At 42.1% G+C, this 57,671-nt stretch carries 55 protein-coding genes (1 of these 55 only partly in view); 35 read left to right on the forward strand and 20 right to left on the reverse strand.

Annotated features, from left to right (window positions below; all coding sequences use genetic code 11):
• Positions 1-211: 211 nt before the first annotated feature.
• The 5 genes from HC175_RS06280 to HC175_RS06300 all read left to right on the forward strand — a co-directional run bounded on the left by HC175_RS06280 (position 212) and on the right by HC175_RS06300 (position 6,669).
• Complete coding sequence (locus tag HC175_RS06280; RefSeq protein WP_168137641.1) at positions 212-1,435, forward strand: exonuclease SbcCD subunit D C-terminal domain-containing protein; 1,224 nt, start codon at positions 212-214, stop codon at positions 1,433-1,435.
• Positions 1,432-4,452, forward strand: a complete 3,021-nt coding sequence (locus HC175_RS06285; RefSeq protein ID WP_168137642.1) for an SbcC/MukB-like Walker B domain-containing protein — start codon at positions 1,432-1,434, stop codon at positions 4,450-4,452. The genes HC175_RS06280 and HC175_RS06285 overlap by 4 nt, the downstream gene beginning before the upstream one ends.
• Before the next feature lie 14 nt (positions 4,453-4,466).
• Positions 4,467-5,114 carry a helix-turn-helix transcriptional regulator gene (locus HC175_RS06290; RefSeq protein ID WP_168137643.1) on the forward strand — a complete coding sequence of 216 codons (648 nt, stop codon included), beginning with the start codon at positions 4,467-4,469 and terminating at the stop codon, positions 5,112-5,114.
• Positions 5,115-5,213: 99 nt separating this feature from the next.
• Positions 5,214-5,882 (forward strand): response regulator transcription factor, encoded by a 669-nt coding sequence (locus HC175_RS24155; RefSeq protein WP_235942540.1) that lies wholly within the window; start codon positions 5,214-5,216, stop codon positions 5,880-5,882.
• Between the two features lie 214 nt (positions 5,883-6,096).
• On the forward strand, positions 6,097-6,669 hold the full coding sequence (locus tag HC175_RS06300; RefSeq protein ID WP_168137644.1) for a pseudouridine synthase: 573 nt from the start codon (positions 6,097-6,099) through the stop codon (positions 6,667-6,669).
• 43 nt (positions 6,670-6,712) lie between these two features.
• On the opposite strand, the gene ypfJ is transcribed toward HC175_RS06300, so the two are convergent.
• The 4 genes from ypfJ to HC175_RS06320 all read right to left on the reverse strand — a co-directional run bounded on the left by ypfJ (position 6,713) and on the right by HC175_RS06320 (position 9,649).
• Complete coding sequence (gene ypfJ / locus HC175_RS06305) at positions 6,713-7,555, reverse strand: KPN_02809 family neutral zinc metallopeptidase (RefSeq protein WP_168137645.1); 843 nt, start codon at positions 7,553-7,555, stop codon at positions 6,713-6,715.
• Between the two features lie 115 nt (positions 7,556-7,670).
• Positions 7,671-8,615 carry a 1-phosphofructokinase family hexose kinase gene (locus HC175_RS06310; protein WP_168137646.1) on the reverse strand — a complete coding sequence of 315 codons (945 nt, stop codon included), beginning with the start codon at positions 8,613-8,615 and terminating at the stop codon, positions 7,671-7,673.
• 110 nt (positions 8,616-8,725) lie between these two features.
• Positions 8,726-9,289, reverse strand: a complete 564-nt coding sequence (gene azu, locus HC175_RS06315; protein ID WP_168137647.1) for an azurin — start codon at positions 9,287-9,289, stop codon at positions 8,726-8,728.
• A 93-nt stretch (positions 9,290-9,382) separates the two neighbouring features.
• Positions 9,383-9,649 carry a zinc ribbon domain-containing protein gene (locus tag HC175_RS06320; RefSeq protein ID WP_168137648.1) on the reverse strand — a complete coding sequence of 89 codons (267 nt, stop codon included), beginning with the start codon at positions 9,647-9,649 and terminating at the stop codon, positions 9,383-9,385.
• Positions 9,650-9,868: 219 nt separating this feature from the next.
• Here HC175_RS06320 and HC175_RS06325 point away from each other — a divergent pair, with 219 nt between their 5' ends.
• The 3 genes from HC175_RS06325 to HC175_RS06335 all read left to right on the forward strand — a co-directional run bounded on the left by HC175_RS06325 (position 9,869) and on the right by HC175_RS06335 (position 12,733).
• Positions 9,869-10,912, forward strand: coding sequence for a response regulator (locus HC175_RS06325; RefSeq protein WP_168137649.1), 1,044 nt, complete (start codon positions 9,869-9,871; stop codon positions 10,910-10,912).
• 121 nt (positions 10,913-11,033) lie between these two features.
• Positions 11,034-11,879: a universal stress protein gene (locus tag HC175_RS06330; RefSeq protein WP_168137650.1), complete on the forward strand. Its 846-nt coding sequence runs from the start codon at positions 11,034-11,036 to the stop codon at positions 11,877-11,879.
• Between the two features lie 11 nt (positions 11,880-11,890).
• Complete coding sequence (locus HC175_RS06335; RefSeq protein ID WP_168137651.1) at positions 11,891-12,733, forward strand: universal stress protein; 843 nt, start codon at positions 11,891-11,893, stop codon at positions 12,731-12,733.
• A 117-nt stretch (positions 12,734-12,850) separates the two neighbouring features.
• Here the strand turns inward: HC175_RS06335 and HC175_RS06340 are convergent, their stop codons facing one another.
• Entirely contained in the window at positions 12,851-13,144 is a 294-nt protein-coding gene (locus tag HC175_RS06340; RefSeq protein ID WP_235942541.1) for a hypothetical protein, read from the reverse strand.
• Between the two features lie 143 nt (positions 13,145-13,287).
• On the opposite strand from HC175_RS06340, the gene HC175_RS06345 reads away from it, so the two are divergent.
• The 4 genes from HC175_RS06345 (at position 13,288) to HC175_RS06360 (ending at position 15,499) form a co-directional block, all read left to right on the forward strand.
• Positions 13,288-13,719, forward strand: a complete 432-nt coding sequence (locus HC175_RS06345) for a hypothetical protein (RefSeq protein ID WP_168137652.1) — start codon at positions 13,288-13,290, stop codon at positions 13,717-13,719.
• A gap of 12 nt (positions 13,720-13,731) precedes the next feature.
• Positions 13,732-14,181 carry a hypothetical protein gene (locus tag HC175_RS06350; protein WP_168137653.1) on the forward strand — a complete coding sequence of 150 codons (450 nt, stop codon included), beginning with the start codon at positions 13,732-13,734 and terminating at the stop codon, positions 14,179-14,181.
• A 162-nt stretch (positions 14,182-14,343) separates the two neighbouring features.
• A complete protein-coding gene (locus tag HC175_RS06355) occupies positions 14,344-15,138 on the forward strand; it encodes a HipA family kinase (RefSeq protein ID WP_209309938.1) in 795 nt (264 codons plus the stop codon).
• Positions 15,116-15,499, forward strand: a complete 384-nt coding sequence (locus tag HC175_RS06360) for a DUF3037 domain-containing protein (RefSeq protein ID WP_168137655.1) — start codon at positions 15,116-15,118, stop codon at positions 15,497-15,499. Before HC175_RS06355 ends, HC175_RS06360 begins: the two co-directional genes overlap by 23 nt.
• A gap of 48 nt (positions 15,500-15,547) precedes the next feature.
• Here the strand turns inward: HC175_RS06360 and HC175_RS06365 are convergent, their stop codons facing one another.
• The 6 genes from HC175_RS06365 to HC175_RS06390 all read right to left on the reverse strand — a co-directional run bounded on the left by HC175_RS06365 (position 15,548) and on the right by HC175_RS06390 (position 22,122).
• Positions 15,548-16,123, reverse strand: a complete 576-nt coding sequence (locus HC175_RS06365) for a YceI family protein (RefSeq protein ID WP_168137656.1) — start codon at positions 16,121-16,123, stop codon at positions 15,548-15,550.
• A 67-nt stretch (positions 16,124-16,190) separates the two neighbouring features.
• The gene (locus HC175_RS06370) at positions 16,191-16,631 is read right to left on the reverse strand and encodes a MarR family winged helix-turn-helix transcriptional regulator (protein WP_168137657.1); all 441 of its coding nucleotides are present in this window, start codon (positions 16,629-16,631) and stop codon (positions 16,191-16,193) included.
• Between the two features lie 74 nt (positions 16,632-16,705).
• Positions 16,706-17,314: a flavodoxin family protein gene (locus tag HC175_RS06375; protein WP_168137658.1), complete on the reverse strand. Its 609-nt coding sequence runs from the start codon at positions 17,312-17,314 to the stop codon at positions 16,706-16,708.
• Positions 17,315-17,478: 164 nt separating this feature from the next.
• The gene (gene capB, locus HC175_RS06380; RefSeq protein ID WP_168137659.1) at positions 17,479-18,738 is read right to left on the reverse strand and encodes a cysteate-C-fatty acyltransferase; all 1,260 of its coding nucleotides are present in this window, start codon (positions 18,736-18,738) and stop codon (positions 17,479-17,481) included.
• A gap of 190 nt (positions 18,739-18,928) precedes the next feature.
• Positions 18,929-19,969, reverse strand: a complete 1,041-nt coding sequence (capA, locus tag HC175_RS06385) for a cysteate synthase (protein ID WP_168137660.1) — start codon at positions 19,967-19,969, stop codon at positions 18,929-18,931.
• An 83-nt stretch (positions 19,970-20,052) separates the two neighbouring features.
• Complete coding sequence (locus HC175_RS06390; protein ID WP_168137661.1) at positions 20,053-22,122, reverse strand: S9 family peptidase; 2,070 nt, start codon at positions 22,120-22,122, stop codon at positions 20,053-20,055.
• Between the two features lie 126 nt (positions 22,123-22,248).
• Here HC175_RS06390 and HC175_RS06395 point away from each other — a divergent pair, with 126 nt between their 5' ends.
• Positions 22,249-22,578 (forward strand): YbaB/EbfC family nucleoid-associated protein, encoded by a 330-nt coding sequence (locus HC175_RS06395; RefSeq protein WP_168137662.1) that lies wholly within the window; start codon positions 22,249-22,251, stop codon positions 22,576-22,578.
• A 70-nt stretch (positions 22,579-22,648) separates the two neighbouring features.
• On the opposite strand, the gene HC175_RS06400 is transcribed toward HC175_RS06395, so the two are convergent.
• Both HC175_RS06400 and HC175_RS06405 read right to left on the reverse strand, forming a co-directional pair.
• Positions 22,649-23,677, reverse strand: coding sequence for a threonine aldolase family protein (locus HC175_RS06400; protein WP_168137663.1), 1,029 nt, complete (start codon positions 23,675-23,677; stop codon positions 22,649-22,651).
• 33 nt (positions 23,678-23,710) lie between these two features.
• Positions 23,711-26,110, reverse strand: a complete 2,400-nt coding sequence (locus HC175_RS06405) for a zinc-dependent metalloprotease (RefSeq protein WP_168137664.1) — start codon at positions 26,108-26,110, stop codon at positions 23,711-23,713.
• Between the two features lie 93 nt (positions 26,111-26,203).
• Between HC175_RS06405 and prfB the strand changes: the two genes are divergently transcribed.
• The 4 genes from prfB to HC175_RS06425 all read left to right on the forward strand — a co-directional run bounded on the left by prfB (position 26,204) and on the right by HC175_RS06425 (position 30,805).
• Positions 26,204-27,302, forward strand: a protein-coding gene (prfB, locus tag HC175_RS06410; RefSeq protein WP_168137665.1) for a peptide chain release factor 2 whose coding sequence is annotated in 2 segments (ribosomal slippage) — positions 26,204-26,266 and positions 26,268-27,302 — 1,098 coding nt in all. Because the reading frame shifts where the segments join, the coding sequence is not laid out codon by codon here.
• Positions 27,303-27,348: 46 nt separating this feature from the next.
• Positions 27,349-27,693 carry an arsenate reductase (glutaredoxin) gene (arsC, locus tag HC175_RS06415; RefSeq protein ID WP_168137666.1) on the forward strand — a complete coding sequence of 115 codons (345 nt, stop codon included), beginning with the start codon at positions 27,349-27,351 and terminating at the stop codon, positions 27,691-27,693.
• Between the two features lie 86 nt (positions 27,694-27,779).
• A complete protein-coding gene (locus HC175_RS06420; protein WP_168137667.1) occupies positions 27,780-28,181 on the forward strand; it encodes a hypothetical protein in 402 nt (133 codons plus the stop codon).
• Between the two features lie 86 nt (positions 28,182-28,267).
• Positions 28,268-30,805: a TonB-dependent receptor gene (locus HC175_RS06425; RefSeq protein ID WP_235942542.1), complete on the forward strand. Its 2,538-nt coding sequence runs from the start codon at positions 28,268-28,270 to the stop codon at positions 30,803-30,805.
• Positions 30,806-30,904: 99 nt separating this feature from the next.
• On the opposite strand, the gene HC175_RS06430 is transcribed toward HC175_RS06425, so the two are convergent.
• Positions 30,905-31,078: a hypothetical protein gene (locus HC175_RS06430; RefSeq protein WP_168137668.1), complete on the reverse strand. Its 174-nt coding sequence runs from the start codon at positions 31,076-31,078 to the stop codon at positions 30,905-30,907.
• Positions 31,079-31,271: 193 nt separating this feature from the next.
• On the opposite strand from HC175_RS06430, the gene fumC reads away from it, so the two are divergent.
• Together fumC and HC175_RS06440 are read left to right on the forward strand one after the other, a co-directional pair.
• Entirely contained in the window at positions 31,272-32,669 is a 1,398-nt protein-coding gene (gene fumC, locus HC175_RS06435; protein WP_168137669.1) for a class II fumarate hydratase, read from the forward strand.
• Between the two features lie 131 nt (positions 32,670-32,800).
• Positions 32,801-33,202: a hypothetical protein gene (locus HC175_RS06440; RefSeq protein WP_168137670.1), complete on the forward strand. Its 402-nt coding sequence runs from the start codon at positions 32,801-32,803 to the stop codon at positions 33,200-33,202.
• Here the strand turns inward: HC175_RS06440 and hutH are convergent.
• On the reverse strand, positions 33,172-34,677 hold the full coding sequence (hutH, locus tag HC175_RS06445) for a histidine ammonia-lyase (protein WP_168137671.1): 1,506 nt from the start codon (positions 34,675-34,677) through the stop codon (positions 33,172-33,174). The genes HC175_RS06440 and hutH overlap by 31 nt on opposite strands.
• On the reverse strand, positions 34,674-36,200 hold the full coding sequence (locus HC175_RS06450; protein WP_168137672.1) for an NAD(P)H-hydrate dehydratase: 1,527 nt from the start codon (positions 36,198-36,200) through the stop codon (positions 34,674-34,676). The genes hutH and HC175_RS06450 overlap by 4 nt, the downstream gene beginning before the upstream one ends.
• 133 nt (positions 36,201-36,333) lie before the next feature.
• On the opposite strand from HC175_RS06450, the gene gcvT reads away from it, so the two are divergent.
• The 7 genes from gcvT to HC175_RS06485 all read left to right on the forward strand — a co-directional run bounded on the left by gcvT (position 36,334) and on the right by HC175_RS06485 (position 42,069).
• A complete protein-coding gene (gcvT, locus tag HC175_RS06455) occupies positions 36,334-37,416 on the forward strand; it encodes a glycine cleavage system aminomethyltransferase GcvT (protein WP_168137673.1) in 1,083 nt (360 codons plus the stop codon).
• Between the two features lie 3 nt (positions 37,417-37,419).
• The gene (locus tag HC175_RS06460) at positions 37,420-38,238 is read left to right on the forward strand and encodes a sugar nucleotide-binding protein (RefSeq protein ID WP_168137674.1); all 819 of its coding nucleotides are present in this window, start codon (positions 37,420-37,422) and stop codon (positions 38,236-38,238) included.
• 69 nt (positions 38,239-38,307) lie between these two features.
• Positions 38,308-38,598 carry a 4a-hydroxytetrahydrobiopterin dehydratase gene (locus HC175_RS06465; RefSeq protein WP_168137675.1) on the forward strand — a complete coding sequence of 97 codons (291 nt, stop codon included), beginning with the start codon at positions 38,308-38,310 and terminating at the stop codon, positions 38,596-38,598.
• 65 nt (positions 38,599-38,663) lie between these two features.
• Positions 38,664-39,392 (forward strand): YebC/PmpR family DNA-binding transcriptional regulator, encoded by a 729-nt coding sequence (locus HC175_RS06470; RefSeq protein WP_168137676.1) that lies wholly within the window; start codon positions 38,664-38,666, stop codon positions 39,390-39,392.
• Positions 39,393-39,436: 44 nt separating this feature from the next.
• The gene (locus HC175_RS06475; RefSeq protein WP_168137677.1) at positions 39,437-40,324 is read left to right on the forward strand and encodes a cation diffusion facilitator family transporter; all 888 of its coding nucleotides are present in this window, start codon (positions 39,437-39,439) and stop codon (positions 40,322-40,324) included.
• A gap of 131 nt (positions 40,325-40,455) precedes the next feature.
• Positions 40,456-41,184, forward strand: a complete 729-nt coding sequence (locus tag HC175_RS06480; RefSeq protein ID WP_168137678.1) for an NYN domain-containing protein — start codon at positions 40,456-40,458, stop codon at positions 41,182-41,184.
• 42 nt (positions 41,185-41,226) lie between these two features.
• Positions 41,227-42,069, forward strand: a complete 843-nt coding sequence (locus HC175_RS06485; RefSeq protein WP_168137679.1) for a pirin family protein — start codon at positions 41,227-41,229, stop codon at positions 42,067-42,069.
• 98 nt (positions 42,070-42,167) lie between these two features.
• On the opposite strand, the gene HC175_RS06490 is transcribed toward HC175_RS06485, so the two are convergent.
• The gene (locus tag HC175_RS06490; protein WP_168137680.1) at positions 42,168-45,377 is read right to left on the reverse strand and encodes a cytochrome c biogenesis protein; all 3,210 of its coding nucleotides are present in this window, start codon (positions 45,375-45,377) and stop codon (positions 42,168-42,170) included.
• A gap of 128 nt (positions 45,378-45,505) precedes the next feature.
• Here HC175_RS06490 and HC175_RS06495 point away from each other — a divergent pair, with 128 nt between their 5' ends.
• The 9 genes from HC175_RS06495 (at position 45,506) to HC175_RS06535 (ending at position 54,553) form a co-directional block, all read left to right on the forward strand.
• Entirely contained in the window at positions 45,506-46,270 is a 765-nt protein-coding gene (locus tag HC175_RS06495; RefSeq protein ID WP_168137681.1) for a Rossmann-like and DUF2520 domain-containing protein, read from the forward strand.
• A complete protein-coding gene (locus HC175_RS06500; protein ID WP_168137682.1) occupies positions 46,254-46,766 on the forward strand; it encodes a KdsC family phosphatase in 513 nt (170 codons plus the stop codon). Before HC175_RS06495 ends, HC175_RS06500 begins: the two co-directional genes overlap by 17 nt.
• Positions 46,763-47,089 (forward strand): DMT family transporter, encoded by a 327-nt coding sequence (locus tag HC175_RS06505; protein WP_168137683.1) that lies wholly within the window; start codon positions 46,763-46,765, stop codon positions 47,087-47,089. Before HC175_RS06500 ends, HC175_RS06505 begins: the two co-directional genes overlap by 4 nt.
• 3 nt (positions 47,090-47,092) lie before the next feature.
• On the forward strand, positions 47,093-48,013 hold the full coding sequence (locus HC175_RS06510; protein WP_168137684.1) for a geranylgeranylglycerol-phosphate geranylgeranyltransferase: 921 nt from the start codon (positions 47,093-47,095) through the stop codon (positions 48,011-48,013).
• Positions 48,014-48,015: 2 nt separating this feature from the next.
• The gene (locus HC175_RS06515; RefSeq protein WP_168137685.1) at positions 48,016-48,603 is read left to right on the forward strand and encodes a Maf-like protein; all 588 of its coding nucleotides are present in this window, start codon (positions 48,016-48,018) and stop codon (positions 48,601-48,603) included.
• 52 nt (positions 48,604-48,655) lie between these two features.
• Positions 48,656-49,195: a mechanosensitive ion channel domain-containing protein gene (locus tag HC175_RS06520; RefSeq protein ID WP_168137686.1), complete on the forward strand. Its 540-nt coding sequence runs from the start codon at positions 48,656-48,658 to the stop codon at positions 49,193-49,195.
• A 53-nt stretch (positions 49,196-49,248) separates the two neighbouring features.
• Entirely contained in the window at positions 49,249-51,777 is a 2,529-nt protein-coding gene (locus HC175_RS06525; RefSeq protein WP_168137687.1) for a PIG-L family deacetylase, read from the forward strand.
• Positions 51,778-51,885: 108 nt separating this feature from the next.
• Positions 51,886-53,586: a sodium:solute symporter family protein gene (locus tag HC175_RS06530; protein WP_168137688.1), complete on the forward strand. Its 1,701-nt coding sequence runs from the start codon at positions 51,886-51,888 to the stop codon at positions 53,584-53,586.
• On the forward strand, positions 53,579-54,553 hold the full coding sequence (locus HC175_RS06535; RefSeq protein ID WP_168137689.1) for a Gfo/Idh/MocA family protein: 975 nt from the start codon (positions 53,579-53,581) through the stop codon (positions 54,551-54,553). Before HC175_RS06530 ends, HC175_RS06535 begins: the two co-directional genes overlap by 8 nt.
• 155 nt (positions 54,554-54,708) lie before the next feature.
• Here HC175_RS06535 and HC175_RS06540 read toward each other — a convergent pair whose 3' ends face one another.
• The 3 genes from HC175_RS06540 to HC175_RS06550 form a co-directional block, all read right to left on the reverse strand.
• A complete protein-coding gene (locus HC175_RS06540) occupies positions 54,709-55,554 on the reverse strand; it encodes a DUF2911 domain-containing protein (RefSeq protein WP_168137690.1) in 846 nt (281 codons plus the stop codon).
• Positions 55,555-55,795: 241 nt separating this feature from the next.
• Positions 55,796-56,518, reverse strand: a complete 723-nt coding sequence (kdsB, locus tag HC175_RS06545; protein ID WP_168137939.1) for a 3-deoxy-manno-octulosonate cytidylyltransferase — start codon at positions 56,516-56,518, stop codon at positions 55,796-55,798.
• 70 nt (positions 56,519-56,588) lie between these two features.
• On the reverse strand, positions 56,589-57,671 hold the 3' portion of the coding sequence (locus HC175_RS06550) for an ATP-dependent DNA helicase (RefSeq protein ID WP_438865919.1). 348 nt of this gene lie beyond the right edge of the window; the window shows 1,083 of its 1,431 coding nt (coding positions 349-1,431); the start codon falls outside the window, past its right edge; it ends in the stop codon at positions 56,589-56,591.

Raw genomic sequence — 57,671 nt, forward strand, 5'->3', positions numbered from 1 at the left:
GTATGTAAATCGTCTTCTTGGAATTATTTCAGGGCCCTGGTCAGGTGAAAATCACAATTCAATTTAAGCTGAAACATGTTCAGCCTGAAGAAAGAAGAAGTTTTTAGACAGACTCTTCTTTGTAGCGTCAACTAATGACGTCCTATCTTTTACCTTTGCACCAGAATTTTGTTTCCGTTACCTTCGGAAACTACTAAAAAAGATATTGCTCATGAAGATCCTGCATACTGCAGACTGGCATATTGGGAAAAAACTTCATAAAACAGAACTTTCAGCAGACTTTGACCTGTTTATTTCATGGCTGTGCAAAGTTCTGGAACAGGAAAGAGTGCAATTATTACTGGTGTCGGGAGATGTTTTCGATCTTGCAAATCCGTCTTCAGAAGCCCGGGCACAATATTATCGTGCTTTAATGAAGTTAAGGAAATATGACTGCAAGATCATTATTACCGGTGGCAATCACGACTCACCTGCAATGCTCAATGCGCCAAAGGAGGTCTTGCGCGAACTGGATATTCATATTCTGGGAGGGCTGCCCGAAAATCTTGAAGATGTTGTAATACCTGTAACAGGGAAACTTGGAGAAACAGCTCTCGCAGTTGCTGCAATCCCATTTTTACGGGACGCAGATCTGCGCAAGGAAGATGATGGAGAAACCTATGAGGACAGACTGGAAGTTCTAAAAAAGGGAATTCAAAATACCTTTTTTGACACCTCAGAGATCTGTGCCTCTAAATATCCAGGAGTTCCGGTTATTGCTATGGGGCATCTTTTTACCGCAGGCATAGAAACCTCTGAAAGCGAAAGAGAGATCCAGATTGGTAATCTCGCAGCTTTTGAAGCTTCCCGCTTTGGTTCTCACTATAATTATATCGCCTTAGGCCATATTCATAAACCCCAAAGAGTAACAGCGGCTGTTCCCACTTTTTACAGTGGGTCTCCCCTGCCCCTTTCATTCAGCGAACGGAAAGATGAAAAAAGGGTGCTCTTGATCGATACCGAAGTAGGCTGGGAACCTCGTAGTATTGCTGTTCCTGCTTTTCGGTCTCTGGTAAAAATAGCTGGAAGCCTTGAACAACTACAGGACAAACTGATAAACCTGGAAGACCAAAGAGAACTGGAAAGTCTTATTGAGGTAGAGCTGGTGGAAGAGCAGTATGATGCGCTTAAATTGTTCGCACTTGATGAACTGGTAAGTAATTTTCAAAGAGATGGTTACCGCATTGTAAAGCACAGGGCAACCTTCAGGAACAGGTTACAGGGAGCGGGGCAGGCTTTTAAACCAGATCAACAGCTTCAAGACCTGCAGCCAAAAGAGGTATTTCTAGAGCTTATAAAGAATCATGAGTATGATGCAGAGACCCGGCAGGAGATCGTCTCTGCTTTTGATGAACTGCTTGAAGAATTACAAGGAAAAGAAGATATCCTGAAATGAAGATCTTAAAAATAGAATTTGAAAACATAAATTCCTTAAAAGGAAAGCATGAGATCAACTTTGAGAAGGCGCCTTTTACTGGAAGCGCACTATTCGCGATCACGGGGCCGACTGGAAGCGGAAAAAGCAGCATTCTTGATGTAATCTCCCTGGCACTTTTTAATATGGTGCCCCGGTTGGGGAAAATAAGTAAGAATGACATCATTAGTAAAGGTGCCCTCTTAACGCGGAATCAAAAGGAAGCATTTGCAAAAGTAACCTATGCAGCTAAATCGGGCGTTTTTGCTTCAGAATGGAGAATAAGTACCAACAGGAATAACAATCTGCGCGATTATGAAATGTTCCTTTTTGATCTAACCACAAAAAAACCATTAGATTATAAAAAGTCTGATATTCCTTCCAAAAATGAGGAGTTAATAGGTCTTAACTACAACCAGTTCATAAAATCTGTACTGCTGGCCCAGGGCGATTTTGCCCAATTTTTAAAAGCTCGCAAGGACGAACGAGGAGAACTTCTTGAGAAAATTACAGGTACCGGTATTTACCGACAGGTGGGAATTAAGGCTTTTCAGAAATTCAAAGCAGTAAATGCTGAAATTGAAGATCAACAGAGAGAAATAAACCTGCTTCAAAAAGACCTTTTAGAGGAGGAAGCGCTGCGGGAATTGAATTCAGCCCTTGAAACGAAAACTGCCGCCTGCGGTCCCCTTGAAAAAGCCATTGAAGGCCTCGACCGACAGATCCTTCTAAAAAAGAACATTGAAGAACAAATCAACCAGGTCCAGGCACAGGAAAAATTAAAACAGGCAGCTCAAGAAAAACTGGAAGCCTTTGAAAAAGATTTTGGGGAAGACTTACAGAAACACGAGCAGGTCCAGTTTTTCGCTGAAGATCTAAGGGCATGGCAAATTCTGGATGAGGCCTGTAAAGGTTTGAATGAAGATCTTACAAGACAGGAAAATCACAAAAAAGAGAACCTGCAGGCAATGAACAGTTGCCTGGAAAAGATCTACCGCTTTTTAAAACAGGAACCCGGTACAGAATCTATTGAGGAAAGTTTGCAGGAATTTTCCAGAAAGGTTCGTAAACTTCAACAGCAAAGAGATGAAAAACTGAGTGCATACAGGCATCTTCAGGAGAAATTTCATTCGGAAGTCAGAGAACTTAGCTTTCGCCTCAACGGAAATCTGGAAAAGGATGAAGAAAAACTCAGGGAGCTGGCAGCCTCAGGAGAAGAAGCCCTCAAAGAGCTGGAAGGCAAATTAAAAGATATTGATCTTCACCAGCCTGAAGAGGAAAAAAACAGGCTTCGACAAGTGGTGCAGCTGGGAAGACGGGCACAACAGAAATGGCTGAGCATGGAGCAACTTGCTGCAGAATTGCCTAATTGCAAACAGGAAATTCAGGCGCTGCTTCCGGAAGTGGAAAAACTTCCGCAGAAAATCGAACTGGATTCATCCAGAGCGGCGGTGTTGAAGGAGCGTTTAAAAAATCTTCAGCTGCAGCGGGAACTGGAAGTTCTCAAAGCCAGTTTCGAAAAGCAAAGACATCAGCTCATCACCGGAGAGCCCTGTCCGCTTTGCGGAAGTAAAGAACATCCTTATGCTACAGATCTTCCACCCGTAAATAATGAGCTGCAGGTGGAGATCTTGTCTGTTCAGGAAGAGCTGCAGAGCCTGGAGAAGGAAATCACCAAGAAAAAAACCACACTTGCACATCACAATAGCAGGCTTACAGAACTTCAGAAGCAAGTGAAGGAAAAAGAGGATTCCCTGCGGCTTCAAAAAGGGCATTTTCAGAAGGAATTTTCCAACCTCAATCCTTCCGAAGAAAACTGGGAAAGCTTTTGTGAGTCCAGAGAGGAAAAAATGCAAGTCCTGGAGGCTTACGAAAAAGAGAAAAGGAAGCTCCACGCCATACATGCAGGCCTGCCTCTAATTAAGGAATTAAAAGAGGTTACGCTAAAGGGGCGGGAGATCAAGGAAGAGCTGGATGCACATTATTCGGGACAGGACATTGAGACCGACTGCCTGGAGCTGCAGAACTTATGGCGAGGGCTGGAACATAAGAAAATTACGCTTTTACAACAGACTGATGAACTACAAAAAAAGCTTGAGACAAGGTCAACAGATTTAAAGACTGCCGAAGCATCACTTGCACCAAAGATCGCTGCAGTTGACTGTAATGAAATCCACGAAGCACTGCAAAGGCTAATGCCGGAAAGAGTTTATTCTGAAAGACGTAAACAAAGGGAGGAATTTACTTCTCAAAAAGAGCAAATTGAGGCATCGATAAAAACTCTTAATGCACAACTGCAAGTACTCAAGGAGCGGGATGTTGATGAGAATATTGAGCAGCTCTCAACCCGGCTTAAGGAGAAACGGGATCAACTCAAACAGCGATTCGAGGAGTGTGAAGAGCTGAGGCGGAAGCAGAGAAATGACACCGAAAGGAGGTCCAGAATTGCTGCCATTGAGCGTGAACTGGAGGGAGCTAAAACAAAAATTAGACGCTGGGAGTTACTTAACCATCTCATAGGAGATGCTAAGGGAAAAAAATTCAACGATTTCGCACAGGACCTTAGTCTCTCACAACTACTTGTTTTGGCAAACCGAAGATTAAAGGACCTGAGCGACAGGTACAGGATCGATAAACCAGAGGAAGCAGAAGATGACAGCCTTGTAGCTATAGATGAACATATGGGTGGACAACGCCGATCTGTCAAAACCTTATCGGGGGGAGAAACCTTCCTTTTAAGCCTTTCAATGGCCTTAGCTTTGAGTGATCTCGCCTCCCGAAATGTAGAGATCAACAGCTTGTTCATCGATGAAGGTTTTGGAACTCTTGACCCTGAGACACTTGATCAAACTCTGGACACCCTGGAAAGGCTTCAGGCTGAATCATCAAAGACAATAGGCATAATTAGCCACGTGGATTCCCTTAAAGAACGGATTGCCACCCAGATCAAGCTCACCCGAAACGGACAGGGTTACAGTAGCCTGGAAATAACAGGCTGAAAATTATTTTGGAAATGAAACTTGAGGAAAAAATAAAAAATCTGACTCCAGATCTTGAACGAATGCCTGGCGTAGTGGTGATCCATGAAATTGAAGGTTTTAAACCTGTATATATGTCCAGAAATGGATTAGAGCTGCTGGAAATGGAGTTGGAAGCTCTTCTGGCAACAGGGGCCGATTATTCGAAGAAATTTTTGAGCAATGACTTTATGGAAAGTTATTTAGCCCAATTAAAGGAAATGCTCGAACGAGAAGGAAATGATGAAACCTTCACCTTTTTTCATGAAGTAAAAATAAAAGTGGATTTTCGCTGGTATGCAGGTTCCATGAAGATGTTCCATTCCAGGAGCGGAGTTCCAACACATACCATTACTTTCGCCGTGCCATTAGAGGAATATCAATGGACCATAAAAAGAGCTAAAGAGCTTTTAAAGGAAAAACATTTTGCCAGGAAAAATCTCGAAAAGTTCTCGAGCCTTAGTCGGCGTGAAAAAGAGGTACTTTCACTGTCGGCAACCGGGAATAAGGCTGCCCAAATCTCAGATGAATTAAAGGTATCCCAAGACACTGTAAACTCTCATCTTAAATCTCTCAAAAGTAAACTCAACACTTCATCTTCTTATGAAATGCTAAGGTTCGCAAAAGCTTATGATCTTATTTGATCATTTCGTCATTTAATTCCTGTTTTATATAGATTTTCTGCTCAGTATTTTCAGTAAAAGTTGAAGATTTTATAGCTTTAACTGAAAATAGAAGTTCTTTTGGAAAAATCTTTTGAAGAAAAACTAGCAGCATTTTCAATTTGTGCAGAGCTAATGCCGGGGGTGGTCGTGATTCATGAACTTAATCCCGATTCCTTTCAGACTGTATATATGTCTTCCCGGGGCCTTGAACAGTTAGGCGTTACTCTTGAGGCTCTTTCTGAAATGGGCCCGAAATATCACGAGAGATTCTTCAACAATGAAGATATGGAAGACTTTATGGTGAAGTTGAGAAAGTTACTTCAGAATCGGGATCCTTCAGAGACCTTTACATTTTTCCAACAGGTAAAGTTTAAGGACAGAGAAGACTGGGTGTGGCACATTGCCTCAATAAGGATCTTTCATCAAAATCCTGAAGGTGTGCCAACGCACGTAGTTACAGTAGCCTTTCCTGTAAACAGAATGAAGCACATACAGAATAAAGCAGAGCGACTCCTGGCCGAAAATAAATTCTTTAAAGAAAATCTAGGGAAATTCCTTAGCCTGGGAAACAGGGCGAAGGAAGTGTTACGGCTGGTGGCACTGGGAAAAAGCTCAGGAGAGATTGCCCATGAATTGAATATTTCGACCGATACAGTAAATACACATCGAAAGAACATTAAAAAGAAGCTGGGGATCTCCAGTACCTATGAATTTACCGAATACGCACATGCGTATGATCTCATATAGGCAAAAAAAAAATCGGGGCCCCTACACCCCCGATTTTTTACTCCGTTGAAAAAGCTCATTAAAAATGCGACTGTTCCAACTTCATGCTGTAAAAATAGAGGATGCTACTCCGTCAGGCAATACCCACTTTTGGTGATTTTTTAAGATTTCACTGCCTTTTCATGTTAAATTATCCGTTTAAAACCTCATTTTTGCCGCCCATAGGAAATTTTTAATGCACAGACACTTCAAAATTTACAAACCTTACGGTTATTTAAGTCAGTTTATCACCAATCAAAAAACCAGGCGAAATAAGAAGCTGCTTGGCGATCTGGGTGAGTTTCCGCCCGGCACAATGTCCGTAGGTCGACTAGATGAAGACTCAGAAGGACTTTTATTACTCACTACAGATGGAAAGGTAAGTTCAGAAATAACCGGAGGCCGGGTTGAAAAGGAATATTATGTGCAGGTAGATGGGATAATTGGAGAGAAGGAAATCCAGGTGATGCAAACTGGAGTGGAAATAGGCATCAACGGAAAAAAATATATCACCCAACCCTGTGAAGCCCATAAGCTCCATGTTCCGCCCATTTTTCCAGCCCGGTCCAAACCTATACGAGATGAGCGCCACGGCCCAACCAGCTGGATTTCCATCACCCTTACAGAAGGAAAGTTCAGGCAGGTAAAGAAAATGACTGCAGCCGTAGGTTATCCTACGCTTCGGCTTGTTAGGGTGCGTATTGGTAATGAAAAATTAGGCAGGATGACAGCAGGGGAGATCATTGAAACAGTGGGATTCAGCTACTGAAGATCAAGGAGATTCTGCTTTTTAGATCCATTGAATTTTGCCTTCAATTGGAAAGAGCCTGGAAAGTATCACCCAGTGAAAGATCGCCACTGCGATACCCTTTCATAAACCAATCCATTCGTTGTTCTGAGGTTCCATGAGTAAAAGCATCGGGAACCACCCTGCCAGAAGTGCGTTTTTGAATAGCATCGTCACCCACAGCACTTGCTGCGCTTAATGCCTCCTGAATATCCCCTTCTTCCAAATATTCACGATTATAATGCGCCCAGATCCCGGCATAGAAATCGGCTTGCAGTTCCAGGGCCACCGAAAGTTCATTTGATTCTCGTTCATTCAGGTTTTGCTGAAGTTGCCGCACCTTTCCCGAAGTTCCCAGCAGCGTTTGAATATGATGACCCACTTCATGTGCTATAACATAGGCAATAGCAAAATCTCCGCCCTGTGCGCCGAATCTTGTGCGTAGCTCTTCAAAGAAGCTTAGATCCATATATACCTTTTGATCTGCAGGACAGTAAAACGGTCCTGAAGCTGAAGAAGCACTGCCGCAGCCTGTATTTACAGCGTCAGAAAAAAGGACCATTCCGGGTTCCTGGTAATTTGCACCGCTTTGTTGGAAGAGCTGATTCCATATGTCTTCAGTATCGGCCAGTACGGTTGCTGCAAAATCACCTAACTCCTGCTCGGCTGCTGTTAGTTCCCGTTCTTCGGCTGGAGCCCCAACCTGATCCTGGAGCTGATTCAGAATTTCGCCGCTATCGCCACCTACAAAGAATTGCACTGCCAGGACAATAATAGCAATTATTCCTCCTCCGGCGACAAGTTTACCTTTTGAGCTGCCTCTGCGATCTTCAACATTTCCGCTTTTTCTTCTCCCTTTCCATTTCATTGCTTTAAGTTTTTGCTATAGATTAGATCATATTTATTTATTTATTCATTCCTTATTTTCGGAAATAACCCGGATTTATAGAATTACTCTCTTCTGTTGTCTTCTTCCAGTAGCTCTAAAGATCTTCTGCTTGCTTTAATTCATTTAACAGAAGCTCGTAAAGCGGTTGTACATCTTCTTTTTGCAGTAAATCTGTACCTGGAGATTTTATTGTAGCGCTCCCGCAAGCCAACCCGAGCAGGACTGCTTTTTCAATAGAATTGCCATTTGCCAAACTGTAAACCATACCTGCAACCATACTATCTCCTGCACCAATAGAGCTCACATGCTCTACTTTTGGAGCCTGGTAGTGTCTTACCTTTCCATGGCTGGCCACAATGGCACCTTCAGCGCCAAGGGATAGAACTATGATGTGGATGCTATACCTGTTAAGCAGTTCCAGGAGTTGAGCTTTCTGTTCCTCCCTGGTTTCTGCGACCTTACCCGTGAGGTCCTGTAACTCGTTTTTATTTGGTTTCAGTAAATAAACCCCTTCTTCCAGGACACCCCGATAAGATCTACCTGAGGTGTCGAGAATAAATTTAAGACCACATTTATTAGCCCTCGCTGCTGCTCTGGCATAAAAATCATTTGGTGCACCTGGCGGAAGACTTCCACTTGCAACCAAAAAAGAACCACTTTTACATTGATCCACCTTTTCAAGCAGCGCCTCGTATTCATCAGATTCCAGCTCGGCTCCAGGAAAACCAAAGCGATACAGCTCATTACTGGAAGTTTCGGTGATCGAAAAATTCTGTCTTAGATCGTTTTTTACTAGTACAGGATCTTCGTCTATCCCCTCTTTACTCAAAAGGTCTGAAAATAACTTACCTGTGTGGCCTCCTTTTGCGTAAACTGCGGTCGACTTCCCTCCTAACCTTTTTATGACCCGCGATACATTGATCCCTCCACCTCCAGGATTAAGAATTGGCAGCTGACACCTCAGCTTTTCATTAGGCACCAGTTTTGGTGTTGTTGAATAAATATCAAGCGCCGGATTGGCGGTTAAGGTTATGATCATAGCTTAGAGTTAAAATGGTGATCTGCTCCAGTTTCTTTTCGGAAGTCACAAAGTACACATATCAAAAAAGGCTTCCCGTACGGAAGCCTTAAATAGAAAAACATTTTTTTTTATTCGACAATGAATTTACCTCTCATTTGAATATAGTGGCCTGGGAAACTACATATAAAATCGTAGGAACCAGCTTCAGGAGCTGTGAATTCAATCGAGGTTTCCTCTCCTCCACCAATCATCTCTGTATGGACGATAACTTCCTCTGTTCCTTCGGGTATGTAATCTGATCCACTGGCAGTTGCTGCCTTTGTAGCAAAATCCACTACATCTGTTCCCTTCTGTAAAAGGACGAAATTATGACCCATTGCATTTTCAGGAAGTTCTCCAACATGGCGTAAAGTGAGTTTTACGGTTTCCCCCGCTTTTACCCTTATCTCATTCAGATTGAACTGCATCATATCGTTCCCGGTAAGAGTCACTTCAACTCTTCCATTGTTACGCTGAATGGCTTCGGAAGACTGGGCAGTATCCTTAGCAGATTCGTTATTGGAGCGGGTATCGACCCTTTCTAAGGTCCCTTCTTCTCCTATGGTTATTGTTTCCTTGTCTTTTTTGTCATCTCCGCAGCTTACAAGAATTATTGTAAGTAAAGCAGCAAGAACGATTTTTACATTTTTCATATTTATGGTTTTAACTTCCCGAAAGTTCCTAGGTTTTACAAATTGAAAAGAACCGGGAATTCATGAAGAGCTTTTACTATTTCAGAAAAACAACTACAGAATATGTGTCATTTTCCAACGTTTTAGGTTGGGCAAGGTACATATGATCTGCTGGGCTTCTTCAAAGGTAACTCCGTCATTGGTTCTCACCATATTTTGCAGTTTCTTCTCCATATCTACTACTGTGATATGGTGATTTGTGAATGATCCATTCCTATAGCAGTCATAGCAATAGTCGGAACTTAAACTTAGGTCACGGTTCGTACCTCTTATCTTCGAAGAAAAAGGCAGGCCGCAACACTGGCAAATAAGGATTCTCATACTTCATCATTTTTCACGGATCTTACGCGCATCAGTCTAAGCGCCATCCTGTTAGTTGCATTACTTTAAAGGTAAAGAACCGTATTTATAAAGTATATATTTTAGCTCTTAATAATTTCCCAAATTTAATTTTCTACCGTATCTTTAGAAGGCAAGAATTTATTTGATTCGCTAATTCAGCAAATAACTTCAGCGGTTTAACTCCTTTATAAATTTCACATGGAGAGCTCGGTGCTTCTCATTGAAGACGACGTGGTATTGGCAGAAAATACCAGGGAATTACTGGAACTTTCCGGATACAGAACCCTTACATCCCATGACGGCAAAAGCGGATTAAAGAAGGCTTTTCAGGAAAAACCAGACCTCATTATTTCAGATATTATGATGCCCGAACTGGATGGCTATGAAGTCTATAAAGCCCTTCAGCAAAGCCAGGTAACCTGCAATATTCCCTTCATATTTTTATCTGCCAAAGCCGATCCCGGTGATATAAGGAAAGGGATGAACTTAGGAGCAGATGATTATCTCACAAAACCCTTTAATGAAGAAGACCTCATTCTTGCTATTGAAAGACGCCTTGAAAAGAGGTGCCAGCTGCTTCAACAGGAAAGAAAAGAGGTTCAACCTGGAAAAAAAGGACAGGCCTTAGAGGAATTAAAAGAACATTTTAAAAGTTGCGGAGAACAATTAAATGCAGAGAAGCATGAAGATATTTACCTGGAAGGTCGCCTCGCCGGAAATATATTTCTCCTGGAATCTGGCCTGGTCAAGACGTCCCGACTTGATGAATTAGGGAAAGAATTGATCACAGGGATCTTACAAAAAGGCGAATTTTTTGGGTTTTATAGTTTTCAACCTCATTCCTGTTATCCAGAAACTGCCACAACTCTTGAGAAAAGTGTACTGTTTAGAGCTTCCCATGATGAATTTGTACAAATGCTGGAACAGAACCTGGAACTTACTTTGGAGTATGCCGAGCTGATTTCGCAACATCTTGATGTTTTAAAAACACATCTCCTGGAAATGGCCTATGGTTCTGTCCTGAAAAAAACTGCCAGTACCCTCCTGGAGTTTGCTAAAAAAACAGGCTTGGGAAATTCACAGCTCATAAAGGTCTCCAGGAGTGACATGGCAAGTGTGGCAGGAATATCAACCGAAAGTTTCATTAGAAGCCTTTCTTCCCTTAGGGCAGATGGCATAATAGATATTTTGGGAAGGGATATCAAGATCCTTGACCTTCAGAAGCTTCAGAATATTCACTGAAAGATCAACTGCTTAAGCACCAGAAAATGATTAAGGGATGAAAATAATTCCTGCTTTTGGAATGATAATAATCATTGTTTGCTGCCCAAAATTCGCCTAACTTTAGCGTAAAGCATTAAAAATGAGAAAAGTAATCATTCCTGTCGATTTTTCGGAAAACGCAATGAATGCAGTGACTTATGCCTGCGAATTGTTCAGGCATGAAACCTGTAAGCTTTTTATCCTTCACGCCTACGAAGAAGAAGTTTTCGCGGAAGAATCCATATTAAATAAAGAAACTTTAGAGGAAAGAAAAAAAGCTGTTAGGCAACATGCTGAACAAAAACTTCAAGATCTAAAAACGCAGCTCTTAAAGTCTTATGACACCACTAAGCACGAAATTGCTCTCGTTTCTGCCTTTGGTTTACTTATAGATGAAGTCAATGACCTGGCAGAACGAGAAGATGCAGATCTTATCATTACTTCCACCCGCGGAATTACCAACGACAGAAAATTAACTTTTGGCAGTAACACCCTGCAGATCATCAAATATGTGCAATGTCCGGTGTTGAGCATACCAGAACACTATAGATTTTCTACACCCAGACACATTCTTTTTCCATCAAATTTTCTCTTACCGTACCAACAAAGAGAACTGGACCTGATAGGAGGAATTGCAAGGTCTTTCTCATCTCATGTTCACTTACTCTACGCCTCCAGGTCGGCTGCGATGAGTCTTCGTCAAGAAGCTAACAAAAATGCCATTTTAGACCAGCTACAGGAGGTAAAGGTAAAGCTGCATCATGAGGAATTGGAAAAAACAGCGGCCATTGAAAAAATGGCTGAATCCTTAAAGGCAGATCTTTTAGTGCTTGTTAACTCCAGGCACAGTTATCTTGAAAACATCCTCTATACCTCCACCATAGATAAAATAGGACTGCATCCAAAAATGCCCTTTTTGGCACTTCAGAACTTTCATCGCTTCTAATTTTTCCAGGTATGAAAAAGATCCTCTTACCCACAGATTTTTCAGAAAACGCATACAATGCAATAAAATATGCGGTACAGCTTTTCGAAAAGGAGGAATGTTTGTTTTACCTCCTCAACACCTATACGCCTGTACTTTACGATAATGAATATCTTGTTTACAGTGCTTCTCAACCTACCCTGACAGAGATCTACAGTAAAAGGTCAAACGAAGGTCTGGAAAGGGTGTTGCGCAGAGTAAAGAGAAACTTCAGAAATGATAAGCACAGTTTTAAGAAGATCTCTTCCTTTAACCTGCTGGGTGATGAGATCAAGGACCTCGTTGTTGAGAAGGAAATAGATATGGTGATCATGGGCACAAAAGGCGCAACCGGAGCTGAAGAGATCCTTTTTGGTACTCATACTGTTCATGCAATCAAGAAAACGCGCTGCCCTCTTTTGGCAATCCCTTCTTTATACGAATACCGTCCACCTTCACAAATTCTGTTCCCCACCGACTACGAAGCCGATATCCCGGGGATCCTTCAAAGCCTGTTAGAACTTGCAGAGCTACATGCTTCGACAGTACATATACTGCACGTGTACTCTGGTCTTAATCTTTCGGAAGAACAAACCAGTAGAAAAAATGCATTAGGGAACGCCCTGAAAAACAATGGTCATCATTTCTATAGTATTACCGAGAAAAGCGTGGTCAGGGCTATTTATGATTTTCAGGAGGAGAATGAAGTACACCTGCTTGCAATGGTGAACAATAAAAGATCCTTTTTTGAAAACCTGTTATTCATGCCGTTAGTGAATGAAATTGGATTCAACGTAAAGATCCCTTTTCTTGTGATCCCATCTCCTAGGAGATAAGTAGTACAAAGGTTATTGCTGCAAAAAGATAGACACTATAGAAACAAAAAAATCCGTGACGGGGTCACGGATTCTTCATCGGGCATTCTAGAATGCCGGGTTTCTTAAGAACAAAAATTATTCTACAGAAGTAGTATCGGTAATGTCTTCTACTACGGTACCGCCGGTGCTTGTAGTATCAACAACTTCTTCAACCTCAACTTCCTCAACTTCTACTGGAGTCTCTGGAGTTTCGATAACTTCTACTGCACTTTCTTCAGTGGTTTCAGTAGTAGTTTCTTTACAAGAAGTAAAACTAAATACTAATGCGATAGCAGCAAAAGTCAAAAAGGATTTTTTCATTTTAAATGAATTATTAATTGTTTGAGGGGTCAAATGTATATCATTTTTTGATTCGTGAAACAGGTCCATGAAAATATTTTAGTTAATATTTCAAAGGCTCATAATTCTCTTAAATTTTTCCTCATTACGAAGAGAAAAAAATATTTATGATGACATTTGTCATGAGGAAAAAAGAATAATTCGTTATCTTAATAACTTAAAGACAGGAGATTATGAATCGAGATGTGACGAGAAATTTTTCAGCTAATGAAAAGGAGATAGAAAGACTGCTAAAGGAAAATAACGGCTGGAAAAATACCCTCTCCTATATTGCTGAAGAGCTGAATTTTCTAATTCTCTTTCTGAGTGCTGATGTTTTTAGAAGAAATGTCCTGAACATGTACGAACAACTTCAGGTGTACTACGACGAGCTTCAGGAATTTAGGAAAGAAAATCTAGAGCTTATTAGAGAAGTGCATAACCACAGGTATGATATTGAAGGAATATTGGAATGTGAGGATATAGGCTGTGAGGTTTTCTATCATAATGAACATGTGAAATTAGGGCAACGGATCCTGGAGTTTTCAGAAAAATTCAGAAAATTTAAATTAGATGTTTTTGCCTACACAGGAAAGAACCTGAAAAAAACAAGTAAGGAACATTAGATCTTTAAACCTATGGAACTTCCACTCCATCAATACAGGTACATAGATTGGAAAACGCCCGAGGAAATGCATTTCTCCTCCCTGGAATGGAAATCGGAAATAAATTTTGTCAAAGACGAACAAAAATTTCTGGAGCATCTCTTGCACACCTACTGCACAGGTAAGCTGCTGCCATTGATTAATCTACATTGCAGTGAAACAATCCATCAAATAAAGCTGTCACAAAAGGAGCTGAAAAAACTGGAGCTGAAAGTCAATGCTCATATGCAGGCACTGCGAACTTTCCTTGAGCAAGCCGAACGGATTCAGAGTGGCAGAAGTTACAGACAGGAGCACAAGGCAATCCTCAATGATTTTGCACTCTTCTCGAGCCAGTTTAAAAGACTCAAAAAAGGCATTTTTCACACCCTTACAACTTTCATAAAAAGTCAGAAGCAAAAAAACCTCACGGCAGGGACCTGAATTTTAAGCTAGTCTCTTATTTCTGCTGCTGGAGTTATTCCTGATTAACCTCCAGTCTCCTCATTTAAATACTCCCTTAAAGGAAGATATCTTCATTTTTATACATTTATCTTTTGAACTCCCTGAACAATAGTAAATTTGCAATGAACTTGTTGTATTACATTGTATGGGAAAATGGATTTAAGAACCGTAACTGTTTGCAGGTATATTGCCCCTTTAAGGGAAGGAGGTTCACTTCCAGCCCTTGCGGAAGCTGATGACGATTTCAAATATGTACTGAAATTTAGAGGTGCAGGTCACGGGGTCAAAGCTTTAATTGCTGAATTTTTAGGAGGGGAAATTGCCAGGGCATTAGGATTTAAAGTGCCCGAGCTGGTATTTGCTCACCTTGATGAAGCTTTTGGACGCACAGAAGGAGATGAAGAGATCCAGGATCTCTTACAGGGCAGCAAAGGCTTGAATCTTGCCCTACACTTCCTGTCGGGAGCTATTAACTTTGATCCGGGCGTAACCCAGGTAGATAGCAGGCTGGCTTCAGAGATCGTATGGCTGGATGCATTTATTACCAATGTAGATCGTACTTATCGCAATACAAACATGTTGATGTGGAACAGGGAACTCTGGTTGATTGACCATGGTGCGGCCTTTTACTTTCATCATTCCTGGACAAACCTGGAGAAACACGCGAAAAATCCGTTCCCTCTTATTAAAGATCACGTTCTTCTGCCACAGGCAAAAGACCTTTGGGAGACAGATCGAAAATTCAGATCTTTACTTACTACAGAAAAACTACAGGCAATAGTGTCTGCCTTACCAGGAGAATGGCTGGAATGGCAGGAAACTGAAGAAACACCAAAGCAGATCAAAGAGGCATACTTAAATTTTCTTCTGCAACGTCTGGAAAATTCGAATTTGTTTATAAAAGAGGCAGAAAATGCAAGACAAGCACTTATATGAATATGCCGTAATAAGGCTGGTTCCCAGAGTAGAACGAGAAGAATTTCTCAACGTGGGAGTAGTGTTATATTGCAAAAAAGAAAACTACCTACAGGTGCGTTTTCAACTAGACCTGGAAAAGCTGAGTATTCTTTCTCCCGACCTGGACATTGAACAACTGGAGGCTAATTTAATGTCTTTCGAAAAAATATGCATAGGAAGCAAGGAGGGCGGACCTATTGCGCAAATGGATATTCCTTCCCGTTTTAGATGGTTAACGGCAGTGCGAAGTTCGGTGATCCAGACTTCGAGGCCACATCCTGGGCTGTGCAAGGACCTTGAAAAGACACTCGACCGACTCTTCACAGAGTTAGTGTTATAAAAAAAAAGCTGCCCGTGGGCAGCTTTTTTTATCCAGATCCTATAAGATTTAGAACTTTAGATTGACATCAAGAGTAAAGTTGTTATTGATGGTATTATCTCCCAGGTTGCTAAAGAAGCTTCCTGAACCATATCTAATACCGTACTTGGTTCTGTCAATATTTATCTTGGCTGAAGCTGTATTTTCTTTTACAGTCATGTCAAAACTAACAGGTTCTGTTTTGCCTTTGATTGTGAGGTCGCCTGTCACAGTATAAACATCATCAGATTTTTGTTTTGCTTCAGTGATCACGAATTTAGAAGTGGCATAATTGTTTACTCCAAAAAAATCATCGTTATTAAGGTGGCCTTCAAGCTTTTCCTTGTACTCTCCGGTAAGATCTGTTACTTTAATAGTATTCATATCCATTACAAACTCACCGCCTATGAGGTTTCCATCTTCTGTAAGATTGAGATAACCATCTTTTAACTGAATAGTACCGTGGTGAGCACTGCCTGTGATCTTCTTCCCTGTCCATTCAATGGTACTGGCCTCAACATCAACATTCTTTTTGATCGTGTTAAAGGCTACTGTAGTAAATACAAGTACTGGAGCCGCTGCTGTGAAAAATGTTCTTTTCTTCATTTTAATTTAATTTAAGTATTTATTGTTATTACATATTTTGTACATACAAATGTTTAATGAAAATTTTTTACTTTTTGAGTTTTTGGAGCAGAGCGGTTAATGTAGTGAGTTCATTTTTGCTTAAACTCTCCATAGCCTGAGCCTCTGCCGTGTCAATAACTTTGTCCAATTGCTTTAAGAGATCGAGACCCTTTTCTGTTATGGTCAATTCTATCTTTCTCCTGTTTGCAGGACAAGTGATCCTTTCAACCAGCTCCTTTTCCATTAATTTGTCAATAAGCCTGGTAGTATTGCTCATTTTATGGATCATTTTTGCATTGACACAGGCAAGGGACGCCGGCTTTCCTTTCTGGCCCCGCAAGATTCGAAGAACGTTAAACTGAGCGATAGAAATATTGAATGGTTTCAAAGCATCGGCCAACCTTTCCTGTACCCAGTTCCCACTGACCACAAGTTCAATGACCGCTGCCCTGTTAAACAATTCAATATTTTTCTTTTCTTCGATCATATTTTCATTTACAACATTTGTATGTACAAATATACATTACTTTCTCGTATCTCCAAATAAAAATTCGGTTTTATCTAATTACTGCCATTTTTTATCCACTTGGCAAGTTGAAGGGTTCTCTTAACCTGATGCGCAACTGCCTTCTCGATCTTTTCATCCAGGTTAGTCTTTCCTGCTGTTACGCTCACTCCGTAAGGATTACCTCCAGCACTAAAAATGGCATCGTCTGTGTAACCCGGTGCAGCGACAATAGCTCCCCAGTGGAACATGGTTTTGTATAAGGAAAGCAAAGTTGTTTCCTGCCCCCCGTGTACATTACTAGCACTAGTCATTCCGCTTACCACTTTGTTCGCCAATTTTCCGCTAAACCATAATCCGCCAGTAGTATCAAGGAACTGGGTAAATTGAGAAGGAAGATTCCCATACCGGGTGGGTGCACTAAAGATATAAGCGTCTGCCCATTCAAGATCATCAAGGCTTACCTCCTTTACATCTTTTGTGTTTTCGAAATGCTCCTTCCAATCCTTATTGGCCTCAATTGCCGTCATGGGTGCTAATTCCTTTATCTTCCTTAATCGCACCTCAACTCCACGTTCTTTGGCTGCAGCTTCAGCCCATTGAGCTAATTGATAATTAGTACCTGTTGCACTGTAATAGATCACTGCTAATTTTATCTCCTTCATAACTTTACTCCTTTTTTTTAATTTTTTAATTATTAGAATATACCTATCCTTAAAATAAAGATTTGCAGCCTATTAATTATTAAACTAATTGTAAAGTTACCTTACAAAAAGGGCAAAAAAAATCCCCTTTTTAGAAGGGGATCATTTATTCTTTATTTAGAGGTTTACTTTTCCATCGCGGCAGCCACTCCAGCCGATAGTCGGCGGTAAGTACCGTTTTCAAGTCGTTCTCTAATTGCAGAAAATGCAGAAAGAGTTTCTTCAACATCCTCGAGCGTGTGAGTTGCTGTTGGGATCAATCTTAATAAGATCAAGCCTTTCGGAATTACCGGATAAACCACAATTGAACAGAAAATCCCATAATTTTCTCTCAGGTCATTCACTAAAGCCATAGCTTCAGGAATACTTCCCTGCAAATAAACTGGCGTTACACAGCTTTGTGTGGTTCCAATATCAAAACCTCTTTCCTTAAGCCCATTTTGAAGCGCATTAACATTATCCCAAAGCTTTTCTTTCAACTCGGGCATAGTTCTCAACATCTCGAGACGCTTCAAAGCACCTATGACAAGCTGCATCTGCAGAGATTTAGCAAACATTTGCGACCGCAAATTGTATTTTAGATAATCAATTATTTCCTTATCGGCAGCAATAAAAGCTCCTGTACTTGCAAGAGACTTGGCAAAAGTGGCAAAATATACATCTATTCCATCCTGTATCCCCTGCTCCTCTCCGGCTCCCGCTCCGGTCTTACCTAAGGTTCCAAAGCCATGAGCATCATCAACAAGAAATCTGAAATTGTATTTCTCTTTCAGATCAACGATCTCCTTTAATTTTCCCTGCTCTCCTCTCATTCCAAAAACTCCTTCTGAAATGACCAGGATTCCGCCTCCCGTCTGTTCGGCAATTTTTTCAGCACGCTGGATGTTCTTTTCCAGGCTTTCCATGTCATTGTGCTTATAGGTAAAGCGTTGACCAAGATGTAAGCGTACTCCATCAATGATACAGGCATGTGCATCTACATCATAAACTATAACATCTTTCTTTGATACTAAGGCATCAATAGTGGAAACCATACCCTGATATCCAAAATTGAGAAGATAAGCAGCTTCCTTAGAAACAAAAGACGCAAGTTCATCCTGCAATTTTTCATGCAGGTCTGTATGTCCACTCATCATTCTTGCACCCATCGGATAGGCAGAACCCCACTGGGCAGCAGCCTCGGCATCTACCTTTCTTACTTCGGGATGATTTGCAAGACCCAGGTAATCATTTATACTCCAGGTGATCACATCCTGACCTCGGAATTTCATTCGATTGGAAATAGGTCCTTCTAACTTCGGAAATACAAAATATCCCTCTGCCACTTCAGACCATTTCCCTAATGGTCCTTTATCCCTGTATATTTTATCAAATAAATCTGCCATTTTATATATTTTTTGACTTCCGCAAAAGTAGTAAATAAATAGTAACTCCTGTATTTCCTTTCAGCTAAGCCTACTGAAAAACATGAATTTCGCGTTTAATCCCGTACAGCAGGAGGCTTGCCGTAGGTTCGGGAATTAAGATATTCTTTGAAAGATTTTTTTTACTTCAGAAATGGAATTTTCTGAGCTCTTATTTTATGAACTCTATTTGATTCGGCGTCTTTTCGTTCTTGCTGTCAAAGAAGCCTTGCTCATTCATCCAATCGTCACTAAACACCTTGCTCATGTAACGTGAGCCATGATCTGGGAAAATGATCACTACTTTGCTGTCTTTATCAAATTCCCCTTCTTCAGCTAATTGCCGTACTCCCTGTAAGGCGGCTCCACTGGTATACCCTACGAAAAGACCTTCGGTTAGTGCCAGTTGTCGTGCAGCATGGGCGCTATCCTCATCACTTACCTTTACAAATTTATCGATGCTGTCAAAATCTGTGGCTGTGGGAATTAGATTTTTCCCAAGGCCTTCAATACGGTATGGATAAATCTCTGAACTGTCTAATTCCTTGGTTTCGTGATACTTCTTAAGAACCGAACCATAGGCGTCAATCCCTAAGATACGAATATTTGGGTTTTGTTCCTTCAGAAATCGGGAAGTACCAGAAATAGTTCCTCCGGTTCCGCTACAAGCAACGAGATGTGTGATCTTTCCCTCGGTCTGCTTCCATATTTCGGGCCCGGTTGAACGATAATGTGCTTCGATGTTGAGCTCATTAAAGTACTGATTGATATAAACAGATCCTTTGATCTCATCGTGCATCCTCTTAGCCACCTGGTAATACGATCTTGGATCATCTGCAGAAACATTTGCAGGGCACACATAAACCTTAGCCCCCATTGAGCGGAGCATGTCTATTTTATCTTTTGAAGATTTCGAAGAAACTGCTAAAATGCACTCGTACCCTTTAATTACGCTTACCATTGCAATACTGAATCCGGTGTTTCCAGAGGTAGTTTCGATAATGGTGTCGCCGGGCTTAAGAATACCTTTTCTCTCGGCTTCTTCTATTATATGTAATGCTATTCTGTCTTTAGTAGAATGTCCTGGGTTGAAGGCTTCAACCTTTGCAAAGAAGTCTCCTTCAAAATTTTGGGTAATGCGGTTTAGGTGTATTAGCGGAGTATTACCTATGAGTTGTAATACATTGTCGAAAACCTGTAAATCTTCTCTCATAAATTGAAGTTATTTACAATAACCGCATTTAAAAATAGGCTAAATACGATCACGAAACGAGCAAATTTAGTCAAATATTTTAATTATTCGGTGATTCCCTCCAAATCCAGCAGAAAGGCATACTCCTCGGCAACTTCCCTCAAGGCTTCGAAACGGCCAGATGCTCCTCCATGTCCTGCTTCCATATTCGTGTGAAAAAGAAGCTTATTTGAATTGGTCTTGAGCTCTCGTAGTTTGGCCACCCATTTTGCCGGTTCCCAGTACTGCACCTGTGAATCATGAAGCCCCGTAGTAACCAGCATATTAGGATAATTCTGAGCGCTTACATTATCATAAGGCGAATAGGATTTCATGTAGAAATAGAATTCCGGATCATTTGGGTTCCCCCACTCATCATATTCTCCTGTAGTAAGCGGAATGTTTTCATCCAGCATTGTTGTAACTACATCTACAAAAGGAACAGTAGCAATAATACCTTTGTACAGCTGCGGAGCCCAATTGGCTACCACGCCCATCAACAAGCCCCCTGCCGAACCCCCGCTGGCATACATATGCTCCGGCGAGGTGTAGTTTTCATTGATCAAATGAAGCGTGCAGTCAATAAAATCTGAAAAAGTATTTTTCTTTTTTAAAAGCTTTCCATCATCATACCACTGTCTACCAAGGTATTCCCCTCCTCTCACGTGGGCAATGGCAAAAATGAATCCGCGATCCAGCAAACTAAGCCTCACGTTAGAAAAGTAAGGATCTATTGTGGAACCATAAGAGCCATAGGCATATAGCAACACCGGATTAGAACCATCTTTTTCCAGGCCTTTTCTATGCACCAGAGTTATTGGCACCCGAGTACCATCCTGGGCGGTTGCCCAGATCCTGTCAGAAATATAATTCTCCTTCTGGAATTTACCTCCCAAAACTTCAAGCTCCTTTTTTATCTCTTTTTCCCTGGTTCGCATATTGAAATCCACTACCTGCGTGGGAGTGGTAAGGGAATTATACGTGTACCTCAAGATCTCTGTATCGAAATCTGGATTGGCGCCAGTAAATGCAGTATAAGTCTCATTATCAAAAGGCAGGAAATAAGAATCGGTGCCATCCCATCTGCGAATATGGATCTTGTTGAGTCCGTCACTTCTCTCGCTCACCACCAAATAATCTCTGAACAAGTCAATATCTTCCAACAAAACTTCCTTGCGGTGTGGGATCACTTCTTCCCAGTTTTCCATTCCTGGGGAATGAACCGGAGCCTTCATCAACTTAAAATTAGTTGCTCCATCCATATTGGTCATGATATAAAAACAATCCCTGTAATGGGCAATGCTATATTCCACGCCTCTAATTCTTGGCTGGACCAGGTGGATCTCTCCATCTGGATCATCTGCTGCAATGAATCTATATTCAGAAGTTAAAGTACTGTCCGACCCAATGATGATGTACCGTCGCGATTTGGATTTGTACACATAGGTATGGAAAGTATCATCGGTCTCGAAAAAAACAAGCTTATCGTCCTTAGATCTTGTGCCCAGTTTATGCTTATAGATCTTATCACTGCGAAGCGTTTCCTCATCCTTACGGGCATAGAAAAGCGTCTTATTATCGTTAGCCCAGGTGGCACCGCCAGTGGTATTTTTTATTTTTTCGGGATAGATCTCACCTGTCTCCAGGTTTTTGATGTAGATCGTATATTTTCTCCGGCTTACGGTGTCTACTGCATAAGACACAAGTTTATTATCTGGGCTTATGCTCAACCCACTCAACCTGTAATAGTCATGGCCTTTAGCCATCTCATTAACATCAAAAAGAATCTCTTCGGGAGCATCCAGGGATTCCTTTTTTCTGGAATAAATGGGATAATCCTTTCCTTTCTCAAACCTGGTAATATACCAGTAGCCGTTTAGTTTATAAGGAACCGAAGAATCATCTTCCTTGATCCGTGCTTTTACTTCCTGAAATAGATCTTCCTGCAGCTTTTTAGTATGGGCTGTCATTTGATCATTATACATATTCTCCTTGGTGAGGTAGTCCAGAACTTCAGGATTTTCACGCTCTCGCATCCAGAAGTAATTATCTGTACGCACGTCGCCATGCTTTTCTAAATGGACCGGGATCTTTTTGGCCTGAGGGGCAAATATTTCTGTAGCAGCAACTTTCATTTTCTCCTTATTATTTTACCGGCTGCAAAGTTACACTTTCTGATAAAGAAAACTTAAAACTGGAAACATAAGTTATATAATATGACCTTTTTAGGTAGTTTTGCCTTCAACTAAAAAACCGAAATTATGTTTGGAGATATGATGGGTATGATGAATAAGATCAAGGAAACCCAGAAAAAGGTTGAGGAAACCAAAGAAAGGCTCAAAACCGTACTTTTAGACGAGAAATCTGCCGATGATCTACTGAAGGTGACCATTACGGCCAGCAGGGAGATCAAAAATATAGAAATTGCCGATGAGCTACTTGAAGACAAAGAGCAGCTCGAAGATTACCTGGTGCTTACACTTAATAAGGCCATAGCCAGGGCTACTGAAGTAAATGAAGCCGAACTTGCCGCTGTTGCAAAAGAAGGAATGCCCGATATTCCAGGCATGAACGATATGCTCAATGGTTAATTAGAAAAAGAGTTTTCTAAAATAACAGATAATTACCCTCCAAAAAAGGCATTTTTGGAGGGTAATATTTTTAAAGCTTTATTTCTCTTAGCACATTAAGAAACCTGTGATGCATTTCTTCGGAATAATCTAAATGCGTAACAATTCTAAGCTTTCCCTGCCCCATATTGCTTATCCTGATGTTTTGCTTTTGCAATGCTTCCATAAAAGCAGGTTCATCTGTCATTCTTTTAAGGTAGAATATCACAATATTCGTTTCCACCGGCTCTACTTCAGACACATATTCTTGCTCCCCAAGAACATCACCTATTTCTGAAGCTCTTTTGTGATCTTCAGCAAGTCGCTCTACATGATTATCCAGGGCATAGACTCCGGCAGCTGCCATAAACCCTACCTGCCTCATTCCGCCGCCCAGTACTTTTCGCACCCGCATTGCATTTTTCATGACCTTCTTGTTGCCAATCAAAACTGTTCCCAGAGGAGTTCCAAGTCCTTTAGAGAGACAAACCGAAATCGTATCAAAGAGCTTCCCGTATTCTTTCGGATCTTCTTTCTTGGCTACCAGGGCATTAAAAAGCCTTGCTCCGTCGAGATGCAGCCCCAAATTATGTGCATCACATACCTGCCTTATCTTTTTTATTTCTTCAAAATCATAGCAGGCACCACCGCCTTTATTTGTGGTGTTCTCAAGACATACCAGCGTCGTTAGCGGACTGTGGTAAAAGTCGGGCGGATTAATATTTTCTTCTACCTGCGAAGCCGTAATCATTCCGCGGTGACCATCAACCAACTTACAGGACACGCCGCTGTTAAAAGAGGCGCCTCCACCTTCATAGTTATAGACATGAGCCCATTTGTCACATATTAATTGATCTGCCGGTTGTGTGTGCAATTTAATGGCGGCCTGGTTTGCCATACTGCCAGTTGGAAAAAAAAGAGCTTCATCCATGCCGAACATTTTGGCAAGCTTTTCCTCCAGCTCGTTGACTGTAGGGTCCTCTTTATAAACATCATCACCAACCTCGGCATTTACTATTGCATTCATCATGCCCTTGGTAGGCTTAGTAACCGTATCACTTCTTAGATCTATTTCTTTCATTTTTAAGTATATTTTTTTTCGTCACATTCGTTTTTAAAAACTTCCTATAGGTGAGCCATCAGGAATGTTAGGTGTACTATGCTCAAGTTTAAAATTGGAAGGTACTTTTTTAAAAGTCTGTATCTTCCTTAACAGATGAGCTCTTGCGCTATTCGTTCTATTACGTTTTTTCTGAAGCCAATCTTCAAGCGCCTCAAGCTCTGCAAAAGTCACAGCTTTTACCTGCGGAGTAGCTTTTTCATGCACTGCCAGATTCATGAGATGATCTAGAACATTGTAGTTGATCGCATTCTGAACTTCCTGCAGGAAACTGTCAGTTTTAGAAGATCTTATTGTTCTTTCCAAAAGCTCATGCAGAACTTCCTCAAGTCCTATCTGATTTTTATCCACAGCTTTTTGCTGAATTAGTCTTGCGGCCCTTTCAGGATGCAAAAGTAAGGAAAGTGTCAATTGACTGGCAGTGGCGGGTGCACCTAGCGCATCAAACGCTACCCCGGCATTGCTGGCAAAAGATTCCCTACTCCTGCCAAACCCGTATGCCCGGGGCGGAAAAAGATGGAGTTTATCTTCTGGTACAGCAAGGACTTTTGGTTCTAAGGTTTTCAAAACGGCGTGAAGTGCCTCTTCCTGTTGCTCCCGCTCCAGGGTTACCACTGTTTTCTGCCCTCCTCCTTTTACAGCATAATTATAATTTAAGCCCCCAATTGCCTTTACCGCAGCCTCAGTTTGATACCTGTGAAGGAAATACAATGGAACAAAGGCATCTTCGAGTACAGAGAAGGCTTCCCCCGATCGAATATTATCTTCAGAAAAATTTGCGATTCCCAGCTCGCGAATCTTAAGGATCTCCTCCAGTGCCTCTGCAGCGTTCTTCCCATTATCCCAGAGATGAGCATTGACATGAGCGCCACCCGGGGCACGAGCATCGGCATCAGAAATGAATTGCAGCTGCCTGTCATTTGCCTCCGCCAGGACCGAATTAAGAAATTTGTCTTCCGACTCAGCCTCAGGAATATGAGCATAACTGTATTTTACTGTGAACTTATCCCATTCCCCAATGCCTGTCTCATAGGCCTTACTAACTTCGATCTTACCATTTTCCAGCTCAAATTGTGGGTGCGGGTAATCCATAACCGAGGAATTCTCATCGCTACTCCCTGCAAAATTATGTGCAAACCCTAAGGTATGTCCTACTTCGTGAGCAGATAATTGCCTAATTCGGGCGAGGGCCATATCAAGCATTGGCCCGTGATTGAGATCATCTGTTGCGAAAGGTCTGTTCATGAGAGCCTGAGCGATTAGAAGGTCCTGCCTTATTCTTAGACTTCCAAGACTAACATGTCCCTTTATGATTTCCCCAGTTCTTGGATCAACAACACTCGCGCCATAACTCCAGCCCCGGGTGGACCTGTGCACCCATTGTATCACATTGTACCTAACATCAAGAGGATCTGCATCTTCAGGCAGCATTTTCACCTGGAAAGCATCCTTGTACCCTATGGCCTCAAAGGCTTGGTTCCACCATGCTGCACCTTCCAGCAGAGCCGATTTAACGGGTTCGGGAGTGCCTGGATCCAGATAATAAACTATTGGCGCAACAGCTTCGCTAAATGCAGCCTCCGAATCTTTTTTCTCCAGGCGATGCCTTACGACATACCTCTTGGTTATAGGTTCAAAAACAGGAGTGGAATAATCCATATAGGAAATGTAAATTGCTCCGCTTCTGGGGTCAAAATTTCGTTTTTGGTAGCCATCGTCGGGCAGTTTCACAAAAGAATGATGCTGGATGAGGCTAAGATTTGAAGCATTTGGCGCCACACTGCGAATATCTCTGCCTTTTGGCTCCCCTTCGAAAGTGAGCAGAGCTTCAAATTCCACATTTTCGGGGAAAGCTTTGGTCCTTTCCATAGAAAGGGCAGACTTCTCTTTAGCTATGCTGTAGGTTCCAAAATCCCCCTGTTTTAACCTGTGAGCAACACCATGTGCATCCTGCAATAAAAATGGTGTAAGATCTATGATATAACTTCCGTCCTGCTCCTCTTCTATCTTAAATCCATAAAGCACAGAGCGAACAAAGGCCTGTTCCACACTTTGACGTTCCAGTTGGTTTTGTGTTTCGGCTCTAAAATCCTGATTGGGCTGAATAAGAAGGAGCTTATTTCCCGCTTTTTCGAACCTTACTACAGCTGTGCCTCCAAGTTGTCCTCTGTCCAAACCTATATCATTCGAGCCAAGACCTGTAGTTAGGAAATGTACATATAGAAAATCTTCATTAAGTTGATCAACTTTCAGAAATATCCGGTCCTCTTCTTCTGAATAATAGAAATTAAAAAGCCCCTCATGCTTCACAAGGTTCTGTTTGTCTTTGAAAGCCTGCGCATGTATACTAACAATTGTACTGAGGCTAAGAATAATAGGGAGAATTGATTTCATTGACTATTGCATTAAGGGACCTAAAACTATAAAATAATCGTAAATAAGTTTTTGAGAACCTGCTTTAATTCTATTTTTGTTAAAAAAATAAGTATGCTGACAGTAGATACCATTAAGAACTTCAAAGATCGCCTGGTTGCGTTAAGGAGGTATCTTTGACGTTGATGCCAAAAAAATAGAAATATCCAATCTGCAGGAAAAAACTCTTGCACCCGAATTCTGGAATGATCCTAAGAAAGCCGAGCTTCTTCTAAAAGAACTCAATTCTGAAAAGAAATGGGTAGATGATTATGAGGAGGCCGTTAATCTCGTGGATGATCTCGAGGTTATCTTCGAATTCTACAAGGAAGGGGAAGCAACAGCCGAAGATGTTGAGGAACGTCATGTGCAGGCCAAGGCAATCATTGAAGACCTTGAATTCAAGAATATGTTATCTGAAGAAGGTGACAGTCTTAGTGCCGTTTTACAGGTAACAGCCGGTGCCGGTGGTACCGAAAGCTGTGACTGGGCAGAAATGTTAATGCGTATGTATCTGCGCTGGGCGGAAGATCGGAAATTTTCAGTTCGAGAATTAAATTATCAGGCCGGGGAAGTGGCAGGCGTAAAAACAGTTACTCTTGAAATCGAAGGAGATTTCGCCTTCGGATGGCTTAAAGGCGAAAATGGAGTGCACAGGCTAGTTAGAATTTCACCATTTGACAGTAATGCTAAAAGACATACCTCCTTTGCCAGCGTCTATGTTTATCCCCTGGCTGATGAGAGCATTCAGATTGAGATCAATCCTGCTGATATTTCCTGGGAAACCATGAGATCTTCAGGCGCAGGTGGCCAGAATGTAAATAAAGTTGAAACTGCAGTTCGATTGCGTCACGCGCCTTCAGGAATTGTTATAGAAAATTCTGAAACCCGCTCTCAGCTCGACAATAAGACTAAGGCCATGCAGCTGTTAAAAAGTCAGTTGTACGAAATTGAACTTCAGAAGCAACAGGCACAGCGCAGGGAGATCGAAGATTCCAAAATGAAGATCGAATGGGGGTCGCAAATAAGGAATTATGTCATGCACCCGTATAAGCTGGTCAAGGATGTGCGAACAGGGGAAGAAACAGGTAATGTTGATTCGGTAATGGATGGAGACATTGATCAATTTCTTAAGGCATATCTCATGATGATGGGACAAAAGGTCGAAGATTAGTTAAGCAGACAGAAACGATCATAATTCAAAAATTAAATTCAGAAGCATGATTACCATATACCATAATCCACGCTGCACCAAGTCAAGAGAAGGACTCAAGACCCTGGAAAATCTGGGTTGTAAATTTGAGGTAAGAGAGTATCTTAAACAGCCTTTAAGTGAAAAAGAACTAAAAAATCTGCTCGGGAAGCTGAATATGTCTCCTATGGAATTGGTAAGGACAGAGGAAAAGATCTGGAAAGAGAATTACCGCGAAAGGGATCTGACCGATGATGAGCTGATACGGGTAATGACAGAAAATCCGAAGTTGATCCAGCGACCCATTGTGGAAAAAGACGAAAAGGCTGTGGTGGGGAGACCGACCAAGAACATCGAAGATCTTCTGAATTAACAAGTTTTCACAGTGCTCCAGGAGGTTTTAACCCTCACTTAACCTCCTACCCGCCTGATCTTCAGTATTTTTATAAAAACTGAATTATGAAGACCAGAACCTTATTTACATTTATCACCTTTTTCAGCATTGTTTTACTTTTTTCAAGCCCAGCGGTATCCCAAACCATGATGCAGCCTGAACCTTCTCAGGAACTGGAAAAAGCCGCAAAAGAGACTACTCAAAAATGGGAAAATGAGCTCTCCCTTTCTGCCAAGCAAATGAGCCTAATGGAAAAGAAATTCGTAGAATTTGCCATTAAACGCAATAGGATCCTACAGTCTAAAATGAGAGAAGAGGTAAAAACTAAACACTTGTTAGAGCTGGAAGTGCTGGAGAACAGAGAAATGAGAGATATACTTACCAAGCCTCAGTACGACAGGTACATCATGCTTAAGAGGAATTGGGAAAAAGAAAGAAGCGCTCAGCAAAACAAACAGAAGCCGTAAAAAGCATTTGCTGTTATTTTCCATAAAATTCTCTCCAGGTTTTTAAACCTTTCCAAGCATTTGCCGTCCAAGTACAAAAACCAGGTATGATCACAAACATGAGCCGGCACTTAAGGAGCAGTGCCTTAATTTTTTATTTTCTTCTTTTCACCACATTTTCAGCTTTTGCACAAAATCAACATACCGTCACGGGTAAGGTAACCGATGAGCAGGGTACCGCTCTCGAGTATGCGACCATATCTTTTCAAAGTACTACAGATCCAGACAAAATCACAGGAGGTATCACCAATCCGCAGGGAACTTTTTCGATAGAGGTCCCAGCCGGAAATTATGACATCACAGTCGAATTCATCTCTTTTGAACCCAAGAAATTCACAGGTCGACAAATCAATGGAGATGTAAACATGGGAACCATTACACTTGGAATGGCTGCCGGGGAACTGGAAGAAGTAGTCGTAACTGCCGAAACTACACAGGTGGAAGTGCGACTCGATAAAAAGATCTACAACATTGGGAAGGACCTCACTACAGCAGGAGGAACAGTAGCCGATGCCTTAAATAACGTCCCCTCGGTCTCTGTAGATATTGAGGGAGGAATTAGCCTTAGAGGAAACGAGAACGTTCGTATCCTTATCAACGGAAAACCTTCTGCAATGGCTGGATTTGGGAATACAGACGTGTTATCTCAACTTCCTGCAGATGCCATTGAGAGAGTAGAAGTGATAACCTCCCCTTCGGCACGTTACGACGCAGAGGGCACAGCAGGTATTTTGAACATCATCTTAAGAAAGGAAAAGACTCTTGGTTTTAATGGCTCTGTTACTGCCCGCGCAGGACATCCCGACCAGGCAGGGCTTTCGGCTAATGTGAATTTAAGGACCGACAAATTCAACATTTTCAACACCACAGGATTCAGGTATTTTGATGCCCCAGGAAATTCTTATTCAGACACACGCTATTTCGAATATATAGACGAAGAAACAGGAGAACTCGTAGATCCATTAGATGACCGGATAATAGAAGATCGTGAAATTGAGAGGTTAAATCGTAATTTCAACACCAGCCTTGGGTTTGAATATTTCATCACAGACATGTCTTCAATAACGGCTACAGGATTCTACCGTTATGGGGAAGATGTAGATCTCACTTCCAACTTCAGCACTGTGTTCAGGGAAGGGTCTCGTGCTTTGGAAACTACAAGGAGAGAGCGACAAATGGAAGAGGACAACAGCTACCAGATCTCTCTTAATTACATCAATAAATTTGATGATAGCGGACATCAGTTAACAGCCGACCTGCAGTTCGAGAAAGATTCGGAAACTCAGAATGCCAATATTTTTGAGACTATTGATCTCAATCTCACCAACGATTTGCCATTTTACCCACGGGAGCAGACATTTACCGAAGAAAGTCAGAAGGAATACCTGGCCCAGATAGATTATGTACGCCCCATTGGAGAAGATGCTCAATTTGAAGCCGGCTACCGGGGAAATTTCGAGGAAGAAGTTACAGATTATGAACTCCTGCTTCAGAATCGAGATACGCAGCAAATGGATCGCTCTGCCTTGTCGAACGTTTTCACCTATAACGAGAATGTCAACTCCCTCTATTCTCAATATGGGAACCGCTTTGGAGACTTTTCGTTCCTTTTGGGATTGCGGCTTGAAAACACGCAATTAAAAGGTGATATCCAATCCAACCTTTCCGAAGAAGAACTGGAAGAAGAATTCGGCATCCCAATTGAAACCAATTTTGACAACAATTATCTCGGACTTTTCCCTACAGTGAACCTTATCTATGAAATAGGCGAAATGGAAAACATTACCCTGGGATATAACAGAAGAATTAACAGGCCCAGAGGCTGGTTCATCAACCCATTTCCATCACGGGCGAGCCGTACTAATATTTTCCAGGGAAATCCCAATCTTCAGCCTGCATTCTCTAATGCTTTTGACCTGGGATATTTAAAGCGCTGGAAGAAATTAACTTTCACCTCTTCGGTTTACTATCAACATGAGACAGATTCTTTTGAGCGTGTAGAGCAAGGATCAACCTCTCAAGATGGCACTCAGGTGATACGTACTATTCCAATTAACCTGGCAACCAATACCAGGATCGGTGCCGAGGCAGGTTTGCTTTATAATCCTGCACGCTGGCTGCGTCTTAACGGTAGCTTCAATTTCTTTCAGTTTGATACAGATGGAGATTATAACGGGATCGATTACAGCGCAAAAAATACCAGTTACTTCGGAAGGTTTAGCTCCAAGGTAACCTTGCCCTGGAAAATCGACTGGCAAACGAATGCTTTCTATAGAGGAGCTTCTGAAGGTGCCCAGACTGAAACCCAGGGTCTGCTATCTGTAGATATGGCAGTGAGCAAGGAACTATTCAATGAAAAAGCATCATTAACACTTAATGTTCAGGATCTTCTCAATTCCAGAAAAAGAGAATCCTTTACTACAACAGCCTTTTTTGAAAGGGAAAGTGAATTCCAGTGGAGACAAAGAAGTATTATCCTGTCTTTCACTTACAGATTCAATCAACAACGTCGCGAACAGGATAGACAAAGAAGAGGCAATGAAAATAATGACGAGGATATGAATGGCGAAGGAGGAGAATTCTAACAATTATTAGAGTTAGGCCAAAGAAAAAAGCTGTCAGTAGACAGCTTTTTTCATTTTCACCTCTAAAAAAAGGGCATAAAAAAAGGACTTTCAAAGTCCTTAAATTTTTTCTCTTTCCAGGCGTTTCTTTTCCTTCTTTTCCTCGAGCATTTCCTTGACAGCTCCACCAATCCAGTATGGAATGATCGCTGTAAGAAACAACATTACCCAAAAGCCTATAAGAAGTATAGTGATAAAAGCTATAAAGCCAAGATATTGATCAAATTCAAACATGGTTCCTTATTTATTGAATCTGTGCCAAAGATACTAACTCTCTTTTCTTATCGCAAAAGTTTTTATTTTATTTTTCCGCAGTAGCCGTGCAAGCTTTCACCATCAAAATTTATAATTTCCCTTAGAATTTTGTTTCATTTTAAGCTTTTAAAATTTCACGATAATGTAAATTTGTGGTAAATCAATTCCCGTTATGGACTATAGAATAGAAAAAGATACGATGGGGGAAGTAAAAGTCCCTTCAGATAAACTATGGGGTGCGCAGACAGAGCGTTCCAGAAATAACTTTAAGATTGGTGCTCCTGGCAGTATGCCTTTGGAGATCATTTATGGATTTGCTTATCTAAAAAAAGCTGCTGCTTTCACCAATTGCGAACTTGGTGTACTTTCTGTTGACAAGAGAGATTATATAGCCAGGGTTTGTGATGAGATCCTTCAGGGCAAGCATGACGACCAGTTTCCTTTGGTAATTTGGCAAACCGGAAGTGGAACACAAAGTAACATGAATGTCAATGAGGTAATCGCAAACCGTGCGCAACAGCTGGCAGGACGAACCATAGGAGAAGGAGAAAAAGTTCTTTCTCCAAATGATGATGTCAATAAATCCCAATCTTCAAATGATACTTTTCCTACTGGAATGCATATTGCCGTTTACGAGAAGATCGTAAAAGTGACGATTCCTGGGGTTAAACGATTAAGAAATACCCTCAAAAAGAAATCAGAAGAATTTAAGGATGTGGTAAAAATAGGTCGCACCCATTTCATGGATGCCACTCCTCTCACCCTGGGGCAGGAATTTAGCGGTTATGTTTCCCAGCTGGATCATGGATTAAATGCCCTTGAAAACACCTTGCCTCACCTTTCTGAACTTGCATTAGGAGGTACAGCTGTAGGAACCGGATTAAATACCCCTAAGGGTTATTCCAAAAGAGTGGCCGAATTCATTGCCAAATTTACCGAACTGCCTTTTATCTCAGCTCCAAATAAGTTTGAAGCCCTGGCGGCCCACGATGCTTTTGTTGAAACCAGCGGGGCCTTAAAAACCCTGGCTGTTTCTTTAAATAAAATTGCAAATGATGTAAGGATGCTGGCTTCGGGTCCCAGAAGTGGAATTGGAGAGATTCTTATTCCTGCCAATGAACCTGGATCTTCCATCATGCCAGGAAAAGTGAATCCTACCCAGGTAGAAGCCCTCACTATGGTATGCGCACAGGTAATTGGAAATGACGTTACCATTAACGTAGGTGGCATGCAGGGGCAGTTCGAATTGAATGTCTTCAAACCTGTAATGGCAGCTAATATTCTTCAGAGTGCACAGTTATTAGGTGACGCCTGTACTTCTTTTGATGAGCATTGTGCTGTAGGTATTGAACCAAATAAAGAAAGGATACAGGAGTTGCTCAACAACTCCCTCATGCTGGTAACTGCACTTAACACCAAAATTGGGTATTACAAAGCAGCCGAAATTGCGAATACAGCCCACAAAAATGGAACTACTCTTAAAGAAGAAGCAGTGAATCTAGGATATGTTACTGCTGAGGATTTTGATGAATGGGTACAGCCTAAAGATATGGTTGGCGGCTTAAAGTAATAGTCTCCCTTGCCAAAATAACGTCTCAAAAATGTCATTTTTGGGACGTTATTTTTTTATAACCCAGCAGCTCAAACTAATACAGAATTGAAAAAAATAGTCTAAATTCACCCCAATATTCCCTACAAATAATGAACAAGCAGGTTAAACTGGACTGCGGAGTGATCTGGGTACAGGACAAAATGTTGGTCAATGAGATGAACGAAGGTGCACTTCTCGACGTCGAAACCAATAGAATGATATTACAAATAGGAGTTGATCATTTCAAAAATGAACCCTTCGGATATATTTCCAACAGAGTAAATTCTTATGCCGTTAACCCAATGGTGTATCGGGAATCTGCAGAACATCCGCAGTTAAAAGCTATTGCAGTAGTTTCTGAAAATCCAATGGTTAGAGAAAGTGCAAGGCTTGAACAACAGTTTTACACTAATAGAAATTCTTTCCAGATCTTTAGTTCCCTGGAAGAAGCAAAGACCTGGATGAGAGAAGTTCTCAACTCCTATTCAAAAGAAAACTCTTTAAGCGAATAGCTTTCCAGAAAAGCTTTGGCTTTTTGAATGTATGGCGCCATTACGACATCTTCCTTTACCAGCGGTACCTCTTTTCTGAATTCTTCCACTAATTTCTGAAGAATTGGAGAAGTCTTGTGGTTTTTCTGGTAAGAAAGTGCTTGCGAGGCATTATATAATTCAATGGCCAGGATGGTGGAAACGTTCTCAACCACCTTTAAAGCTTTGGTTGCCGCATTCGCCCCCATACTAACATGATCTTCCTGCCCGTTTGAGGATACGATGGAATCCACACTTGCCGGGGTACATAGTTGCTTATTCTGGCTTACGATACTTGCTGCCGTATACTGCGGAATCATAAAGCCGCTGTTGAGGCCGGGAGCATCCACTAAGAACGCGGGCCCCCTTAATCCTGACACCAGCTGATAGATCCTTCTTTCGGAGATATTACCCAGCTCAGCCATTGCAATTGCCAGATAGTCGAGGGCAAGAGCCAGGGATTGCCCGTGAAAATTCCCTCCCGAAATGATCTTATCGGCGTCGACGAAGATGTTCGGGTTATCGGTTACCGAATTGATCTCGGTCTTAAAACATTTGTACACAAAATCCAGTGTGTCTTTGCTTGCGCCATGAACCTGCGGTATGCAACGAAATGAATATGGATCCTGTACGTTCTGCTTGTCTTGCTTTGCGATCTCACTTCCGGCAAGGATCTTTCTAATTCTTTCGGCAGTTTTAACCTGGCCTCTGTGAGGCCTTACCAGGTGTACCAGTTCATCAAATGGAGAAATATTACAATCATAGGCGTCAACAGATAACGCTCCAATAACATCTGCCCACATAGATAGTCGCAAAGATCTCAAAGTAGCTTCTACAGCATGAGCGCTCATGAACTGGGTACCATTCAGCAATGCAAGACCTTCTTTCGATTGTAAGGTAATGGGTTTCCAATCAAATTTCTTCAGCATTTCTTCCGAAGAGATTATTTCGCCTTCTAAAATGACTTCTCCTTTCCCGATTAAAGGCAGGGACAAATGTGCGAGCGGTGCCAAATCTCCCGACGCGCCCAAAGATCCCTGGGAATATACCACCGGAAGAATGTCATTATTATAAAAGTCAATAAGTCGTCTCACAGTATCAAGAGATACGCCAGAGTGCCCATAGCTCAATGACTGTATCTTGAGCAGCAACATTAGCCTCACTACCGACTCTGATACTTTTTCTCCGGTCCCACAGGCGTGTGACATCACCAGGTTTTCCTGTAGCCGTGTAAGATTGTCTGAAGAGATCTTCACATTGCATAAAGAGCCAAAACCTGTATTGATCCCGTAGATAGGAGTTTTGTTCTCCTTCATTTTATTGTCCAGATATTTTCGGGCTTTCTCAATGTTGTAAATTGCCTCTTCGCTCAGGTCCAGGCTCTTCTTATGAACAATGATCTCCCTTACTTCTTCAAGGTCAAGTACAGAAGAACTTATATAGTGACAGTCTCTCATGATGGTTTTTGTTGGGTTTCAAAAAGGTCAAAAATGGCGGCTCCTGTATGACGGGCAATATCGCCGGCTACCACACCTTCGTAACTAAATTTCTCGGCGCACAGATCTCCCGCCTTGCCATGCAGGTATACGCCCAGCACAGCCGCCCGCAGGGGTTCATACCCCTGGCCAATCAATGCTGTAATGACACCGGTGAGGACATCGCCACTACCGGCCGTCGCCATACCGGGATTCCCTGTTGTATTTATATAAAGATCATTTGGAGTTACAATAAAAGTGTAAGTCCCTTTGATAAGGATTATGAGTTTGTACTTTTTACTAAGATCCCGCACCTTTTCCAGCTTCTCGAAATCATTTTCCCAGGGGCCAATAAGACGTTCCAGTTCCTTTGGATGTGGGGTGAGTATAGTTCCTTCTGGTAAAAGCTCAAAGAAATCCTCATTTTTGGAAAGTATGTTGATACCATCGGCATCAATGACCATAGGCTTCTTGGTTTTTTGGAGCAGGTGACGCATAGCCTCTGTTGTTCCCTCTTTCGTACCTACACCTACGCCAAATCCAATGACATCGGGTTCTATATCGAAGTCTATCTGAGTGAGTATTTCCTTATGAGGATCTGTAATGACCATAGCTTCGGGAAGTGAAGTTTGCAGGATCTCGTAACCGCACTTAGGTGCGAAAATGGTGACGAGACCGGCACCGGCCCGTAAAGCGGCAGTTGCCGTAAGACAAACGCTTCCAATCTTACCATAACTACCTCCTATGATGAGGGCATGGCCATAGGTGCCTTTATGTGTAAATCGTTGTCGCGGCCTATAAAGAGCTTTTGCTTCTGGCCTGGAGATCAAATTTGCAACTGCTTTGGCCTCCTTCAGATATCCTGTATCTAAAGCAATATCAATTATTTGCAGGTCGCCCACAAATACGGCAGTCTGGGGCATGTAAAATGCCATTTTAGCCGATTGAAAGGTAATGGTATAACTGGCGCGGATAATACTTTCCCTGTCTGCTACTGGTGCATCGGCCATTAAGCCCGAAGGCATATCAACGGCAAGAATGAAAGCACCTGCAGCATTGATGTGCTGTACCAGTTTGGCCACCCAGGCTACCATGGGCCGATTAAGACCTACTCCAAAAATAGCATCTACAACAAAGTCGCCATAATTGATCTCAGGAAAATCTTCTTCAGATTTTAGAAGCACAGGCCATTTCCTGGTGCGATTCTTTATCCTTTCATAATTGATAAGAAAATCCTGTGATCGCTGGTCGCTGTAATTCACTATAAAAACAGTAACAGCGTATCCCGCTTCTATTAATTTACGTCCAATGACGAGTCCGTCTCCACCATTATTACCTATTCCGCAGAAAATTTTAACGGGGATTGGCGCGCCTTCAAGACGTTTATGGATTTCCTCAAATACCAGCGAAGCAGCTCTTTCCATGAGCTCTGTGGAAGATATTCCCTGCTTTTCAAGCGTAATCTTATCAGCCTCCTTAAGTTGTTTGGCACTAAGGATCTTCATAGGTTGGTGGTTTGGTACAAATATAGAATTTCCTGCCGGCCCATTCTTCAGCAGACTTATTTCTGTTTAAAATTATCATATAAAACCCTCAATCCTTTCTGAAATTAATAAATTTGCCCAAATTTTATTTTACATGAAAAATACAGCCCTTTCCTCTACTCATATAGACCTTGGAGCCAAAATGGTTCCTTTTGCAGGATACAACATGCCTGTTTCCTATGAAGGTGTAAACGCAGAACACGAAACTGTACGAAAAGCAGTAGGCGTTTTTGATGTTTCACACATGGGTGAATTCCTTATCACAGGTGAAAATGCACTGGAGTTAATTCAGAAGATAAGCTCCAACGACGCATCAAAACTAACAGACGGTAAGGCGCAGTACAGCTGTATGCCTAACAATACAGATGGTATAGTTGACGATTTAATCATTTATCGCTTTAATGCAGAGAAGTACCTGCTGGTGGTCAACGCTTCAAATATTGAAAAGGACTGGAACTGGATCTCCCAGCACAATACTATGGATGCTACCATGAGAGATCTTTCAGATGAATATTCCCTTCTGGCCATTCAGGGTCCAAAGGCAGCGGAAGCAATGCAATCTCTAACCGATGTAAATCTTTCAGAAATAAAATTCTACACCTTTGAGGTAGCTCCTTTTGCAGGTGTGGAAAATGTGATCATTTCGGCTACAGGCTATACGGGTAGTGGCGGATTTGAGATCTACTGCAAGAACGATGATGTAAAGCGCATTTGGGACAGAGTTTTTGAAGCCGGTGCGGAGTTTGGTATCAAACCAATTGGATTGGCAGCACGAGATACTTTAAGGCTCGAGATGGGCTTCTGTCTCTACGGAAATGACATCGACGACACCACTTCGCCTATAGAAGCCGGCCTTGGCTGGATCACCAAGTTTACAAAGGATTTCATCAACTCTGAAGCCCTGAAAGAACAAAAGGAACAAGGACCAAAGCGCAGGCTTGTTGGGTTCGAACTCAATGAACGCGGAATTCCCCGCCAGGGTTATGAGATCGTAGATGACAATGGCAAGGTTATTGGCAATGTAACTTCGGGCACCATGTCTCCTTCTCTTGAAAAAGGAATTGGAATGGGATATGTAGCTACAGCCTATGCTACTCCAGGAAGTAAAATAAATATTCAGATAAGAAAAAAAGCACTTCCTGCTACAGTGGTAAAAATGCCATTTTATAAAGGATAGTTTTTGAAAAGAATTTTGATCTTAGGGGGAAGCGGCTTTATCGGGAATGCCCTGTATAAAGAGCTTTGCCCCTATTTTGACACGCATGCCACTTACCTCTCAGAAGATGATTTCTTTGCAAAAAATAAGAAGTTCCACCAATTTGACGTAGAGCGGGAAACCATTAGTATCCTTCTTGAAAATCTTCGACCTAATGTAATCATCTCAGCCCTTCGCGGCAACTTTGACGCGCAGGTGCACGCGCATTTTGAGATCATAGAGTACCTGAAAAAAAATAAGAATACCAGGCTTATTTTTCTTTCATCGGCTAATGTCTTTGATGCTTTTACAAATTACCCATCATACGAATACGACAAAACGCTCTCGCAAAGCATTTACGGAAGATTTAAGATCAAGATCGAAAACGCACTGCTTCGCCTGCCAAACAACAAATATGTGATTGCAAGGCTTCCTATGGTTTACGGCGCAAATTCTCCAAGAGTCCTGGAAATGAAACGACAACTTCGGGAAAAAGAAGCTATTGAAGTCTTTGCCAACGTGGTTGTCAATGCCACTTCTGAAGCCAAACTTACCCAGCAATTGCATTATATCATCAACAGGAACCGACAGGGAGTGTTTCACCTTGGAAGCAATGATCTAATTCATCACAATGATCTAATTTCCGAAATCTGCGAAGCTTTAGGGGAAAAAGATCCTTTGCTGAAGAACGTCTATGATTCAAATTTTGACCGTTTTCTGGCTGTGGTACCAAAAGACAATCTCCTTCCCAAAAATCTGCAGATCTCTATCCAGGAGGTGGTGAACAGCAGCCTGGTATCCTGATTGTTAATCTTCTACTAATTAGATTCTCCTCCTTTAATAGGATGTGTAACTTTAAGAAAACTTAAGGCCATGGAAATATTGGATGATTACGAGATCAACAGGAGACTGGAAGATCTTGAAGGTTGGGAACATAAAGGTGATGCGCTTCACACCTCTTTCCAGTTCGAAAATTTCAAGGAAGCTTTTTCGGTGATGACAAGGATCGCTTTTGAAGCAGAAGCCCAGCAGCATCACCCAGAGTGGACAAATGTTTACAATGAACTTATGATCTCACTTTCCACACATGATGCAGGAGGGGTTACAGAAAAAGATTTTAAACTTGCCCGAAGCATTGAGAATATTATAGATTCCGCCGAATAATCTTTTTTAGGAGCTTGATGATTTTTCCTATTTTTACGCCTCTATTAAAATACCACACTTAGTAAATGGGAAGAGCATTTGAATTCAGGAAAGCGCGTAAAATGAAGCGATGGTCTGCTATGGCCAAAGCCTTTACCCGCATTGGGAAAGATATTGTAATGGCTGTGAAGGAAGGCGGGCCAGATCCCGATACCAATTCCAGGCTACGGGCAGTGATCCAGAATGCCAAGAGTGTAAATATGCCCAAAGACAATATCGAGCGCGCTATAAAAAGAGCGTCCGATAAGAGTCAGGGAGATTACAAGATCGTGCTTTTTGAAGGCTATGCGCCACATGGCATTGCAGTTCTTGTTGAGACCGCTACAGATAATAATAACCGTACTGTTGCCAATGTACGCTCCTACTTTAACAAATGTGACGGCAACCTGGGCACTTCGGGCTCGGTAGAATTCATGTTCGACCATACCTGCAATTTCAGAATAGCAAAAGAAGGCCTGGATGCAGAAGAGCTGGAACTTGAATTAATAGATTTCGGGGCCGAAGAAGTATTCGAAGATGAGGATGGAATAATTATCTATGCGCCATTTGAAGCTTTTGGAGCCTTACAAAAGGAATTGGAGAGCCGTGATATTGAGATCATTTCATCTGGCTTTGAATACATTCCGCAGGTGACAAAGAAACTTACTCCTGAGGAAGCTGCCGATGTTGAAAAACTTCTGGAAAAGCTGGAGGAAGATGATGATGTACAGCATGTATATCACACCATGGAAGAATCACAAGAAGAGGAAGAATAAAACAAGGGCCGGTAAAAAACCGGCCTTTTAACTTCTTAACCCCAATGATACAGGAGTCACATCAAAAGGCTGTAAAAGCAGCATATCTCAGCATTTTTGGAAATGCAGCCCTGGCTGTTATTAAAGGTGTGACCGGGATCTTTGGGAATTCCTACGCCCTCATTGCAGATGCTATAGAATCTACTACAGATGTTTTTGCCAGCCTGCTCGTTCTCTTCGGACTCAAATATTCGGCAAGACCGGCAGATGAGAACCATCCCTACGGCCACGGCCGTGTAGAACCACTTATAACTTTTGCCGTAGTAGGTTTTCTGGTAGTTTCGGCCACTGTCATAGTTTTGGAAAGTATCGAAAACATCCAAACGCCCCATAAAGTTCCTAAATCGTATACGCTTCTCGTACTTGCTGCGATCATTATTACTAAAGAGATCTTTTACAGGTTCATCAACAAAAAAAGTGATGAGACCAATTCCAGTTCCCTCAAAGCAGATGCCTGGCACCATCGCAGTGATGCTATTACTTCCCTAATGGCTTTTATAGGGATATCAATTGCCATTTTTATGGGCAAAGGCTATGAAACTGCCGATGACTGGGCTGCACTCTTTGCTTCCGGATTTATACTTTATAACGCATATCTCATCTTACGTCCGGCTTTAGGAGAGATCATGGATGAGCATCTTTACGATGACATGGTGGAAGACATTAGATCGATTTCTCAAAAGGAAAAAGGTGTGATCGAGACCGAGAAGTGTTACATCCGCAAGACAGGAATGACCTATCACGTAGACCTTCATGTGATAGTGAATGGAGAACTTTCTGTAAATGAAGGCCATCTCATCTCCCATAATCTAAAAGACAGGCTACTTAGGGAAATGCCCGAAATTGCAGATATCCTTATTCACATTGAGCCAGATAATATAGAGCATTCCTAAAATGCCCTTTTTGGCACCTCTTGTCGGGATAAGAATTCCGGTAATCCTAAAAAAATACTAATCCGCATCGCTCACCTGCAGGGTCGCGGCCAATTAACTATCTTTATAGACTAATTAAGAAAATTAAATTAATGGATGTAAGACTAGCGGTATTGATAGACGGCGACAATATTCCCTCTGCCTACGTAAAGGAAATGATGGAAGAGATCGCAAAATACGGCAACCCAACTATAAAAAGAATTTACGGGGACTGGACCAAACCCCACCTCGCGAAATGGAAGGCAGTGCTGCTTGAGAATGCAGTAACTCCAATTCAGCAATACGGATATACCCAGGGAAAAAATGCTACCGACTCGGCCATGATCATTGATGCCATGGATATTCTTTATTCAGAAAAAGTAGACGGTTTTTGTCTGGTTTCCAGTGACAGTGATTTCACCAGGCTTGCAACCCGCCTTCGGGAAGCGGGAATGAATGTGATTGGAATTGGAGAAAAGAAAACGCCCGACCCATTTATTGTTGCCTGCGACCGCTTTATTTACATCGAGATCCTTAAAAATCAAAGCAAGGAATCTGACAAGGAAAAGGAAACCAAAAAGAGCGACTATGACAAGATCACCAATAGGGTGATCAAGTTGATCGCCTCAACAATTTCAGATGTTGCCGACGATGACGGCTGGGCGTTTCTTGGTGATGTGGGCAGCCTGTTACAGAAAAAACAACCTAATTTCGATTCCCGTAATTATGGATTTCAGAAGCTAACGCCAATGATCAATTCCATAGATAAGTTTGAAATTGAATCCAGAGAAAATCAGGGAAGAGGAAAATACAAGCTCATTTACGTAAGGAATAAGGATTAGCGCATTTTTCAATTCTGAACTTTAATTTTGAATTCCAATAGCATGAGAACTGTAAAGCGAACCTACAAAGCAGAGTATCGACCCATCGCCGATCTCATTACTTATTCTCCCATGCCAACCCGGGAGCTAAGGATGATCGATCCATTTTTGTTCCTCAACCATCACGGACCTCAGAATTACCAGCCTGGAAATAATGGATTACCCTTTGGGCCTCACCCTCATCGCGGAATGGAAACTGTAACCTTCATCCTCGAGGGAGATATTGCGCACAAAGATTCCGGAGGAAACAATAGCGTGATTGAAAGTGGTGGAGTGCAATGGATGACTGCAGGCCGCGGACTTACTCATGCTGAAGTCTCTTCAGAAAAATTCAAAAAGGAAGGAGGGCCACTTGAAATCCTTCAGCTGTGGGTCAACTTACCGGCTCGTCTCAAAATGACCTCTCCTAATTACAAAGGGCTTCAAAAAGGAGATATTCCCGTGACATTTTTTGAGGATCGAAAAGTGAAAGCCCAGGTCATTTCGGGAACCTTGAATGATACCAGCGGAGCTTTCGAAACCCTCACAGATATCCACCTTAGCACGCTTTTTTTCGAACCAGAGGGAGTGTTTTCAATAAAGGTGCCTCAAAGCCATAACATCCTATGCTATGTGATTAAAGGGGAAATTAAGATAAATGGTGAGATCATCCAGTCGCTGCACCTGGTGGAATTTAATAACGACAGCGAAGATCTGCGAATAGAAGCCCTGACAGAAAGTACGGTCTTATTTGGGCATGCCAAACCATTTAAAGAACCTGTTGTCGCGCAGGGACCTTTTGTGATGAATACCATAGAAGAGATCGACCAGGCTTATGAAGACTATCAGCAGGGAAAATTTAAATAATTCGGGAGGTTAAGGAATTATCTTCATCATTCCAGTGAAAACATTGATTTCCCCTGCACTTTCTATTTAGCTTCGCAACCCGCTTATATCCACAGCTCTTATTCCCTCTTCCTATCCTTTTTCTTCTTGAGATATTCCGCAGTCAACCTGGAGCGATTTCCTTTTTTATAGTATTTCTTGAAGCGCCAGTATGAAACTGCACCCAAAAGGCCAACTACTGCAACAGAATAATAAACGAAAGTAGGTGTGATCACCTTATCTCCGCTTGCATAGGAATGCAATCCTGAAAGATAGAAATTCACCCCAAAGTAGGTCATCATGATGCTGGCAAATGCTACTATAGCCATAAAGTTAAAAAGCCATCGGCTTCTCATTCCCGGCACCAGTCGCATGTGGATCACAAAAGCATATACCATGATGCTCACCAGCGCCCAGGTCTCTTTAGGATCCCAGCCCCAGTAACGGCCCCAGCTTTCATTTGCCCATTGCCCTCCAAGGAAATTTCCGATAGTTAGCATTACAAGACCAATGGTAAGGGCCATTTCGGTTATAATGGTGATCTCCTTGATAGTGAGATCCATTTTCTTCTTATTCTTCCGGGTAGTAAAGATCATTAGGATAAGTGCCACAGCGCCCAGGATCATTCCCAGCGTAAAAGGTCCATAGCTACCCACAATGACCGAAACGTGGATCATCAACCAATAGGAATCCAGTACCGGTTGCAAATTCGCAATTGAAGGATCCATCCAGTTCCAGTGAGCGATCATAAGGATCATAGCGGTGACAAAAGCAGTAGAAGCTATGGTAAGATCACTTTTTCTCCCAAACAGTAGACCGAAGAGCATAGTAGCCCAGGCCACGTAGATCATAGATTCATAAGCGTCACTCCACGGTGCATGCCCGGAGATGTACCAGCGCGCAATAAGACCCGCGGTATGCAAGGTGAAGAAAATAATGATAGTTACTTTACTCACAGTGATCAATCCTCGAATGGCCCTGCTGTCTTTAAAGATCTGGAAAATGACAAAAAACAACATGAGCACCCCTGCAAGCATATACATCCAGAAGAGATTTCTGAAGATATCATACTTGTTGTACAGGATCTCTGTCTCTATCTTCTTTTCTGAAGGAATAACTTCTTCCCCAAATTTCTTCTGAAATCCCTGAATGCTATTCAGCAGCTCATTCGCCTGACTGTAATCTCCTGTTTCTTTTGCTGTGCGAAGAGCAGAAAAATACATAGGTAGGATCTGCCTGGTGTATACCGAGTCCATACCTTTAAAACCAGCTTCGGCTGCTTCAGGAAAGGACACCCATTTATTGTTCTCATGCCCCGGAATTGGGAAGATCCTAAGGATCTTTCCCTGTAAAGCATTATAAAGTAAACTCACTCGCCTGTCTGTCTCTATGAAATCTTTTTCAAATTGGTTTGGAACAGAAGACATGTAAGCTCTTTCCAGGTAAGGCCCCAGTTTATAGTTTCCTTCCCTGTCAAAAAAGCTGGTAAGCGCCAAATATTTCTGATCTTCGGCTACGCCAACTATATGTCGAATGCTGTCGTTATCCTTTTTTACATTGATCACGGGAACATTATACCAGATCGTCGGATTTTCAGTCATGGAGATAAGTACCTGGTCTGAAGTCAGGCCTTCGTAATCATCACTTTTACTCAACTTCCGAAGCAATTCGGAAGAATAGGTGTTGACCGGCTTCATTCTCCCGCCGGCATCCTGCACAACGAGTCGGCCGAACTGGGCTGCATGCTCTTCAGAAACAACGTTGGCCATGATAATAGAATCAATTCTGGCTTTTGGAATTGCCAGTGGATTCTCATGCTGGTGCCCGTCCTCTTGCGCAAAACCAATTCCTGTAGAAAATAAGACCAGGAAGACGGTCATATATTTTGCCTTTTTCTTTTTCACTTTTTCCAACATCAGTTTTAGTTCCCCAAATCTAGAACCTCTGGCGAAAAGGATCCACATAAGGCCAATGTATAAAAGTGTATAGCCGATATAAGTGATCCAGGTGCCCCAAAAATCATGATTTACAGAAAGTACGGTTCCCTTTTCATCGGGATCAAAGGATGCCTGGAAGAACCTGTAGCCTTTATGGTCGAGCACATGATTCATAAATATTTCATAATCAAAGCTTTCTTCGTCTACTACGGTAACCTTACTCTTAAAAGAAGAATAACTTTTCTCTGTGCCGGGATATTTCTGAGCAATAAAATCATTTAGCTTAATGGAAAATGGTAGTTCGTATTCTTTCGATCCATACTGCACATAAAATTCAAGTCCACCTATATTCAATTTTTTAGGATCATTGATCATTCCTTTTCCACCAAGTAAACTTACAGTCTGGGATTCACCGCCCGTGCTAATTCTCACCACTGCAGCATCCTGTTGCCCTTCGGCCTTTTCTTTTGTGGGGATGATATCATATTTTCCTCTTATAGCAGGATCTGGTAATACGAACTGCATTCCTGCCATATTGTAAAGAGATCTCAGCATTAGAGTTTGTACAGAATCTGCCGCTACCTTCCCTTGTTGCTGGTCGGCCATTCTCATGTAAGAACCTTCAAAGGGAGAAGAGATGGTATATTCTTCTCCTTCCAAACCAATATTGATAGCACCATCTGTAGGTTTATTGAATGCAAAAAGAACATTATGAATACTGGAGACTTCACCTTCCTTAATAAAATGATCATGACGATCACCACCTCCTGCTTCAACGATCTTCAGGTAATTTTCTCCTTCAGGATCTTCAACAAGTCCTTCTTCGGCGCCGTGAATAAAATCTATAATTTCCAGTTTTACTGGCTGGCCGTTATAATCGGTATTGAAAGTAAATTCATTTGAAGCACCTGGCGCAAGCAGCACTTCTTCCTCTACAACCCGGCGTAAGGCTTCACCTTCTATTTCGCCGTCAATAAAGGTGGTCAAAAATGTCTTTTCTGATAGGAATGTATTTTCCGTAGCCCCTTCTCTAATTGGCATCATTCCTTCATAACTAATATAGCGAGTTACAAACGCACCAACCAAAATAAGAATGAATGACAGGTGAAGTAACAGCGATGACCATTTTTCCTTTTTGTGTAAGCCGTACCGGAAGATATTTCCTACGAAGTTAATCACAAAGAAGGCCATGATCACTTCAAACCACAATGCATTATAGATCCAGACTTTCGCAGTTTCTGTGCTGTACCAGTTTTCGATAAAAGTTCCCAACCCAAGAGCTATGGCAAAAACTATAAAGAGAAAGGCCATTAATCGGGTGGAAAATATAATAGAAGCTATTTTTTTCTGCATGAGGAATTTGCTTTATTAAACGCTGCAAAAGTATGGATTTTTGGAGGAATTAAGATTTAATTAACTGTACATTTTCAGGAGAAAAGCCAGGACTAAAGCAGTGAAGAAAATTTTGGTAATTTAGCCGCATGATCGAGATCATAGTCTTAGGTTCAGGGAATGTGGCGACGCACCTTTTCAAAGCTTTTTCGGCTGCGGAAGGAGTCAATGTAAAGCAGGTATACAATCATGCTGAAGCAAGCCTCGATTTCTTTAAAGGCGAGACGAAAACTACTTCAAAAATTTCTGAACTTGCAGAAGCAGATATTTTTCTCCTCGCCCTGAAAGATGATGTGATCCCCCAGATTGCAGAAAAGCTGAGCCAGAAAAACGGCTTGATAGTTCACACTTCAGGCTCTGTGCCTCTTGATGCGCTCTCTACTTGCACCCGAAGAGGTGTTTTTTATCCTCTCCAGACCTTTTCCAAAGAGAAAACGGTAGATTATTCTCAAATTCCGTTTTGCCTGGAAACAAATCGGGTTGAAGATCTTCAACTGCTCAAGGACCTGGCCGGCAAAATTTCGGGAAAGGCCTATGAGATCTCATCACAGCAACGAAAGCAAATACATTTGTCTGCTGTTTTTGTGTGCAATTTTGTAAATCATCTTTATGCTGTTGGAGAACAGCTCTGTCAAAAAGGGGAAATTCCGTTCGAAATTTTGAAACCCTTGATCAGTGAAACAGCAAAAAAGATCGAGCAGGCTTCACCGGCTGCAGTGCAAACGGGTCCTGCAATGAGAAACGATGTTTCAACAATAAATACTCACCTGGAACTCCTGGGATCTTCAGAAAACAGGAAGATCTACGAATTATTAACTTCAGCAATTCAAAGTTTTCATGGAAAAAAGTTATAAAGAATTTTTAGCCCAGATCACCACCTTTATTTTTGATGTAGATGGCGTGCTCACCGATGGTTCCATCCAAATTAGCACCAATGGCGAGCTTTTACGCACCATGAACATTAAGGATGGTTATGCGATGAAATATGCCCGGGAAAAAGGCTATACCATTTGTGTGATCTCTGGTGGGAAGAATGAAGGTGTTCGGCACAGGCTACGCGGCCTTGGAATAACCGACATTTATCTAGGCTGTCCCGATAAAGTGGAGCAGATGGAGGAATTCTTTGACATCTACAATATCAAACATAATGAGGTGCTGTACATGGGTGATGACCTGCCCGACCTTTACCCTATGAAAAAGGTGGGACTTCCCTGTTGCCCACAAGATGCTGTTGCCGAGATCAAGGAAGTTTCCAGATACGTTTCGCATAAGAAAGGTGGAAAAGGTTGTGTGCGTGATGTAATTGAGCAAGTTTTGAAAGTCCAGGGAAAATGGAGTGACCACAAATGAACTGGCTCCTCCTTATTATTGCCGGGCTCTTTGAAGTAGGTTTTGCAACCTGCCTTGGTAAGGCAAAAGAAACATCGGGCAGTACTGCTATGTGGTGGATGGCGGGCTTCTTTATTTGCCTAACCCTGAGTATGACCTTGCTCTACAAAGCAACACAGACCTTGCCTATAGGTACAGCCTATGCAGTATGGACTGGAATTGGAGCATTTGGCACTGTACTTATCGGGATCTTTGTATTTAAAGAACCCGTACATTTTTGGCGGTTATTCTTCCTCTTCACCCTCATCACTTCTATTATAGGACTCAAATTTGTCTCTGCCTAAGCTATGCCTGTGATCCCATTTTTGAAACTTATAAGATTACCAAATCTTTTGATGATCCTGCTTACACAGGTCCTGGTTAAGTATTTCCTATTTAAACCTTTTGGAATAGCCACAACATTAGGGCATTTGGATTTTGCACTGTTAGTGGTCTCTATGATCGCACTTGCTGCAGCAGGAAATATCATCAATGACATTCATGACACAGTATCTGACGGGATCAACAAACCTCAGAAAATGGTCATAGGCAAATTCCTTTCAGAAAAGGCGGCATGGAACTGGTTCATCGCTCTAAACCTGGTTGGTGTGGGAATAGGTTTCTACCTGAGCAACCTGGTTGGAAAATCCTCCTTTGTAGCTTTATTCATTCTCCCATCTGCTTTCCTTTATTTTTATGCCACCCAGATAAAAGGAACCATTTTGGTAGGGAACCTGGTGGTGAGTGTAATGGTGGGCATGATCATTTTAATGGTGGGGATCTTTGACTTGGTTCCGGCCATAAATCCTCAAAATCTCGCTACTCAAAAAGTGATGTTTTCGATCCTTATTGATTATGGTATTTTTGCATTTCTCGTCAATTTCTTAAGAGAAATGGTAAAGGACCAGGAAGATATACAGGGAGATTATAAAGCAAAATACAATACTCTACCTGTTCTGCTGGGTAGAAGACGAACCAATTTTATCATTTTTGGAATCGCTGTACTTCCGCTTTCAGGGGTGCTGTATTACATATATAATTATCTTTACGTGAGTAAAGCAGCCATGCTTTACGCTTTATTTCTGGTGGCCGGGCCCCTGCTCTACAGCATGGTAAAGCTTGCTGCTGCCAACTCAAAAAAAGATTATCACCATTTAAGCCTGGTGCTCAAATTTGTTCTTGCAACAGGAATTCTCTCCATTGGGCTTTTTAAATTTGTACTGATATAATTATGCTACAGGAAAAACTAAAGGACTATCATATTATTTTGGCTTCGGCATCGCCACGCAGGCAACAATTCTTTCGGGAGATGGGACTGGATTTCGAGATAAGGCTGAAACCAGTAGAGGAAGTTTATTCCAAAGATCTAAAGGGCGTGGAGATCACGAATTACCTGGCCCAATTAAAGGCTGAGGCCTTCAAGGAAGAACTCAGGACCAATGATATTCTTGTTACCAGCGATACAATAGTTTGGCAGGCAGGAGCAGCTCTCGAAAAACCTGTAGATCCTGCCCAGGCACTGCAAATGCTCAGGGAGCTCTCAGGGAAAACCCATGAGGTGATCACCTCGGTATGTTTTACAACAGCCGAAAAGCAGAAAACTGTTCATGCGGTTACCCGGGTGACCTTCAGCAAGCTGGAAGAAGACGAGATGCAGTTTTACATAGATAATTTTCGTCCTTTTGATAAAGCCGGAGGATATGGAATTCAGGAGTGGATTGGGCTTATTGGCGTTGAACATCTGGAGGGCAGTTACTTTAATGTGGTGGGACTTCCAACGCATCTCGTCTATCAAAGCTTAAAAGAAATGGCAGAATAGAAATCTGCAGCAGGACACCACAGACACTAAAATATTTTATAACCTTTGCAGAATGTCAGATCTCTTTCTTCTTAACCAAAACGAAATTGTCACCACCGCCGCTATTATCCTGGTGTTGTGGATCTTTCAGTTCATTTTAAAGAAAGCAGCCAACCGGGTGGGGCATCGCAGTGGAATTCACGTTACCCGTACGAGGCTCATGTTCAAGTATATCAATGTACTTGTCACCATTCTGGCAATTTTTTTACTCTCTCTTACCTGGGGATACGATGCACAGGAACTTGCGCTCATTTTTTCTTCTTTATTCGCAATAATTGGTGTGGCCATGTTTGCCATCTGGTCCATTCTCAGCAATATTACGGCAGGAATTATTCTATTCTTTTCTTTTCCGTATAAGATTGGAAGTCGCATCAAGATCCACGATAAAGAAATGCCCGTCGAAGCTGTAATTGAGGATATACGTGCCTTTCACCTTCACCTGCGCACTTTAGAAGGGGAATTGATCACCTATCCTAATAACCTTATTCTTCAAAAAGCCGTATCCCTAATCGAAAAAGAATACCATGCAGATGAAGGGAAAGATGCCTTGTGATATGGTCACATAAGGAATCTTACTATATTTGAAAAGTCTCAAAAATGAAATCCATGCGGAAGGTTCTTTTTCTTGCTTTTCTTGTCATCACCTCACTTGCACAGGCCCAGAAACCTGAAAAACCGAATTCCTCTCAAATTTATGCTGAAATAGAGAAGCTCAATTTTCTTGGATCGGTACTATATGTGGCTGCACATCCAGATGATGAGAACACCAGGCTCATCTCCTACTTTAGCAATGAAGTAAATGCCAGGACAGCATATCTTTCCCTAACGCGCGGCGACGGCGGACAAAATCTTATAGGTCCAGAGCTAAGGGAATTACTGGGAGTGATTCGCACCCAGGAGCTGCTGGCAGCAAGAAAAATTGACGGGGGAGAACAATTCTTCACCCGTGCCAATGACTTTGGTTATAGTAAGAATCCGGAAGAAACTCTCGAGATCTGGAATGAAGAGGAGGTGTTAAAAGATGTGGTGCGAGCGATAAGAAGTTTTAAGCCCGATATCATTATAAACCGTTTCAATGCGAATTCGGCGGGAGAGACCCACGGCCATCACACCTCATCGGCAATACTAAGCACTCGCGCCTTTGATCTCGCCGGAAAAGGATCTGTATTTCCGCAACTCACAAAAAGCCTGGGAACATGGCAGCCAAAAAAGCTCTTTTTTAACACCTCTCCCTGGTTTTATAACTCCCAGGAGGAATTTGATGCGGCCGATAAATCGGGATTCGTAACTCTTGATACAGGCGTCTACTTTCCACTCTTGGGAATGTCAAATACAGAGATCGCCTCCCTGAGCCGCAGCCAGCACCAGTCACAGGGATTTGGCAGCACGGGCACCCGCGGCACCGCAGCAGAATATATAGAACTTTTAAATGGCGAACATCCTAAAAATAACAATGATCCATTTGCAGGGATCGATACCAGCTGGAGCCGATTAAAAGGAGGTGAAGAAATTGGCCTGCTTCTCTCAAAAGTGCAACAGAATTTTGATTTCCAGGATCCCGCAGCCAGCGTTCCCGACCTGGTAAAGGCTTATCAATTGATCCAGGAACTCGAGAATGACCACTGGAGAAAACTGAAATCTCAACAGATCACAAATATTATTGCCGCCTGCAGCGGCTTGTATCTTGAGGCGACCGCTACAGAAGCATTGGCAACACCGGGAGAAGAGATCACGATCAATATTGAGGCAATAAACAGAAGTAATGTACGCGCTCAATTGCTTGCAGTACAGCTTCAGCCTGGTGGAAAGATCTCTTCAGTAAATTCCCCTCTCGAAAATAATCAGCCGCTGGTCACAACAACAACTTATAAAATTCCGGAAAACGCCACTTTCACGAGTGCCTACTGGTTAAAGGAGCGAGGAAGCCTTGGCATGTATAATGTTGAGCATGATTCTCTTATTGGTTTGCCGGAAACACCACGGCAAACAGCGGCAAAATTCACAATAAACATAGAGGGAGTGGAACTGCCTTTTACGCGCAGCTTGATCTATAAGTTCAATGATCCCGTAAGTGGCGAAACTTACCGACCATTTGAAGTAGTGCCGAAAATTTCAGTAAAATCAGGAGAAGATGTTCTGGTTTTTGCCAATGGAGCATCAAAGATGATCCCGGTAACGATAAAGGCATTCAAAAATGACATTTCCGGAAGCTTAACTCCGGGAACGCTGAATGGCTGGAAGATTACTCCCGAAAAACACATTTTTGAAGGGCTTCAAAAAGGGGAAGAAAAGACATTCTTTTTTGAAGTACAGCCGCCGCAAGTTCAAAGCCAGGTGGTTTTCCAACCAGTAGCTACTGCGAGTGGTCAGGAATTCAGAAAATCTGTAGTACAAATGGATTATTCTCATATTCCGCTGCAAACTCTTGTGCTGCCAAATGAAACCTCGCTTGTAAAACTCGACCTTCAGAAAAAAGGTAACCTGATTGGCTACATCCAGGGAGCCGGAGATGTGGTGCCACAGGCCCTGGTGCAAATGGGCTATTCCGTAGAAAACATCGCTCCAGCAGAGATCTCTGTCCCAAAACTTAAAAGATTTGATGCGGTTGTAGTCGGGATAAGAGCTTTTAACACTGTAGATGCGTTGCGGTATAAGCAAGCGGCACTTTTTGAATACGTACATATGGGTGGGAATCTCATAATCCAGTACAATACCAGCCGCGGACTAGTAACAAATACTATCGCGCCATTTGATCTACAGCTTTCGCGGGACAGGGTGACAGATGAGAATGCCCGGGTTACTTTACTCGCGAAAGATCATCCTGTTCTTAACACGCCAAACAAAATTACATCAGCAGATTTTGACGGCTGGGTTCAGGAAAGAGGCTTATATTTTCCAGATCAATGGGCTGCCGAATTCACTCCTATTCTTGAAATGAAGGACAAAGGAGAAACTCCAAAAAGAGGAAGTTTGCTGGTCGCCCCCTATGGGAAAGGATACTATATCTATACCGGCCTCAGTTTTTTCAGGGAATTTCCTGCGGGAGTCCCCGGAGCATTTAGATTGTTTGCCAACATGATTTCTTTAGGTAAAGGAGAGGCTTCAACTTCGACGCAATCCCATAACTCAAATTGATGGAACCTCCCAAAAAATATCAGTGGAAGAACAGCTATACGGTAGTATTATTAGCGAATGCTTTATACGTAGCTTTATTTTATGTACTCATGACGCTGTTTTCCTGATATGCAAATAATCGACTGGATCATTTTAGCGGGAACCCTTGCATTTATAGTGGCTTATGGCGTGTACAAAACTCGTGGCAGTAAAAATGTACAAGATTATATTCGGGGAGGGAACGAAGCGCGCTGGTGGACGGTGGGATTATCTGTCATGGCAACCCAGGCAAGCGCGATTACATTCCTTTCCACTCCGGGGCAGGCTTTTCACGATGGAATGGGCTTCGTGCAGTTCTATTTTGGCCTCCCTGTTGCGATGATCATTATTTGTATGGTTTTCATACCTATATATTACCGGCTGGAAGTCTACACCGCATATGAATATTTAGAATCAAGGTTCGACCTTAAGACCAGAACCCTTACTGCATTTCTTTTCTTAATTCAGCGTGGGCTGGCAGCAGGAATTACCATTTTTGCCCCAGCAATAATCCTATCTGCAGTTCTGGGTTGGAACCTTACGACCCTGAATATTCTTATTGGCGTTCTGGTGACCATTTACACCGTTTCTGGCGGTACTAAGGCGGTCAACGTAACTCAAAAACAGCAAATGGCGGTGATATTCTTTGGAATGGTTGTCGCCCTGCTCCTTATCATACAATACCTTCCTGAGGAGATCAGTTTTACAAAAGCCCTTGAGATCGCCGGTGCAAGTGGCAAGCTGGATATACTCGATTTCTCCTTTGATCTAGATAACCGCTATACCTTTTGGAGTGGACTAATAGGCGGAACCTTTCTGGCACTATCTTACTTCGGAACAGATCAAAGTCAGGTGCAGCGGTATCTTTCTGGAAGGTCTGTACACGAGAGTCAACTGGGATTGATCTTCAATGGCCTATTAAAAGTCCCAATGCAATTCTTCATACTTCTTGTAGGGGTCATGGTCTTTGTTTTTTACCAGTTCAACTACTCGCCTTTACATTTTAATCCGGCTGCAACAAAAGCGGTAGAGCAATCGGCTTTTGCTCCAGAATATGAGCAGTTACAGGGAGAATTAAGAACGATCCAGGAGCAGAAACAGGAAATAAGCCTTAAGTACGCCAACGCCGGAAAATTCTCAGACGGCGACCGCCAGACCTTCAAAGCCGAAATGCTGGACCTTAATGCCGCAGAGGTTAAGACGAGACAGCAGGGAACAGCTATAATTTCAAAGGCCAATACTACAGTCGAGACCAATGATAAGGACTATGTCTTCATTCATTTTATTCTCAATAACCTTCCAAGGGGACTAATTGGCCTCCTTCTGGCTGTGATCCTTTCTGCTGCCATGTCTTCTACAGCCTCCGAATTGAATGCTCTGGCCTCGACTACAATGATCGACCTCTACAAAAGAAACGTAGGAGAAAAGAGCGAAACACATTACGTACGCATGTCAAAATGGTTTACCTTAATGTGGGGCGCTATAGCTATAGGTGTAGCGAGCGTGGCTAACCTTTTCGACAATCTCATACAGCTGGTAAATATCATAGGCTCTATCTTTTATGGCAATGTGCTGGGGATTTTTTTGCTTGCATTTTTCGTCAAATATGTGAAAAGTAATGCCGTCTTTGTTGCCGCTTTCATTACTCAGGCGGTAATTCTAGTAGTTTATTTCATGGACCTCCTGCCCTATCTTTGGCTCAATTTGCTGGGATGTGCCCTGGTTATGAGCATTGCAGTAATTCTTCAAAGTTTTTCAACTTCAGGAAATATTGACATTAACCATGAATAAAAAGAGCATCAACTGGGGAATTCTGGGAGCGGGAAAAATTGCAGGAAAATTTGCAATTAGTCTTAAGCAGGTTGAAAATGCCTGTCTTTATGCTGTAGCCAGCCGGTCTCAGGAAAAAGCCACAGCCTTTGCGGAGAAATTTGAGGTTCAAAAGGCTTTTGGATCGTATGAATCCATGCTTCAGAATAAAGAAATTGACATAGTCTATGTAGCGACGCCGCACGTCTTTCATTACGCCCACAGCATGCTTTCCCTTGACTTCGGAAAAGCAGTTCTATGCGAGAAACCATTTGCAATGAACAGAAAGCAGGTGGAAGAGATGATCGCAACTGCCAAAACGAAGAATCTATTGCTTATGGAGGCGATGTGGACGCCATTTCTCCCACATATACAATACCTGAAAGAGCTTCTGGAATCTCAAAAATATGGAAAGATCAAAAAACTTACTGCCGACTTCGGATTTGATGCCCCTTTTGATGAGCAGGGTCGCCTTTTCAAGAAAAGTCTGGGCGGGGGCAGTCTGCTAGATATCGGAATTTATCCTGTTTTCCTGGCCCTTCACACTCTTGGCATTCCTGAAAAAATAGAAGCTAAAGCCACTTTAGGAAAGACTGAGGTCGACGAAGACTGTGAAATCAGGTTCCTTTATAGGGAAAATGTGAAGGCTGATCTGAAAAGCAGTATCATCAAAAGAACTCCAACAGTTGCTGTATTCGAATTGGAGCATGCAGTAATTGAAATTGCATCAAGATGGCATGAACCTTCTACCATCACTATCATTTCCTCGGGTGAAACTGAAATGAAAAACTTTGAAGTGGCCTCTTATGGTTATGAATTTGAAGCCAGGCATGTTCAGGAAATGTTGTTTCAGGGTCGAACAGAAAGCAACGTTATGACCTTTCAAAAAAGCCTTGAACTGATCTCCTTGCTGGATAAGGTAAGAGAATTAATAAAGCTTGAATACTAAAAAAAGGCTGTCTAAAAAGTCAGTTTTTCCTCAAGCTGAACTTAATTCAGTTTCCAATGTATGTTGATTTCAACAGATTGGGATCCTGAAATGAATTCAGGATAAGGTATTACTTGCTTTTCAGACAGCCTCTGCTATTTCTTTTGGTGTTAGGATTATTTAGCTCCCCACTCTTTTAAAGAATCTTCATTAAGTTTTACATAATCCATGTTACCTGCCTTTTGTGCAGCTGCAAGAGATTTCTTTGCTGTTGCAATAGCTTCTTTCTTCATTCCAAGATCGGCTTCGATTAAAGCTTTTCTTCTCACTACCCAGAAGGCATCCTCTCCTCCCATCGATACAGCTTTCTGTATCCATTCATAAGCTTTTTTCAGATCTTTCTTTTCATCATGAAAATAAGTAGCGGCTGCAAAATAATCTCCGGCAGAAGGTCCGTTCATGACCCGATCAATACTTGCCATCGCCTTCTCATCTGTAGGCACATTGAATCTTAAGGTTGCTACTGTTTCCTCCCAAATAAAATTAAGCGCTGCAGAATCACTTTGTAGTTCATCGATCAAAATAGTGAAAGTCTCCATTGGCATAGGCATCTTCTGCACCTGTGCCTTGGCTGTTAGTGCTACCTTACTTTCATCCCATTCCTGTGGCAGGCCCCAGTTCTGGTTGTCTTTATAGAAGATCACATCCCACTCATTTTCTCCTGGAATGGTATAAATAGCATAAGTTCCCTGAGGTAATTCTTTTCCATCTATGGTCACTTTGGTGTCAAAGCTAATGGTGGTGTTATTGTTCGCACCTGTTCTCCATTTTTCTCCATAAGGCACCAGGTCTCCAAAGATCGTTCTCCCTCTCATACCCGGGCGGGAATATTTGAGATCAACATTAGTGAGCCCTACTTGCTGCTCTACAGTTGCCGACGGACTTGGCTGCGGAACCTGGATCTGTGCATTTGAAACAGTAGCCAGTAAACCGGCAAAGAGAAATAAATAAATTTTTTTCATGATCGTTTTAGTTAGTTTCTACCAAAGATAGAGAATTTAGATCTTGGAAATAGAGAAAATAGACCTCTCAAAAAAGGCATTTTTGACAGCTTTATAGGTAAAGCTCTTCAGACGAGAAAAAGATGGTATTTCCTGCAGCAAAAAGTGAAGCTGGCAGATAGCAAGTATAAGGAGTCAGAATATTTTAAGCTGCTATTTCAGCGGCAAAAAATCGACCTGAAAATTGCCATTTTTGATGCCTCTATTCGTCTTCAGAAAGAATTTTTCTGGCTTCCTCCAGGTCTTCAGGTGTATCTATACCTACTCCTTTTACTGTGGTTTCTACCATCTTGATATTTTTTCCATATTCCAGATATCGAATACACTCGATCTTTTCAGTCGCTTCAAGCTTCAGCATAGGTAAACGGTAAAAATCCATGAGCGCCTGCTTTCTAAAGGCATAGATCCCAATATGTTTGAACCAGGTCACGCCGGTATTTTCATCTCGTGGAAATGGAATTGGGGATCTGGAAAAATAAAGAGCGAATTCATTCTTGTTGGTGATCACCTTTACATTATTTGGATTTTCAATGTCTTTCCTGATCTTCAGCGGAGCTTTTAAAGAGGCCAAATCGATCATGGCTGCATCTTTTCCGTGGAAAACATTAAGAAGCAAGGCAAGACTTTCGGTATCGATCATGGGTTCGTCACCCTGAACATTGACTACTATATCAACATCCATATGTTCAACGGCTTCAGCGATACGGTCACTTCCGCATTCATGTTCCTTTGTGCTCATGATCGCATTCCCTCCGTTTGAAGTGATCTCGGAATAGATGATATCGCTATCGGTCACCACATAGACCTCCTGGAAAAGGCCTGTTTTCTTTGCAGCTTCATAAGTTCTCAGAATCACAGATTTGCCATGCAGGTCCTGCATTAATTTCCCCGGAAAGCGGGTTGCGGCATAACGTGCGGGGATCATAGCGATAATTCTAAGCGGAGTCTTTTCCAAAGCTAAGGTTTTAAAGAGGTTGTAAAAATACCATTTTTGACTAGTCTGCAGGGGCAAAGAAATCATCTTTGAAACCAATAAGGTATAACTTTTCCTGGGCACGTGTCACAGCGGTATACAACCAGCGAAGATAATCCTTATCGATCCCGTTGGGGAGATATGGCTGCTCAACAAAAACGGTATTCCATTGTCCACCCTGAGATTTGTGGCAGGTCATGGCGTAGGAGAATTTAATTTGAAGCGCATTGAAATACTTATTGTTTTTCACCTGCATGAATTTCTTGTACTTCGAGCGCTCTTCCTCGTAATCTTTCATCACTTCCTGGTACAACCGGTTGGATTCTTCATAGGTGAGGGAAGGGTTATTGCTTTCAAGGGTGTCCAGCAAAACCACGGTCTCAATGGGCTGCATATTAGGATAATCTACCATTTGCGCCTTCACTTCTGCAAAACGGAAACCATATAATTCCTTGATAGCAAAGATCTCCAGGATCTTGATGATGTCGCCGTTGGCTATAAACCCCGCTTCACTGTTGGGCTTAACCCAAAAATAATTGTTCTTCACCACCATGAGATAGTCGCCGGCCGAGATCTCTTCCTCCTGAAACAGGATCCTGTTCCTTATTTGTTGATTATAAAGATTGGCCCTTTTATTAGACCTAACAATAATCGTAGTATCCTCGTGGCCCAGGTTGCGGTAAGATTCTTCTATGGCTTCCATGATCTCATAACCATCAACCAGCCGAATAACATCTTTTTTACCACTCAATTCAAAATTAAAGGTTTCATAAAATTCTTCCCTAAGCGCCTCTCTTATTAAAGTAGCGTTGTGAAGGATATCGCTCTCCTCACTTTGCCGCACTACTTCATCAAGTTCTATATGCGTCACCTCCTTGAAATAGTTATTCCGAAGCTTTTGTTCTTCCAGGGCCGGACTCACCTCCAGTTTTACAGGGGGCAACTGTGCCGTGTCTCCTATTAAGATGAGTCGGCAATTATGACCAGAATAAACGTATTGCAAGAGATCATCCAAGAGAGAACCATTCTCGAACATTTGAGCATCATTATTGACATCGGGAATCATGGAGGCTTCATCCACAATAAAAATGCTGTTGCGATGCTT

This window comes from Salinimicrobium oceani (assembly GCF_012037645.1).

Excerpts from the sequence above, each read along its gene's own strand:
- kdsB (WP_168137939.1), bottom strand. The coding sequence starts at position 56,518 with ATGATCCCCGCACGTTATGCCGCAACCCGCTTTCCGGGGAAATTAATG.
- HC175_RS06515 (WP_168137685.1), top strand. The coding sequence starts at position 48,016 with ATGCTACAGGAAAAACTAAAGGACTATCATATTATTTTGGCTTCGGCA.
- HC175_RS06345 (WP_168137652.1), top strand. The coding sequence starts at position 13,288 with ATGAATCGAGATGTGACGAGAAATTTTTCAGCTAATGAAAAGGAGATA.
- HC175_RS06465 (WP_168137675.1), top strand. The coding sequence starts at position 38,308 with ATGGAAATATTGGATGATTACGAGATCAACAGGAGACTGGAAGATCTT.
- HC175_RS06365 (WP_168137656.1), bottom strand. The coding sequence starts at position 16,123 with ATGAAGAAAAGAACATTTTTCACAGCAGCGGCTCCAGTACTTGTATTT.
- HC175_RS06505 (WP_168137683.1), top strand. The coding sequence starts at position 46,763 with ATGAACTGGCTCCTCCTTATTATTGCCGGGCTCTTTGAAGTAGGTTTT.
- HC175_RS06485 (WP_168137679.1), top strand. The coding sequence starts at position 41,227 with ATGAGAACTGTAAAGCGAACCTACAAAGCAGAGTATCGACCCATCGCC.
- HC175_RS06325 (WP_168137649.1), top strand. The coding sequence starts at position 9,869 with ATGGAGAGCTCGGTGCTTCTCATTGAAGACGACGTGGTATTGGCAGAA.
- HC175_RS06495 (WP_168137681.1), top strand. The coding sequence starts at position 45,506 with ATGATCGAGATCATAGTCTTAGGTTCAGGGAATGTGGCGACGCACCTT.
- HC175_RS06520 (WP_168137686.1), top strand. The coding sequence starts at position 48,656 with ATGTCAGATCTCTTTCTTCTTAACCAAAACGAAATTGTCACCACCGCC.
- HC175_RS06500 (WP_168137682.1), top strand. The coding sequence starts at position 46,254 with ATGGAAAAAAGTTATAAAGAATTTTTAGCCCAGATCACCACCTTTATT.
- azu (WP_168137647.1), bottom strand. The coding sequence starts at position 9,289 with ATGAAAAATGTAAAAATCGTTCTTGCTGCTTTACTTACAATAATTCTT.
- HC175_RS06405 (WP_168137664.1), bottom strand. The coding sequence starts at position 26,110 with ATGAAATCAATTCTCCCTATTATTCTTAGCCTCAGTACAATTGTTAGT.
- HC175_RS06285 (WP_168137642.1), top strand. The coding sequence starts at position 1,432 with ATGAAGATCTTAAAAATAGAATTTGAAAACATAAATTCCTTAAAAGGA.
- HC175_RS06340 (WP_235942541.1), bottom strand. The coding sequence starts at position 13,144 with ATGGACCTGTTTCACGAATCAAAAAATGATATACATTTGACCCCTCAA.
- ypfJ (WP_168137645.1), bottom strand. The coding sequence starts at position 7,555 with ATGAAATGGAAAGGGAGAAGAAAAAGCGGAAATGTTGAAGATCGCAGA.
- HC175_RS06535 (WP_168137689.1), top strand. The coding sequence starts at position 53,579 with ATGAATAAAAAGAGCATCAACTGGGGAATTCTGGGAGCGGGAAAAATT.
- HC175_RS06375 (WP_168137658.1), bottom strand. The coding sequence starts at position 17,314 with ATGAAGGAGATAAAATTAGCAGTGATCTATTACAGTGCAACAGGTACT.
- HC175_RS06440 (WP_168137670.1), top strand. The coding sequence starts at position 32,801 with ATGAACAAGCAGGTTAAACTGGACTGCGGAGTGATCTGGGTACAGGAC.
- HC175_RS06395 (WP_168137662.1), top strand. The coding sequence starts at position 22,249 with ATGTTTGGAGATATGATGGGTATGATGAATAAGATCAAGGAAACCCAG.
- HC175_RS06290 (WP_168137643.1), top strand. The coding sequence starts at position 4,467 with ATGAAACTTGAGGAAAAAATAAAAAATCTGACTCCAGATCTTGAACGA.
- gcvT (WP_168137673.1), top strand. The coding sequence starts at position 36,334 with ATGAAAAATACAGCCCTTTCCTCTACTCATATAGACCTTGGAGCCAAA.
- capA (WP_168137660.1), bottom strand. The coding sequence starts at position 19,969 with ATGAGAGAAGATTTACAGGTTTTCGACAATGTATTACAACTCATAGGT.
- HC175_RS06490 (WP_168137680.1), bottom strand. The coding sequence starts at position 45,377 with ATGCAGAAAAAAATAGCTTCTATTATATTTTCCACCCGATTAATGGCC.
- HC175_RS06450 (WP_168137672.1), bottom strand. The coding sequence starts at position 36,200 with ATGAAGATCCTTAGTGCCAAACAACTTAAGGAGGCTGATAAGATTACG.
- HC175_RS06310 (WP_168137646.1), bottom strand. The coding sequence starts at position 8,615 with ATGATCATAACCTTAACCGCCAATCCGGCGCTTGATATTTATTCAACA.
- HC175_RS06510 (WP_168137684.1), top strand. The coding sequence starts at position 47,093 with ATGCCTGTGATCCCATTTTTGAAACTTATAAGATTACCAAATCTTTTG.
- fumC (WP_168137669.1), top strand. The coding sequence starts at position 31,272 with ATGGACTATAGAATAGAAAAAGATACGATGGGGGAAGTAAAAGTCCCT.
- HC175_RS06350 (WP_168137653.1), top strand. The coding sequence starts at position 13,732 with ATGGAACTTCCACTCCATCAATACAGGTACATAGATTGGAAAACGCCC.
- HC175_RS06330 (WP_168137650.1), top strand. The coding sequence starts at position 11,034 with ATGAGAAAAGTAATCATTCCTGTCGATTTTTCGGAAAACGCAATGAAT.
- HC175_RS06280 (WP_168137641.1), top strand. The coding sequence starts at position 212 with ATGAAGATCCTGCATACTGCAGACTGGCATATTGGGAAAAAACTTCAT.
- HC175_RS06320 (WP_168137648.1), bottom strand. The coding sequence starts at position 9,649 with ATGAGAATCCTTATTTGCCAGTGTTGCGGCCTGCCTTTTTCTTCGAAG.
- HC175_RS06420 (WP_168137667.1), top strand. The coding sequence starts at position 27,780 with ATGAAGACCAGAACCTTATTTACATTTATCACCTTTTTCAGCATTGTT.
- HC175_RS06335 (WP_168137651.1), top strand. The coding sequence starts at position 11,891 with ATGAAAAAGATCCTCTTACCCACAGATTTTTCAGAAAACGCATACAAT.
- HC175_RS06470 (WP_168137676.1), top strand. The coding sequence starts at position 38,664 with ATGGGAAGAGCATTTGAATTCAGGAAAGCGCGTAAAATGAAGCGATGG.
- HC175_RS06540 (WP_168137690.1), bottom strand. The coding sequence starts at position 55,554 with ATGAAAAAAATTTATTTATTTCTCTTTGCCGGTTTACTGGCTACTGTT.
- HC175_RS06300 (WP_168137644.1), top strand. The coding sequence starts at position 6,097 with ATGCACAGACACTTCAAAATTTACAAACCTTACGGTTATTTAAGTCAG.
- hutH (WP_168137671.1), bottom strand. The coding sequence starts at position 34,677 with ATGAGAGACTGTCACTATATAAGTTCTTCTGTACTTGACCTTGAAGAA.
- HC175_RS06530 (WP_168137688.1), top strand. The coding sequence starts at position 51,886 with ATGCAAATAATCGACTGGATCATTTTAGCGGGAACCCTTGCATTTATA.
- HC175_RS06480 (WP_168137678.1), top strand. The coding sequence starts at position 40,456 with ATGGATGTAAGACTAGCGGTATTGATAGACGGCGACAATATTCCCTCT.
- HC175_RS06400 (WP_168137663.1), bottom strand. The coding sequence starts at position 23,677 with ATGAAAGAAATAGATCTAAGAAGTGATACGGTTACTAAGCCTACCAAG.
- HC175_RS06370 (WP_168137657.1), bottom strand. The coding sequence starts at position 16,631 with ATGATCGAAGAAAAGAAAAATATTGAATTGTTTAACAGGGCAGCGGTC.
- HC175_RS06425 (WP_235942542.1), top strand. The coding sequence starts at position 28,268 with ATGATCACAAACATGAGCCGGCACTTAAGGAGCAGTGCCTTAATTTTT.
- HC175_RS06360 (WP_168137655.1), top strand. The coding sequence starts at position 15,116 with ATGCAAGACAAGCACTTATATGAATATGCCGTAATAAGGCTGGTTCCC.
- HC175_RS06430 (WP_168137668.1), bottom strand. The coding sequence starts at position 31,078 with ATGTTTGAATTTGATCAATATCTTGGCTTTATAGCTTTTATCACTATA.
- HC175_RS06390 (WP_168137661.1), bottom strand. The coding sequence starts at position 22,122 with ATGAAAGTTGCTGCTACAGAAATATTTGCCCCTCAGGCCAAAAAGATC.
- arsC (WP_168137666.1), top strand. The coding sequence starts at position 27,349 with ATGATTACCATATACCATAATCCACGCTGCACCAAGTCAAGAGAAGGA.
- HC175_RS06475 (WP_168137677.1), top strand. The coding sequence starts at position 39,437 with ATGATACAGGAGTCACATCAAAAGGCTGTAAAAGCAGCATATCTCAGC.
- HC175_RS06525 (WP_168137687.1), top strand. The coding sequence starts at position 49,249 with ATGCGGAAGGTTCTTTTTCTTGCTTTTCTTGTCATCACCTCACTTGCA.
- capB (WP_168137659.1), bottom strand. The coding sequence starts at position 18,738 with ATGGCAGATTTATTTGATAAAATATACAGGGATAAAGGACCATTAGGG.